Source organism: Streptomyces anulatus (assembly GCF_014650675.1).
In the GTDB taxonomy this organism is placed as follows: domain Bacteria; phylum Actinomycetota; class Actinomycetes; order Streptomycetales; family Streptomycetaceae; genus Streptomyces; species Streptomyces anulatus.
Genome location: NZ_BMVK01000012.1, coordinates 1 through 57,671 on the forward strand (window position 1 = coordinate 1; position 57,671 = coordinate 57,671).

Here is a 57,671-nt window from a genome sequence, read left to right on the forward strand (position 1 = left end):
AGATCATCCGCGGTGGCGACGCCGAGCGCTTTCCCCGCGTGGCCCAGGAGCCGGGTCACGGTGGGCGGACGCGCATCAGGATGGTGGGTACGAGCACCAAATGCTCGTACCCACCGCCTACGGATCTGACCCGAGACTGGCGGGCGCGGAGTCTCGTGTCAGATACAGAGGCCTGGGCGAGTCGGCTGTCGTCGTGCCGGACGCGCCTTCCGGGACGGTACGTTCCAGGTGTCGGCGGGCTACTTGGTGAGGACGGGGTCAATCCAGGCCCCGATCCCGAGTGTCTGACCGATCCGGGCGTTTTCGACTCTGAGTGTGACGCGGAAGGAGCCGGTGAGATCGACGGTCACGCTTTCCGGGGCCTGTCCAGGCCCCATGGCGATCTCTCTGGGCGGCTGATCGTCGACTTTGATGGTGAACACAACCGAGTCTCCTGTGGCTGACTCGTCCGTCACGCCGAGACGGGTGACGAGGGAGGCGTATTGGCGGTCGAGCTGCCAAGTCGCGGACGCTTCACCTTTGTTTCCCAGCAGGGTCCGGAGGTGGTCCTCGGCGTTTATGCGCGCCTTGCCGGTCTCGTAGTTCCAGGGGTCGTTGTCCTCCATCGGTGCGAGGTCACTGATGAGGGACCAGGTCCGACCAGGAGGTGGAACGAACGACGGAGTCTCCTCCGGTGGAGGGAGGCTCGGAGATGCCGACTCCTCCTCGGACGGTTCCTCGCTGAAGGTGAGGCTGGGGCTGGGGGTGGCGCGGGCATCCTGCCGGGACTCCTTGGTGTTGTCCTGCATGTACCAGATCCCGGCCATCACGCCGCCGCCGACCAGCAGCACCACAGCCACCGCTCCACCGGCCAGAGCAAGGATCCGCCGCAAGGCCGTGTCCGTGGTGTTCGTGGCTCCGGGCGGGTAAGAAGGCACGGGCGGCAGGGCGATCTGCGGGTGGGAATCCGCACCGCCCTCGAACGCGCGCAGCTGTTCGCGGCAACGGTCCAGCTCGGTGGCCAGGGCGCCGCGGCGTTCGACGAGCGCGTCCCGCCGCTGCGCGAGCTGCCGGCTCTCCTCCTCGATCCGGTGCCGTCTGTCCTGGCTATCAGGTGTCGGTGAAGGCCAGGTGCGGCGGGTCTCCTCCCCCAGGTCGAGGCGGAGCTGGGTCTCCCGGGCCCTCACCTCGGCGAGTTCCTCGACGATCCGGCGCAATGCTTCCTCGCCGTCCAGGAGGCTCAGAAGGAGGGAGTTCTGGTCGCTGCCACGAGTGGTGGCGCGATGCGCACCAAAGTCTCGCGGTAGGCGGTAAACAGCTCGGTCCTGCGCTGCGCGGCTGCGGGGTCGTCAGTGCGGCGGGCGACCTCGGTGAGCAGGTCGCGGAGGAAGTCCCACGAGGGCAGGTTCGTGCCCAGCGTGTACTTGCGGATCGTGGAGTCCTTGTATGCGGGGTAGCGGTGGGCGAACTCGCGCGAGCTCAGACCGGACAGGTCCAGCAGTACGCGCAGCCGTGCGCCGAAGGCGGCCTTGATCCGGTCCTTCTCCTCACACGCCTCCCGGCGCGCGGGCAAGCCCTCGCCCTGACCGTGCTCGTGTTGTGTCACCTGCGCTCCCCCTCACCACCAGGCCGGTGCGTCCCAGCACCGAAAACCGCCGCCGCGGCGCGATCGCCCACCACCGGTCAGCCCGGTCACTCTAAGGCCAACTCGCCCTGTCAGCAGCGGGGTTGCCCGCCACTCGTGCGGCATGTCGCGGGTAATGGCCGAACCCCGCCCACTGCGGGGCCGCCCCGGGAGGAACACCATGACTCACCACCTCATCGCCGTCCTGATCCTGCTCACCCTCACCGGCCTCGGTATCGGCCGGCTCGCCTACAAGAACCCCGCCCTCGGCACGTCCATGGTCACCACCACCACCGTCCTCGCCCTCCTCTGCACCGTCCTGCAAGCTGAGACGGCATGACCGCCACCGGTACCAGACCGTGGGGGGGGCGAGCACTGCCAGGACCACGCAGCCGAAACCGGCCCGCCGGTCGGAGACTCGATCAGGCCCGTACTCGGTCAACTCCCGCCCGGCCCGGCGAGGAACGGGCACACTCGGACAGGTGGCACCCGGCCGCGCCGTCGGGCAGCACACGTGCCGCCGGGCCACGGTGGGCGGATGCGACCTCTCCCGCTCGCCGTCGTCGCGGCCGTCACCGCCGCTTTCCTGACCGGGTGCGTGTCCCGTCCCCGAGCCGGCCCCGCCCCGCCCTCGGTACAACCGCGCGGGCTGGAGGAGCTGGCGTGGATCGGGCCGTCCCCGTCCGCGTCGGCCACCGGCCACCGCGGGTCGCAAGGCGCGCTAGCGGCCATGGAGGCCGTCGGCTTCGGTCAGACCCTCGAAGCGCATCACTGATCTGGTGAGCAGGGACGGGCAAGTGGTCCGACCTGCGATGGGGAGTGGAACTCACCATGGGCTTCCCGCTGAGCAGCCCGTGGTGAGTGGCAGTTACCGGATTGCTTGGGGATGGAGACCTGGGCCCGGTTGGCCAGCACGTAGAGCCGTCACCAGGCTGTCCGGGAGGAGTTGGTGACGGCTTTACGTGGGACTCCCCGGTCCACTCGTACCCGCCAGGCCAGGTCCAGCACCTGCCCGAACAGAACACAGCGTCAGCACGGCGTCCGGCGCCGGCGAACGTGGCCGTTCCGCAGACAGGTCGGAGCCCGGACCGTCGCCCGGTCCCCGGTCTCCAGTGCCTCGCCCAGGAGGACGGCGATGCCGAACATCCGCTCTGCCGCCCTGCGCTCCCGGTACGCCTGGGCCCGGCAGGCCGCGTCGCAGTACCGGCGCCCGGCCACCGAGTCGTTCGGAAGCCGGGCGCCGCACAGGGCGCAGCAGCGAACCGGGCCGCGTCTCCAACATCACGCGATGACGCTCCGGAAGCGCGGGGTGGAGCCCGAACAAGCCCATCGACGACGATCCGGGCGCGCTCCGGCAGGCTCCGTCCTTGCGTATCCGTCCCGGCCTCGCCCTTCTGCGAAGTGCGCCGCCCACGCGAAGGGCCTGTGGGACCGCCGCGCCGCCGTGTGCTTCGACCTGCTGCTGCACCTCAGCGGCGCAGTTTCCTTCACAACCGACCCGGTCGTACCCGGCTACTACGGACCGCGGACCCCTGAGTAGTACCAGCTCCGCCGGGACCTTGCGGCCCGGGTCGACCCCCTCAACTCCCCGAAAGTCCGGGAACTCTGGGAGGCCGCCACAGAGGACATCGGCGATCTGCACTGCCACTGCACTGAGGCCAACGTGTACACGCGGGACGGCAACATCCCCCTGACATCACGGACCCCGGCTTCCTCAGATGCAAGGCCGCCGCCCAGGAAAGACCGAGGAGGAGCTGATCAGGCAACTGAGGCACGAGGTCGACATCGACAAGCATCTGAAGGACTGCAGCGGCCACGAAGAGCAACGGATGCGGTTGCACGTCCAGACTGGTGGCGTGGCTTCACGTACGCGCCCGGGGGCCGGTTTCAAAATTGGCCCCTGCGCGAGGCATCCGCTCGGTCCCGGGCTGTGGTCCGGCCGCGGTTTACCCCAGCGGCACGACCAGGACAGCCACAGCCGACCCCACCCCGCTTTCCCAACAGGTAGCCGCCAGTTGGGAAGCGGCAGGTCAGAGTATGCCAACTGCGCGATGCCGGGCGATGCCCGGCATCGCTACTTCAGCCAGCCGTAGGAGCGCCGTACCCGGGACAGAGCGCGGGCATCACGGCGCGCGGCCGCGTTCCCGATCCGGCTCTGGCGCGAGCGGGGCCGACGCGACTGCGAGGCGGCCAGACTGCGGCGTCCAGCGTCCCGGAGCCGCAGCCGCTGCCTGCGCAGTCCCACTGTCTTCGCCGCTTCCGACTTGAGCGGCCGGGGCCGCTTCCAGACCGGTTGCCACCCCACGGGCTCCTTGGGGTCCTGGTCATCGTCGAGTACGGCGGCCATCTCCGCGCGGGCGCGGGCGAGGGCGAGGACCTCTTCGTCCGTTTCACGAAGGTGATCGACCAGTCGGCGGGCAGCCTCAGCTCGACCACCGCTTGCGGATGGCATGCTGAGGTTTACGGCGATTGGAGACTCATCGTGCTCATTGCCTGTCGAGATTGAAGAACTGTCCCCCATCGGACACGTCGCCAGTACTTATCTTCTGGCTCTCGATGCCCGAGCTTTGACTCCGCGGTCGTAGTGCCCAGCCAGGGCTCATATTGCTCTCTGCTAGCCCGATCGAGGTCTGTGGAACGGGTTCGAAGGAGCGGCTCTCACGGGGCCGTCCGCACCGCTTCGCTGTTCCGGAGACTCGCGACTGTTCCCTGTTGCAGGATGTGCGCATGATGCGTCGGGGGCGTGCCGAGGGAGTCTCGGCTGTGGTGTTCAGTGTTGCGGTGTGCTTAGCCGGCCTGTGGTGGACGGTGGAGGCGCTGCCGAAGACGGCTGGGGAGCAGCCCGACTCCGCGGGGGTGCTGGCCTTCTTGCCCAGTCTGGCCGGCGCGGTGCTGGGGGGCTGGGGGACGTGGGCGGGGGTTAGGGCTTTGCAGGCCCAGCGCACGGCGTTGGTGATCGCGGAAGGGTTCGCCAGTCTGGTGGTTCGGGTGGAGGGTGCGCAGTACCGACAGCTGCTGGGTAGTGGACCGGCAGCACCGGACGGGCGGATTGACCTTGCCTTCTCAGCGTCAGCCACCGGGGTGGGCGGTTCACGCGGAACCGGAACGCTGGAGGGTGTAGCCGACTACTACCGGGGCCTGCGGCCCGGACGGTTGATCGTCACCGGTACGCCGTCCGCCGGCCGGGGCGAACGGGGCGGGGGTGATGCGGGAACCGGCAAGACCGTGCTGGTTCTGTCCTTGATCCTGGGCCTGGCCGCAGAGCGTTCCCCCACGGATCCGGTGCCGGTACGACTGACTGCGGCGTCCTGGCCTGGCAGCAATGTGCGTGACTGGTTACGGACGCATCTGACAGACGTCTACCGGCTCCCCCGCCGGGAAGCCGCCCTCCTGGTGGACTCCGATCTCGTTCTGCCGGTGATCGACGGACTGGACGAAATGGACCCGGGCACAGCTCCCGGCTACACCTCACGCGCCGCCGATCTCCTGAGATCCATCAACCGGTTCGAGCGCGGTGGCGCACACTGCCCGGTCGTCGTGAGCTGCCGGCATGCCCACTACCAGTCCCTGGTGGAAGCAGAGGCGGAACCCAGGGTCGTGGCACACATCTCCGTGGCCCGCGTCGACCCCTCCCGTGCTCACAGCTATCTGTCGCAACGCGTCGCAGGTACGGAGCGGGGCCACACCCGCTGGCGGCCGGTCCTCTCCGCCCTGAACTCCGCAGCGGTCGGCCCGGCGTGCGCCGTACCCCCCGAGCACACGCTGCTGGCCGAGATGCTGGACACGCCGTGGCGGCTGACCCTGGCCGCCACGGTCTTCGAGGAACGCACTGACGACGGGCGGTACCTGCGCGACCCCGCCCATCTCCTCGATCTGACGCGCGGCGGGCATCTCTACCAGTACCTTCTGGACCACTACATCAGTGCCGCAGTGAGCGCACACCACCAGGACTCGGGCGAGACATCCCGGCCCCCGACAATCGGCCCCCGTTCACGGCTGGATGCCGACGCCACCTGGCGCCGTCTGGCATTCCTCGCCCGCTACCTCAATGACAACCACGGCCCCGTAGACGGCGCGCCTCGCCTTGCTGCGGGTCGCGCGCTGAGCAGCACCGATCTGATCATCCACGAGCTTTGGCCCCTGGGCGGCAAGCACCGGACACGGCTGACCGAACGCGTTCTGGCCGTGGTGGCGTCGCTCCCTCTGCTGATTCTTCTCGGGCAGTCACAGGGTGACATGCTTGGCGAGATATTGGTGTGGCCGCTTTTCCTCTGCTTCGCGGTGCTGTACCGCCCCGCGTGGCCGAAGCCGCGCCGGATCGACCTTGGCCGTCTTCGCACTCATGTCGGCCGACGCGCTTTCGTACGGTATTGTGCGGCCGGTTTCGTGTTCGGTCTCCTGGTTTCCCTCGGCCTGACTGTCTTCTGGAACGGTCCCAGCAACCTGTGGGAGGACCTATGGACACATCAAGACACCCTCGTGGTGGGCGTAGCTCTGGGGCTCACGATTGGGCCTTTACTCGGTCTCGCGCGCGGACTCATGATCAAGCACGAGCATGTGGGAGTCGTTCCGCGTCAACTAATCCGCATGGATCTCACCGCCGCAGTCATCTTCGGACCCGTAACAGCGATCTGGGTAGTGATCGGACCCGAGTTCGGAAGGCGGATCGCGCACGACGTCCTTTTCGGAAACGAAATGGGGGCAATCAGCTATGAGTCTCTCTTCTTCGGAGGGCTCATGATCGGGTGCTTCCTATTCATGCTCCCAGTCGCGGGCGGTTCAGCATCCATGCGGTACTTCGCGCTCCTCCTGCACACACGCAGGAAGCTGCCGTGGCGACTCGGGCGCTTCCTCGACACCTGCTACGACCACGGCATCCTGCGCATGTCCGGAACGGCGTGGCAATTCCGCCATCGTGAACTCCAGGCCCACCTCGCCGCCCACCCCGCGCCACCACCCCGCGCATAGAAGATCACGCCAACGCGGCGCTGTCGCGTCCGCCAACCGGCCCCACCCGCCCCGGAGAAGCTGCTGGTGGAGACGCCGGCCTCGGCCCCGGCGGAGGTGCTGAGCACGAAGAAGGTCCAGGCGGCCGTGGAGCAGTTCACGCGAGCCCTGGCCGCGGGGGAGGCGTCACCGACCAGACGGCTGCCGCACAGGCCGGGCAGCCAGGCCCGTCTCGCACCGCCGGTACGCTGATCGGGCAGCCCGAGACCCTGGTCATCCTGGAGCGGGTGGAGGCCAACCCGTTCGGTCTGCGCGGCGAGTAGGAGAAATAGCTGAAGGTCGTATTCCTGGACGGCCTCAGGTTCGCGTGGGGGTTCGCGTATCCGCCTCAGATGGTGAGCAGTCGGGTACGAGCAGCGAGGCCTGGAAGGGGTGACCTGTCCGGCCCCGCTGTCGTCGGGTCGGACGGCGTCGAACTGGTCTCGCGCTGACCCGGGCCAGCGACTTCGCTCCCAGGGTCCACACGCACTCCAGTTTGATGCTGGGCCCGGACGCGGTGGCATCGCACTGGCATGCGTGTAGCCCCTCGGAGCTTGGGCCGCTCCCCGCAGGTTCGGAAAGACTGCCTTGCAGTTTCCTGGCTAGCTCTCGGAGGGGTTCGCGGATGGTGGCAGGGCCATGTCGAGGAGTGCGTCGACGGTCTCCTCGCCCAGCTTGCCCTGGAAACGGAGCGACCGGTGGATGATACGCCCGACGGTTCCGGGGGGGGCGCCTCTATGTTCTTCGTCAAGCGCGTGGGCAGCTTTTGCCCGGGGTTCGATCTTCTTCGTCGGCATGAGACTGTCTGGTCGTGTCAGAGATGATGAGTGGGTTGGAGGCGGCCTTGGCTGAGGCGTCGTCTCCTTCGTGGACTCAACGTGTTCGTGCCGGGCGTGACCTTGCCTCCTTCGCTGATGTTCCTGAGGCTGCGGAAATGCTGGTGGGGCTGCTGCTGGATGTCGAGGACACGGCGGTAACCCGGCAGACGGCAGAGGTCCTGGCCCGGGTAGGGACGGTGGCCGCCATAAGGCTCATCGCTCTCGCGTTCGCCGAGGCTGACGACAACCAGGCCGACTGGCTGCAGACCGGGGTGCATGACGCGCTTGTGGAACCGGTCGGTGCGCTGGACGTCGCAGCGGCCTGCGGGAAGCTCGCCCGGGACCCAGACGAAGCTGTCCGTCTGGGTGCCGCAGATATCTCGGCATGGGCAGACGACACAAGGTGTTGATCTGCATCGGTCTGTCTGCGGGCGGGTTCATGCAGCCGTCCTCTGGGGGAGCCGGGGTTCGTAGAAGGTGACATGGCGCGCTTGAGCTGCCGGTTTCCGCCTCGGGGTGCATGTTCCCCGTGGATCGAGGTTCCCGAGGACTGCGTGCTCGGGGCGAGGCCGGTGTAGGAGGCAAGGTGGGTGGGCGGCGGAGGGGAAGCCGGTGCCGTCGCCGACGGTGACCAGCAGGACTGCGGCGGTCCTGACGCCGACGCCGGGCATCGACGTCAGGACCGGGGAAGCAGGGTGTGCCTCCAGCAGGGCGTTGATCTGGGCTTCCAGGGCCCGGCGCTGTTCGTGGACACCCGCGAGCGGGCCAGGGACGGGATGACGACGTCGAGGGGTGCCGGTCCCGGGCACGACCACGAGCAGGCCGCGTATCCGGTTGGAAGTGCGGGTGGCTTCGGCCGCGAGGTTCTGGTCGAAGCCGGTCAGCACGGTCAGTTCGGCGGTGATCTCGTCGGTCAGTTCCAGCGAGCGCAGGGTGCGGGCCGCGTCCGCGATCACCTCGGCGTCCATTGCGTCGGTCTTGGCCTCGCCCGGGTAGAGGTCGGCGATGCGGCGCATGGCCAGACCGGGCAGGTAGGCGACCTTGCAGCCGGCATCGCGGGCGACGGTCATGGAGAGGGGGCGCCTATGGAGACGGGTTGGTCCACGATCACCAGTACGGTGCCGAATTTCGCGGCCGGCTTGTCGAAGACGGCCAGCAGCTTCGGCTCGCTGTTGGGCAGCGGCTTGTCGAAGACCTTCTTGCCGTTCGGGGTGAGTCCGTGGCCGTGGCGAGCGGTCTTTCCGCCGTCGAGCCCGAGGACCACGCCCAGCCGGCCTCGCGCCTGGAGCACTCCCAGGTCGCCCGGTCGCTGGCCTGGCCCGGGTATCCCCTCGAACGCCACGGCTGGGAGTACGCGATCTGGTCGGACGACGAGCCGACCCTGCTGGAGAATGTCCGGTTCCTGGCCGCCTACCGTCACCGCGGTGTCGTGCCCGAAGCCGATATAGAGCGTGCGTGGCGGGAGGTGGTCGACGGCGAGGAGCTGGCGCTCGCCGAGCGGCGCCTGGCCGGGGACCGCCAGTCCGAGGAGGCCCGGCCGTCGCTGATGGCCCTGCTGTGGTCGGGGCGGCTGACCACGGGCCTGGTGGCGGGGCCGCTGTCAGGCGCATGCGTTCTGCGGAGGCGCGGATGAATTAGTGGACGACGACGCTGAGGCCGGAGCTGCCGATAGCCTTCGACGGCGAGCAGTTCACCGTCGCGGAGATCGAAGGACGCCGTATTCTCCTGCGTCAGTCCGCGGTGGCCGGCCCGCCGAAGCTCCGGCATGTCGACCTCTCGGCCCTGCTCGCCCATCCCTCGACCGAGATCCTGACACCGTCTCCCGCCGAGACGACGGCGTCCGCCGCCCTGCTGAACGGCCTGGCTCGTGAGGACGACGACGAACAGACCGTGAAGGTGCAGCACCACCAGGAGGTCCTGACCGGATACCAGCTGGGCGACGCGGCCCTGGCGTTGGACGGGGAACCCCGGGCGGACTTCCTGCCCGGTATCCCGTTGCTGCACCGCTACGCGGTCAAGGCCGCCGAGCTCGGCATCGGGGTCACCACGATCTGCCGGTGGACCGCGCGTTCAAGGAGGCGGGGCCGACCGTCCGGTGGGGGAAGCGGATGTCGACAGGGGGTGGGTGCCTCTTGCCGCCGTGCCCGGTCGCTTCCTCCGACAGGTGTCCTCGGTGACGTGACGGTGGTACCCGCCTACCTCACGGCGTGACCTCCGCGCCCCGGTCGGCCCGATACGCGCGCAGGAACGTCCGTACTCCCTCGACGACGAGCGGCCGCACGCGGGTGTCCTGCGCGGCGTTCGCGGAGCCCAGGCGGTCCAGGGCGACGCCGAACGTCAGCGCCAGGAACTGGTCGGCCGCCAGTCGGGGGTCGGGGGCGTCGAGCAGTCCGGCCTCGGCGAAGGCGGTGAACCGCTCGGCGATCGCCTCGTCGGGGGTGTCCGCCATGGGGTTGTAGTCCTGCTGCGGCAGGTGGCCGGACTCCGTCCGGAGCAGGCGCTGCAGTGTCGTGTACTCCGCCGAGCCGAGCATGTCGGTTGCGATGCGCATCGCGAACGCGACCAGGCCGTCCTCCAGTTCGGCGGTCTCGGTCACGTCCGCGAGGGTGTCGTCGAGGGTGCGCCGGACCGTGGTGACCAGCGACTGGCCGACCGAGTCGACGACCGCATGCAGCAGGGTCCGCTTGTCGCCGAAGTAGTCGTAGACCGTCCGCTTGGACACCTCCGCCCGCGCGGCTACCGCGTCGACGCTGGAGCGGTCGAAGCCGTCGGCGAGGAACAGTTCCCGGGCCGCCGTGAGGATGGCGGCCCGCTTCCGCGTGGACCCCTCGCGCAGGGTCTTGGTGGTCGGCATGGGCTCATCCTAACCGTTCTACACTGCACGGTGTAGTGTAGTTCTGGTCCGGTGAGTACCGTGCGCGTTCCTCCGTGTGCGGTCGGCTCCCGTCCCGCCGGTCCGCGACGGAAAGGACCTCCATGACCACGACTTCGGCTCCTCCGCTCCGTATCGGCAAGGCCGCTGTCCGGGCCCTCGGCATCCTGGCGCTGGCCACCGGAGCCCTGGAATCGGTGGTGACGCCGACGCTCCCGCTCCTGCGGCGTGAGCTGGACATGAGTCACTCCGAAGGGGCGTTGCTCAGCATCGTGCTCCTCGTCACCGGCGCGCTGATCACGCCGGTGGCGGGGAAGTTAGGCGACCGCTACGGCGGGAAACGGGTCCTCGTCCGGCTGATGGTGGTGGTCTGTGCCGGGGGGCTGGTGTCCGCCCTGGCGCCGAGCCTGCCGGTGCTGCTGCTCGGTCAGATCCTCCAGGGCGCGATGGTGGGCGCGCTGCCCCTGTCGTTCATCCTGGTGCGCGAACACCTGGCCGAGGGCGAGTCCAAGGTGGCCATCGGGGTGGTCAGCGGACTCTTCGTGGGGGGCACGATGGCGGGGACGCTGGCGGCCGGACCCGTGGCCGAAGGGTTGTCCCGGCACTGGATGTTCGCGCTGCCGACGTTCGCGGTCATCGGGGCCACCGTGCTGGTGCACCGGCTGATGCCGCAGGATGCGCCGCGCCGGTCGGGCGGCGCCGGGATCGACTGGCCCGGCCTGGTCCTCCTGAGCGGAACGCTCGTCACGCTGATGCTCGTCCTGGCGCTGGCTCCCGAGATCGTCGCGCGACCCCTCGTACTCGTCTCCCTTCTCGTGCTGCTGGCCGCCTTCGCGGCCGGGTGGGTGGCCGTCGAGCGGCGCGCGGCTTCGCCGATGGTCGATCTGCGCATGGTGGGGCGGCCCGAGGTGTGGAAAGCGTGCGTGCTGACGTTCTTGATCTGCGTCGGTACGTCGGTGGCGGCCTATCTGGTCCCGGCGCTGTTCGCGGTACCCGCCGACGCGTACGGGTTCGGGGCGAGCGCGACGCAGATCGGCCTCTTCCTGCTGCCCGGGGCCGTGGCCGCGTCGCTGGCCGGGCCGGCCGGCGGGTTCGGGGCGCGGCGGTTCGGTTCGCGTGCCGTGGTCACCGCCGGAGTTCTCGTCATGGCCGTCGGCCTGTTCGGCCTGGCGGCCGTACACACCGAGGTCTGGCACCTCGTCGTCGGCAAGATGATGATCGCGCTCGCCAACGGGCTCTGCGTCACGGCGATGGTGACCAGCACCGCCACCTCCGTCGACCGCGGTGACACCGGCATCGCCACCGGTCTGGTCCTGGTGACGCGCGTGATCGGCTTCGCCGTGGGGGTCCAGATCAGCGGCGCGATCCTCACCGCCAGGACCCCCGCCGGGTCGGACCTCCCGGCCGAATCGGCCTACGTCGTCGGCTTCGTCCTGGCCGGAGCCGTAACGGCGCTGTCCCTGCTCGTCGTCCGCACCCTGAGTAAAGGAGTCAAGGAATGACCCGCGTCGATACGTTGGTGAACGCTCCCGCCGCGCGGGGGCGTACGGTCCTGATATCCGGGGCCAGCATCGCGGGGCCCGCCCTCGCGTACTGGCTGAACCGCTACGGATTCATGGTCACGGTGGTCGAGAAGGCGGGCACGGTCCGCGACGGCGGCTATCCCATCGATGTGCGCGGCACCGCGCTCGACGTCGTCCGGCGGATGGGGATCCTGCCGAGGCTCCGGGACGCGCACATCGATCTGCGCCGGCTGACCTTTCTCGACGAGGACGGCTCCGAGATGGCCTCGGTCGACCCGCACGCCGTCACCGGCGGGGTCGCGGGAAGAGACCTGGAGGTGCGGCGCGGGGCGCTGGCCGGGGCTCTCCACGAGGCCGTCCGTGACGATGTGGAGTTCCTGTTCGACGACTCCATCGACACCCTCGACCAGCACCGCCACGGGGTCGATGTCACCTTCCGACGGGGAGCCAGCCGTACGTTCGACCTGGTGCTGGGGGCGGACGGGCTGCACTCGCACACCCGCGCGCTCCTGTTCGGACCCGAGGAGGGGTTCCACCGCTATCTCGGCTACTGCTTCGCCGGGTTCACCCTGCGCAACACCTTCGGGCTCGTCCGTGAGACCACGATGTGGAACGCCCCGGGCCGGGCAGCCGTGCTGTACGCCGTGGGCGACGACGAGGACGTCCACGGCTTCCTCAACTTCGCCCGCACGGAACCGCCGTTCGGCGCGTTCCGTGACCCGGAGGCGCAACGGGACCTGGTCGCCGAGGTCTTCGACGGTGCGGGATGGGAGGTCCCGGGCATGCTCGCCGCCCTGCGCGACGCGGACGACCTGTTCTTCGACGTGGTCAGCCAGATCCGGATGCCCCGCTGGTCCAGTGGCAGGGTCGCGCTGGTGGGCGACGCCGCGTACGCGCCCTCGTTCCTCACCGGCCAGGGCTCCAGCCTCGCCCTGGTCGGCGCGTACATGCTCGCCGGATCCCTGGCGGCCGAACGCGATCACGCCGCGGGCTTCGCAGCCTACGAGCGGGACACCCGTGCGTTCGTGACCCTGAACCAGGATCAAGTCGGCAAGGGCGATGCCGCGCTCTTCCCGACCACCGCCCGGGCACTGGAGCAGCGCAACACCATGCTGCGCTCTCTGGGCTCCATGCCGCCCCCGGCGGAGGGGCGGCCGCCCCACGAGGCACTGGTGCTTCCGGAGTTCAGGCTCCGGGGGTGAGCGCGGCCCCGGTCTGCCGGGGATTCGCAGGGTTGTCGTCGCGGAGTTCGGGGGCAGGAGGACTTCGGGGAACGCCTGGTAGCAGACCCGATCGCGCGAGCCCGTGCGATCCCGAGTGCGGCTTCCTTACTCCGAGCCCCGACCGCTGTCGGCACGCGGCCGGTCGACGGAGTGCTCGCGCCCGGCCGCAAGGCTGCCGAGGTGTAGGCCGAGCGGTCGCGGACAGCTCCGGTGGCCTGCTCCCGGCGCCGCGCAGCGCCTCGTGCGCGGTCCGCGGCCGGCGAGGTCACCGGCACTGCGGTCGAGGTGGCGGCCGAAGGGGGTGGCCACGACGCCGAGGATGAGTGCTTCACGGTTCATGACACGACCCGGTTTCGACGGGTGCATAGTCCCAGTCGTTCAATCTGAATCTGAACAGCGATCGCGGTGCCGGACTCACGGTCAACAGCATGAAGGCCGTGAAGGACACGTGCCGCCCGTCGAGGGCGGTGGCCGCGGTCGATCTGCCCCGGCGGGTTCTGAGGGCCGACAGGGTCTGATGTGGGATCTGAGCGGTGACACGGGAATCCGGCCGAAGAGACCGTACGTCGTGGACGACGGTGAGGACCAGGGGAAGCTGTTCTTCCGCCACAACGTCATCGAGCTGGGTAACATGGTCATGCTCATCCAGCCCCGCGTGTCCGATCTAACGTGCACGTGGCACAGCGACGCGTCCTACACGGACACGTCCGGTACGCACACACAGCGTATTCCGGGCACGGGCACCTTCACCACGGAAGCCGTACCGGAGAGTCCCCTTCTTACTTCGGGAACGTCATCGGCCGGAGGTGGGGTGCTTGGGTGATGTGGTCCGGGAGAACTGCCCGGCCGCAGAAGATCTTGAGCAGTTTCCTCCCGGCTGGCTCGTTGAGCAGGCGCAAACATAAATGCGTCCCTTGCCCGGCCCGTGCCTAACTGCCTGTATGGCGGAACTAGCTGCTCATCGCGGGTGACCGGGTTGTCCGGGCCCTGCGGTAGGGGACGGCCGAACTAACATGAGCAGTGCCTCGTCCCGGCAGTTCCCCTGCTGGGGCAAGGCGTTGTTGTGCTTGTGCCGCGAGTCAGTAGCGGGCGGCGATGTGGTCGATGTTGGTGATCTCGGCTTCGAGGTCGTGGGCGCGGGTGCCGCAGGTCCGACTGGCAACCCCGGGCGCATCTGTCCAGCACTCGGAGTTGCCAACCGTCGGTGGAACCGGGCAAGTCGGGGCGCCGCGGCTTCCCGCCGATCGGCGGGAAGCCGCTGAACAGCCTCGCCGTGCATTCCAGAATTCTGGAATGCACGGCGGTCTGCCGTCCGTGTCCTGGCCGTGGTGCGGGGTGGTGGAGACCGGTGCCCGGGCGGCGGCCATGAAGGGGTGTCAGATGGGGTCGGTCGGCGGGGCCGGTTCTTCAGGCGTGGGGGCGAGGTCGGCGCTGGCCAGGGTGACCGCGAGCGCGAGGGGGGGTACGACGGCAGGCAGAGTTCGGCCGCCGTGCTCGGGTCGGTCGCGGCGGTGGTGCAGGCCTCGCTCAGGGCAGGCAGTCCGGTCACCACCACGACGTCGATCGTCGCGCCCAGGCTCTCGTCGATCGCGAGCTCGCCTTCGGCCGCGAGTTCGTGCACGAGGGCGACGGCCTGCTCCGGGTCGTCCAGCGAGCGGGCGGCGACCTGGTCGCTCGAGCTCGCCACGTCCATCCGGCGCCTTGGTCCGTGGTCGGCAGCGGCACCGGGCCCCGGCCCGGTGCCGTCCGGTGCGGCCCGGTGAACGGCGTCGTGTGCTTCGGCCAGCGCGCACCGGGCCGGGAACGTCCGCCGGGCCGTCGTCCCCTCCCTGGTCACGGCGGCCGGCCACCGGGCACCGTCCTCGGTCACGGCCAGGTCCAGGTCAGCAGGAGTTGGGGCGGACATGCCGACCCGGATGCACTACAGCACTGAGGTCCTTACCGCCTCCTGGTCCGGCGGGGCGGCGGCGACCGGCCCGTAAACGTCCCCCGCCGCTGGCGCGCACGCGCCGATCAGCCGGGCGGGACGACTGCGTCGGCGGGCAGGCGGTTAGAGGGCGGGGTGCGCGGGTGTCATGGTCACCTGCGAACTATTCCCCGCTGCGGCCACCGGGCGGGCGTTTCCGGCCTGCGACGGGGCGTCAGTCTCCCGGGCGTTGCTGGTGATGCCGAACTTCCGGCGAGCAGGGGGCCCAGGGGCGGGCCTGCTTCGACAGGGGTGTGGTGTTCCGGATGTGCGTGAGGGGTCTGGGCGGGTCCGAGGGCGCGTAGTCGGCGGCCGTCGTCGGTGTCGGGGATCTCGATCCGGTCGGGGTTCACGGAGGTGAGCCGGGTGATGAATTCGCCGGGGTCGTGGCCTCGCAGGTGTGCGACGTGCACGCCGTACTGGGCTTTGTGGAGCGGCTGAGAGGTATCGAGGGCGGTGCTGTTGGCGAAAGGGATGTTCGGCATGCCGAGGAGCATGTCGCTCCCCGCATCTGTCTCTCCGCCCTGCGGACCACGAACGTGTCGCACCTGGCGGCACACGCCTGGGGCGGGAGAGCCGTGCCGCGTCCGGCTAGTACTCCAGTGCGACTTCGTGATCTAGGTGTCCGAGTGGCTGGTGAGTCGTCGCCGGTAGTGGGCGCGTCTGGCCGGTGCCTGGTGGAGTCTGCGCCAGATTGACCAGGCCAGAAGGCGGTGCGGAGGTGTGGTCGATAGTCTGAAGAGCCTGCCGATGAGGTGACGGATCTCCGGGATGGTCAGGTCGATCGGATCGCTGCTGCGGACCGGACGGTTCGGGTCGGTGCTCCGGTCGGGCGCCGCGCTGACAGCGACGGCGGCGAGGAAGGCCAGCGCGAGCATCGCCAGGGTGATGTGGCGGTGCCAGGAGGTCCAGTGGCGGACCTGATAGTGGTCCAGGCCGACCTGGCCTTTTGCGGCTTGGAAGCACTCTTCTATGCACCACCTGGTCCCGGCGACGCGCACCAGCGCGGACAGGGCCACCTCGCCTGGTGACCAGCACAGGTAGAAGGCGAGTTCGTCGGTTAAGGGTTGCGGCGGATCAGCAGGCACCGGTTCTTGTCGGCTCCGGTCTGTCCCCATGCCCAGTCGTAGTGGCGCGGGCCCTTCGCTCCGGCGCCGGCGCTCTGCCGGTACCAGGCGTCCTGGGGCAGTGAGGCGGCCAGGGTGTCGGCCTGGAGCACTGTGCGGTTCTCGTTGATCCGTACATTGGTGGTGCAGGCGACCGCCAGGACGTAGCCGATCCCGCGTGCCTCCAGGACGGAGCGAAGCTGTGGGTCCTGGCCGTGGACCTCGTCGCCGGTCACCCACGAGGAGGTGTACCCGGCATCCAGGGCCGCTTCGATTCATCTGCAGTGCCAGGCGGGGCTTGGTGGCGAACTCCACCTGCTCGGGGACCCCGGAGCCCGGCCGGCGATCGGGATCCCGGCACCAGGTGTGCTTGGGGAGGTAGAGCCGACGGTCGATCAGTGCCCGTCCTCGCGGCGATGCGTAGGCGAGGAAGACGCCGACCTGGGCATTCTCGATCCGACCGGCAGTGCCGGTGTTCTGTCGCTGCACGCCCGCCGAACGCAGGCCCTTCTTCAAGAACCCCGTCTCGTCCACGATCAGCACACCATCACCGCCGAGGTGGTCCAGCATGTAGGACCGGACCTCGTCGGCATCCCAGCGTGCGCTTCGAAGCAACCTCTGCATCGCACCGGGGCGGTCATGGCCTGCCTGCTCGGCCAGCTGCCAGCAGTTCTTCCGTTCGACACCGGACAGCAGTCCGAGGACGAACGCCGTTGCCGTCGACCTCGGTTCCACTCGGCGGAACCGGCCCGCGATGCGGGCCATCGACTGGTCGAACATCGCCCACCAGCGGGCAGGGTCAACGCTATGGCCCGCGGCCATCGCACCATCTTCAGAAGTCCACACAACCTCTGATGATCACGCGGTGGCCGCTTCCGTATCGGCCCCTGCCGCCAACTGGTGCCAGGCATGAATGCATCCGTCTGCGCAGAACCGCTCGCGGCGGCGCTTGTCCGCCACTCCCAGCAGCGCGACCAGCAGCCGAAACGCCTTCACGCGCTCGTCCTGCGGCAGATTGATGATCTCTGTCAGCTGCCCGGCCAACTGCCCGCGCGTGATCAGCACCGCCGGGGTGTGGGTCGGCCGGATACCGGCGATCCGCACGCTCTCGGGCCCGTCCTCCACCGTCGCCCGCGCCTGGATGCAATGTCCGCCCAGATCCCGAAGGACCTCGAACTGGTCCTGACCGCGCAGGGCTTCGAACCACTCGACACCCTGCCCGATCGGGCGCAGGCCCTGCGCGAGCTCGTTCAACATGACCGTGCGCTCGTCCATCCGCCAACCTCCGCTATCCGGCTGAGGCCCATAGCCCCCGAAGGCCATCGAATCAGATCGCGAAGTATGACTGGAGTACTAGGCCGCCCCAGCATTTGGCGGCCTCTGTGCGCCGTGCGGAGGCTGCGCGGGTCCGGCTCGTATCCGGATCCGGGTGCCCTTGCTCGTGGCAGCCCACGCAGATCAGGAAAACGGGCAGACCTCCGGTGTCAGGCTGGCCGCCGGGCACCGTAGACGACACATGCCGTGGCGCCTACGAGGCCCGCACCGCGCATCACGCAGAGCCGAGGTGTGCTCGGTATCTCCTTTGTGTCCATGGCGACTTGATCTGTTCTGGCGGCCGACTGACCCGTATGCTACGCGCATAGATTTGGTGCGGACATGTCATTTGCTCGCTGTCCTTCCTCTCGTACGGCGTGGCCGCGCGTTCCACCCAGCTTTCTCTCCTGTCGGTCTGTCAGGCCCCTCCGGTCCAGAAGGGACACCACCCATGCTCTCCAAGCTGTCCGTGAGAACCACCGTCGCCGCCCTCGCCGCCATCGGCCTGCTCGCCACCGCGCCCTCGGCGACCGCGGCCTTCCGCGACTCGGCCGCAACATCTGCCGGGGCCCCGGCAACCGGTGTCCCGTCGCCTTCCGCCGGTGTCACCGTGAAGATGCCGTCCGCGGTGGCCAACCGCCTGGGCGCCGGTCGAGAGGCACTGGTAGACGCCGTCTCCGCAGACGTCCTCTCCCGGTCCCACGACGCCGAGGGACTCGCCCCGAAGGCCGCCGTCAGCAAACTCGCCGGTGAGGGCCGCAAGGTGGTCGTCGATGTCCGTACCGTCTCGGCCGACTGGGCTCGTGGCGTCGCGTACGTCGAAGCGACCCGTGCCCAACACGGCGAGCCGGAGGGCTGGCTCTACATCGCTCACCGCAAGGACGGGCAATGGATCTCGGGTCTCGAGGGCGGCCGCGAATTCGCCGATCACGTAGCCAGGTCTCCGCTGGTCGGGAAGGCGGAGCGGCGGACCATGACGGCGTACGCTCAGCGCAAGGCGACTCCGCAGCAGGCGACGCCGTCGGTGGGGACCACGGCTGCCAACACCAATGGATTGCTGCTGCCCTGGATGCCCGACTACTACATGACTCTCACCGGTGGGGCGCACTCCCACACCGGCTCTACGGGCTACTGGAGCAGCCTCGACTTCGCGGGAGGCAACGCCAGCGGGCGGGTCCGCTCGTCCCGGGAGGGAACGGCGACCTCGATGTGCGGTGCCGGAGGCGGCTGGACCAGAGTGATCCACCCCGGCGGCTTCTCGACGGACTACTACCACATGTGGAACACCACCTACTACAACGGAACATCGATCGCCCGCAGCGCCCTGCTCGGCACTATCGGCACCGACACCTGTGCCGGCGGGGCCGCGACCGGAGCCCACGTGCACTGGAGCCTGCGGACGTACGACGCCAACTACAACGGCCAGTACACCTGGCTCAACGGCCGCACCATCGGCGGCTGGGCCTGGTGGAACGGCTCCGGCCAGTACACCGGGTGCGCCACCCGCTCGGGTGTCACCGCCTGCCCCGGCACAGCGATCTACAACCGCACCAGCTGATCACCGCCCGGTGACTCTGCACCGGACCGAGCCCGGGGGCCGCAACCGCGTCGAACGCTGAGCAGCGCCACTCAACTGTTCCGAATGCCGCGGCGGGCGGCTGGAGCAGCATGGCGTGGAGGAGCGGATCGTCGGCCAGGCGGGGGCGCAGGTCTCCGGGGGTGGTCCAGCCCCACCACTCGTACAGGGGTGTGGACCTTGCGGTGGGATCTGGTCGACGAGGAGGGTGGCACGCTCCTCGCGGCGGGGCAGCGCGGAGTGGAGGTGGCGAGCGGCGCCACATCTTCCGCCACGGGGTGCGGACCATCAGCTCGGAGAGCGCCTATCTGCTCCACCCCGGGGTCGTAGGTGCAGCCGTCGGCGGTTTCGCGCAGTCGGCGATGTAGGCGGTGGCGACGGTCAGCAGGGCGCCGCCGCCGATCGCGGTGAAGTGCGCGTCGAGCCGGCCGATGGTCGTGGTGATGCGGTCGGCGTCCGTCATGGTGAGGCGCCCGCGCACCGGGGTCGCCTCGATGCGGAGCGCAAGGGTGAGGGTCGCGGCGGTGGACGCGGTCAGGAATGCGCGGCACTTCACGGGTTCCTCCTGCCTTGACCGCACCGGGGCGGGAGGGGCGGGCAGGCGGCTGGAGCGGCTGCTTGCCCGCACGAATCCCGTGGCCCCGGGCGGCCGGTGGGAAAGCTCGGCGAGAGGCAGAGGTGGCGGTCGGTCGGCCACCATACGGTCATACGGTTGCCGGAGATCCAGCGCCGCGCTTCCCGGTCGTGGCCGCGCCGGGGCGTCCGAAGATGCGTCCGGAGGTCCGGTTGACTTTGTCGGGCAGGGACCGGTGGGTGTAGCCGTACTCGCGCAGCAGCACCGTGCGGATGGGGTGTTGGTCGGTGTGTCCTGTACGCGCCCCGGGCCGGTCGCGATCGCCGAGTCCAGGTCCGGCCGCTCCGCACCGCAATGCCCGCCGCCCGCTTCGGCCGGCCCGGCCGTAGTCGGCCCAGCAGGTTCACGGCAGGATCCGCCTATGGAGAACGAGCTGTTGATCGCGCTGATCAGCGCGGGCAGTGCCCTCACCGGCGCTCTGATCGGCGGTGCCGCTGCTGTGGTCGGAGCGTCAAAGGCGGCCCGCGGAGCCTATCTCGGATCGCTCGACGTCACGCGCCGTACGGCACAACGGGAGGTGTACGCCGAGCTCCTGAGAGCCGCTCATGCTTACGAGGCGGGCACCGGGGCGGTTCTGGAGAGCGCGGGCTTCCTGCTTGAGGATCTGTTCAACGAGCTGGAAGGTCTCCCGCCCCGGCACAGCGGCTCTGAGCGGTCTGACTTTCGACGGGCGATCTCGTCCGCGGCCGAGCCTCAGCCGGTGGCGGCCGCAGCGCGTCAGGTCGAGCTGGAGGGGCCCTCCCGCGTCGCAGCGGCGGCTCGGGCAGTTCAGGCTGCGGCCGGGCAACTGGCCGCCACGCTCAACGGTATCGAGGACGGTTTCGAGGATCCCGGCGCATGCGTGCGTCCCCCCACGCCGACGGATCGCCCCCGGGAACACTTCGAGGCCCTCAAGTCAGCTATCAGCACGTTCGCCGACATCGCGCGCAAACACCTCAACCACCGCTAGTACACAGACGGCCGGTGGAAGCCCATCCGCACTGCTCCCGATCCCAGGAGTGGCTGGAGACATGGATGCGGGTCCCCGGAGGGAGGGCGTCGTGGTGAAGGGGCTCCAGCTGCCGTACTCGCCGGATGACGGCCTCTCCCCCGCCGCCGCCGGCAGCTCGCCTGCCGGCTCGCCCCGCCGGTCGGGGCACGCACCCGTGGGAGGGAGCCGGCTCTCGGTCCCAGGAGCCGATGGCCGCTAGGACGGAGGGGCTGCCCTGTTGTGAGCGAGACGTCTTCTCGCCTAGGCGGTTAAGCTGGACGGTTCGGGGGGGGCGGCTTCGCCGGGGGTGCCTTGCCGGCGAACGCCTTCGGGGTCGGAGTCGCGGGCGTGGTCGCGGGCAGGAGGAAGAACACCCTGCGTCGGTAGAGGCCGCTGTCCGGGTCGGCCTCGGTATCCGCGCCGAGCTCGATGCGGCCGATCATCCTGCCGTCGCGGGCGTAGTGGGGTTCGTTCTTGCGGCGTGGGGTCTTGTCGAGGGCCTGGCGGGCGTTGTCGGGGTGTTCGGGTCTTCGAGCCACACCACGTTCGCTTCGTGGGTGAGGTCGCTGTCGGTCAGTGGCGAGCCCGTGACCGCGCCCCTCCTTCGTCGGCGTGCACCGGGTGGAGGGTGGTGCCTGCGTGGTGTATCTGTTCCCTGCGACGGTGCGGGGCAGTCGTGCTCGTGGCCTCGGGGGCTCCGGCTTCTGGGCGCGGGCCGGGGTTCGGACCCGGGCTGGAAGTGGTGAAGCGTCCACTCATCGCAGAACGGGCGGTGAATCCCTCGGGCGGTTCATCGACCGCAGGGATGGCATGCCCGTGTTGCGCGCCGGGCCTCTGTCGGTTGGCTCATTCCGCTCTTCGGCTCCGGCCGACCGCCAGTCGTGCCCGTGCCCGTGTTCGTGTCAGCGCGGTCGCTGATGCAAGGGTTCAGGTGCCGTCCGCCCGGGTGAGTGCTGGGCCGCCCGGCCCGGGTGTCTGGGTGCGCGCGATACTTCTGGCTTGCGGGCCAGGGGATCTGTCTCGATGCCCGAGGTGCTGCGGTGGGCAATCCGTCTGCTCGTCTCCGGGGCGTGGTCCGGAACTGCCGGGAGGTGCTGCGGTACGAGGGTGCTGCGGTTTACGGAACCTGTCCGGGCTCGTGTCTGGAAGCGGTTGATGCCGTGTGCCGGGCCATGGGCGCGGCGGACGAGGGGGGCTTGCCGGCAAGGGGATGGCCGCCGGGGTCGGGCGGGCCTTCTCTGTCGGCGGGCCGGGGGCGGAGCCCGGCGTCGGGGTGCGCGCGGCACCGGGGCCGCCGGCGGCCCTCGTGCTTCGGTTCACCGGGGGAAGAAAAGGCTGGAGCTGTGGCCCGGTCAGTAGGAGACGTCGAAGTAGTCGATGTCGGTGAGGGCGACTTCGAGGCCCGCGGCGCGGTGTCCGCCGTCCTTGAAGTACACCTCCTGCAGTCCTTCGGCGATGATGTTCCGCATCTGCTGGTCGGTGGCACCGTGCTGTTGTGCGTCGAACAGGCGGTGGGCGTAGGCCGGGGGGAGGTGGACGGTCAGCCGGCGCATCCGGCCGTCGTCGGTGGTGCCGATCGGCGCGGTGTAGCCGAAACGGGCCCGGGTCTCGACGGTGATGCCGGTTGCCGTGGCGGCCTGCTTCCGGTGGCGCCTTCGGACCTTCGGCTGCCAGCGGGCGCGTACGGCAGCATCGATGCGGTCGGCGATTGGTTTGGGCGGGTGCCGGCGCTCTCCGGTTCGGTAGCGCTCCACCGAGCGCTGGCTGACACCGAGTTCGGCGGCAACGGCCTTGGTGGTCTTCAGTCTCCCGACCAGGAAGTTGATACGGGCCTTGAGGTTCTTGGGCGGCTGGCGGGTGAACACGTCCTGGTCGGCCCGCTGGATGGCGTCCTCGATCTCTCCCACTGGTCAGCTCCCGTCCGTGAACGCGCTGTGGCCGTAGCGCTGGGGGATCATTCGGGCGCCGGCAGCCGGGGCGAGGTCCACGACCAGGCGTTCACCCACACCGGAGGCCGTGGTGGCGTCGGGTGAGAGGTAGCCGAGGGTGCGCAGTTCACCGACCGCTTTCCGGAAGGCGTCGCGTCCCTCGGCGGCCAGGCGATCGTCGCGGGTGAGGGAGACCAGCTCGCTGACCGTGGGCCCCTGGCCTGGGGTGTAGCCGGTGGTGAGTTCGGCCAGGATGCCGCGGGCGCGCCAGGTCAGGCGCATGTCCCGCATCGCCCGTGCGAAGAGCGCCGGGTCATGGGCGGGTGCGGTGGTGGGAACGGGCCACTGCGGGACGGTGGTGGTCGTGGTCGTGTCGGGGGTGTTCATCGGGTACGGCTCCTTCGGGTGCGGTTCGGTGCCCGCGCCGGGGCGGGGCGGGGACGGTCCGGGGCGGGGGACGGCCTGGTGCGGGACGGTCCGGGGCGGTGTCGGTGGTCGCGGTCCTATTCGCCGTCGTCGAAGACGGCGTCGCCGCCCTTGATGTGCCGGGCCGGGTTGAGGCCCTGCTCCATCAGGTCGACCGCCCACAGCATCGGCCGGACGCCTTCCGGCTTCGCCATGCCCGGCGTGGGACCGAGCCGGAAGCCGCCGGGCTGGGGCCTGCCGGACGCCGCGTACGGCAGGAAATCCAGCGGGCTGTCGCCGGGGCTCGGGTAGACGACGCAGTCGGAGAGCACGGCGAGCGGGTACAGGCCCGTCATCCTGACCATGTTGTTGAGTTTGCGATGCATGTTGACCCGGGCCTTGCTGATGACGGCGGCCCGGATGTCGGGGCGCCAGGTCGGGCGCTCCAGGGCCGGCCACCGGTCGCCGTCCCTGTAGTTCCTGCCCTGCGGGCGCTCTCTGAACTTGCCGACGCCGCCCTTCACGGTCGCCTTGATGGCGGCCAGCACGGCGGTCAGGACCGGGTCGGTCCGCTGGTGCTGCTCCATCGCGGTGAGGAAGGCCCGGTCGTCCAGGTCCCGGGTGACGCCGAGGTCGGCGAGAGTGTCCACGTAGGCGTTCTTGAGGCGGTCGTGCCACGGGTCCAGGTACGCGCCGGTCTCGCGGCGCAGGTACGCCTCGATCGGGTGCACGTCGTAGCCGAGTTCCTGGGCGTAGGCGACGGTGTGCGTCTGGTACCAGGCAGGTCCCGTCGGCCGGGTACCGTCCGGCGTGAAGGGGCTTGGCAGGCGGGGGTCCAGCTCCATGTGGGAGAGGTCGGCCAGCCAGCTCCCGGGGATCTTCGGGTTGAACTTCGGGCCCAGGAAGTGGTCGGGGGCGGACAGGCCGACGACCAGGCGGGCCGCGGCGGCGAGGAACGCGGTGTTCAGGTCCAGGCCGACCGCGTGGGGGAGCAAGCACTCCTCATCGGTGAGCAGTTCCACCGGACGCACCCACTGGTACGCCTCCTCGTTCAGGAACCCGCCCGTCCAGCCGGAGTTCATGACGACGGGGTGCTCCGGGGTGGCCTCCGGCGGTGCCGGATCCATCGGCTCCGTCCCCAGACTGCCGGGGTTGTGGCAGGACACCCAGTTCCCGGTCCCGGGGTCCCGCTCCGGCTTCGTCGGCGGGCGTAGCGCGGTCATCAGCTCGAGACCGGACACGGCGGTGGAGCCGCGCGGGGTGATGACCCGCTGGGCGTAGATGCCGAGAACGCGGGCGATGTCGGCCGGCTCCATCTCGCTCACGCCGGGCCAGGACCGCTCGTCGAGGGCGTCCCACGACAGGATCGCCAGCTGCACGCACTGCCGGTCGCGGCCCTGGGCCTTGCGGTAGACCCTGGCCCAGGGGCCGAAACCGCGCTGGGTGAGCCGCCACTTCGCACGTCCCACTTGCTCGACCACGGGGTGGTCTTCCGGCAGGCGCAGGGAGCGGCGCTGCTCGCGGCCCTCCAGGCGTTCGGGCAGCCCGAGCTTCACGGCGGCCGCGGCGGTGAGAACGATCAGCGGGTCGCTGTTCTTGCCGTAGCGGTTGAGTTTCGGCGCACCGAGCCCGGACTCGCGCAGTGTCCATTCCACCAGTTCCACCACGGTGGCCGCCGGGCAGTCGAGCACGATGCCGTCGGTGCCGTACGCGGAGCCGTCGCCGTCCAGCACGGCGAGCGGCCCGTGCGGGAAGCGTGGGTCCGGGTCGGGCGCGGTGGCCTTCCTCGCCGCCGGCTGCCGCGACGATGTCGCCGGGCGCGTGACCGGACGGGCGGCACGCCGGGGAGCAGCCTGCACAGGCGGGACCTGGACGGGCGGGGCGGCCGCCGGTGCGGCGGCCTCGGGTGCGATGGCCGCCGGTGTGGCCGGGCCGGTGAAGGCGGCCGGCGCCTCTGGCTGCGGCACGGCGACCGGCACCTCGGCAGCGTCCCGAGCCGGGGCGGGGTCCCGAGCCGGAGCCCCGGCGCGGGCCGGGGCGGGGTACTTCGCCGCCCAACCCTGCAGCAGCCGCTGATACGCCTCCAGGCGCGGGGACTTCGGCTCCGAGCGGCCGTTCTCGTAGTTCTTCACCGTCTGCGTCGTGGTCTTCAGCGCGGTCGCGAGGCGGGCCTGCGTGATACCGGCGGCCTCCCGCAACCGGGCGCGTTCCACCGGAGGCGGGAGCTGTGGCTCCTCCTCCAGCAAGGCGTCGATGTTCGCGAACAGCTCTTCCTCGGTTGCCATACGGCTCCACCTCCGCCCCGAACGCTAACAGCTCCCACCAACCTTATTTAACTCATCATTTAACCCACCCGGATCAATGTGAGCGGGGCGGGGCCGAGCAGGAGAACCGTGCTCACAGCACTCACCGGTGCATCCACCAGAAGAAGGCCGAACCCGGCACCAGGAACAACGACCGACCTGAACACCGAAACGACCACCAGCCCGGAAGGAGCGGCATGGGCCGCCTGCCCTGCCGGTACGCTGCCGGGGTGGCGGAGCACAGCGAGCAGGACGGGCGACGGCCGGCGAACGACGGGCCGAAGGCCGCCGCACGTAACCGGGCCGCCCTGGTCGCCGCCGCCCGGGAGGTCTTCGCGGAGCACGGTCTGGAGGCGCCGCTCTCCGCGATCGCGCGCAGGGCCGGGGTCGGGCAGGGCGTTCTCTACCGGCACTTCCCCGACCGGAGTACCGCGGTGGCCGCCGTTCTCGAGGAGAACGTGCGGCAGATCGAACAGGCCGCCGAAGACCAGGACGCCACCTTCGACGCAGTGCTCGGTGTCCTGACATGGCACCTCGCGGAGTCGGCGGCCTTCATCGGTCTTCTCCACGCCGACCGGGCCGGCGCCCGTCCGGGTATCCGCGCGCATGCCCTCGCCCTGTCCGAACGGGTCGAGCGTGCTCTGCGCACACACCTGCCCCACGGTCACCGGCTGAGCGCGCAGGACAACCTCGCACTCTCCGTCGCCATGGTCTCCGCCGCCGTCACCGGCCCCACCCGCGAGGAGCGCGAGCACCGGGCGCTGGCCGCCTGGCGGCTGCTCGGCGTCGAGGTGGGACCCGTACGGGCCTTCGGCGCCTGAGCCGCAGGCCCGTGGCCGTCAGCCGCCGTTCGACTGCCGGGTGCCTTCCGCGACGGCGTCGAAGGAGTAGAGGTAGCCGCCCGCGGGACCGCTGACGGTCATGTACGCCTTGGTGCCGCCCGGTGTGATGGCCACGTTCGTCGCCGACTCCAGGCCTTCGGCCCGCGAGGGAAGCTCCACCGTCGCCAGCCGCTCACCGTGCCGGTCGTACACGGCCATGGCCGCCCGGCCGTGCAGCCCCTGGTAGAGGTTGCCGTCCGCGTCCACGGCGATCGAGTCGGTCTGGGCGAGTCCGCCGTCCACGCGGATGGCGGTGTGCCGGGACGTCACCCCGCCCTGCCCGTCGAGGCGCAGGTAGGAGATCCGGTTCTCGGTGAGCTCGCTGAACCACAGCCCTCGGTAGTCCGCGTCGAAGGAGACCCCGTTCGGCGCGGCCAGATCCCCGGCCAGAACGGTGGCCTCGCCGCCCTCCCGGTCGATCCGCACCACACGCCCGTGGGCCTTGCCCTCGGACAGGCCGCGGGAGTCGCTGATGTACAGGTTGCCCTCCCGGTCGAAGGCGATGTCGTCGGGGTTCATCCGGGCTCCGTCGACCTCGCCGGAGAAGAAGGTCCGCACATCGCCGCCGCCGGGGGCCAGAGTCACAATCTCGCCGTGTGCGAAGTCGCTGAGGTAGAGCCGTCCGTCGTACGGGCTGAACTGCGCCGACGTATAGGCCCCTGTGCCGTCGGTGTGGACCGCCCGGGACGTCTTCCTCGCCACGTCGACGCGTATCACTTTGGGCTTGCCCTCGGGTGCGGTGACGTCGACGACGAACAGGCCGCCGTCCTCCCCGAACACGGGCCCCTCCAGCAAGGTCATCCCGGTCTCACCGTGCACCTGGGTCAGCTGCATCACCTTCTGCGCCCGGATGGTCCTGCCCCCGAAGTCCGACGCCGCCTCTCCCCGGGGCGCGGCGCTCTGCGTGCCGCAGCCGGTGAGAAACAGCATGCCGATAGTGGCTAGCGCGGAAAATGACCGGGCCGAAAGTCGCTGCATGGGAGATCACTCTTCCTGTCCAGTGGGCGGATTTCGCGGGCGGGGAGTACGCGGCCTGCGAGGAGGGGCGAAGGCCCGTGGCCGAATGTCGTCGTCCCGCCCGATCCTCAACCGGACAGTGTTGTCCGGTAGTTGCTACCGTAGCGGACGGCCGCCCGACCGGGGCCGCCCCACCGTGCGGATCGAGGACCCCCCACATGACGACTCCTCAGACACCGGCCCCCCACGAGCTCGCCGCGCTGAGGCGGCGCTACCGGCTCGAGCGCGAACGGCGTGTGCGTCCCGACGGAGCCGCCCAGTACCGCGACGCGGACGCCGAGTTCGGCTACTACGCCGCGGACCCGTACACGGAAGGACCCACCGGGCGCGACCCGCTCCGCGACACCGTCGACGTCGCCGTGATAGGCGGCGGATTCGGCGGCATCCTCACCGGGGCGCACCTGCGCCGGCAGGGTGTCGACAGCGTCCGGATCATCGAGAAGGGCGGTGACTTCGGAGGCACTTGGTACTGGAACCGGTACCCGGGCGTCCACTGCGACGTCGAGTCCCACGTATACCTGCCGATGCTCGACGAGACCGGCTACGTACCGGAGTGGAAGTACGCCCCCGGTGACGAGATCCGCCGCCACGCGGTGCGGATCGCGCGGAAGTTCGACCTGTACGCGGATGCGCTGTTCTCCACCGGGGTCACCGCACTGACCTGGGAGGAGGAATCCGAGACATGGACCGTGACCACGGATCGCGGTGACGCCTTCCGGGCCGCCTACGTCGTCAACGCCACCGGCACCCTCACCGATCCGAAGCTGCCCGGGATCCCCGGCATCGAGGACTTCGCCGGCCACACGTTCCACACCTCGCGGTGGGACTACGCCTACACCGGCGGCACCCCCAAGGGCGGCATGACCGGCCTCGCGGACAAGCGGGTGGGCGTCGTCGGCACCGGGGCCACCGGCATCCAGGTCATCCCGATGCTGGCCGAGGACGCCGCACACCTCTACGTCTTCCAGCGCACCCCCTCCACCGTGGACGTACGCGACAACCGCCGCACCACCGCCCGGGACGTGGGCGCCGACCGCGAGGAATGGGCCCGGGAGCGACGGGAGAACTACCTCCGCATCGTCTCCGGCGAGAGCGCCGAGCAGGATCTCGTGGCGGACCGGTGGACCGCGTCCGCGGGCCTGCTGGAGAAGCTCCTGCCGAGCTTCCGCCGACAGGGCGACCGGCAGGCCTTCGAAGCCGCCTACGAGGCCGCCGACGCCGCCAAGATGAACGAGCTCCGCGCCCGCGTCGAACAGACGGTCACCGACCCGGGGACGGCGGAGAAGCTCAAGCCCTGGTACCGCTACGCGTGCAAACGCCCGACCTTCTCCGACCAGTACTACCCGGCGTTCAACCGCGACAACGTCACCCTCGTCGACACCGCGGACACCCACGGCATCGAGCGCATCACGGAAAACGGCGTCACGGCCGGCAGCACCACGTACGAACTCGACTGCCTGATCTTCGCCACCGGGTTCAACGTCGGGACCTCCGGCATCCACTCGGGCAAACTCCCCGTCCACGGCCGGGGCGGCGTCCAGCTGCTGCACAGGTGGGCGCGGCAGGGCCCGCGCACCCTCCACGGCTTCACGAGCAACGGCTTCCCCAACCTCATACAGATGGGGCCCCTCCAGAACGCCAGCAGCGTCAACTTCACCCACATCCTCGACGAGCAGGCCATCCACGCCGCCGCCCTCATCGCAGCCGCGGAAGCCGCCGGCGCCCTCATCGAACCCTCGCCCGAGGCCGAGGACGCCTGGATCGCCGTCCTGGCCGAGGGCGCGCCCGACCACGAGTGGTTCCACGCCGAGTGCACCCCCGGCTACTACAACCGTGAAGGGCGCGGCCGGCCCAACGGACCCATCGCCTACCCGCACGGAGCCGTCGCCTTCCACGAGCTCCTCGAACGCTGGCGCGACGAGTCCATGGGAGAAGTCCTCCGGAACAGGACCGTCCCCCGCACCTGACGGGCCTGCCCCGCCCACCCCCCCTCCCCCAACCCTCAGCACTCGCAGTGCCGGAAGGAACGAGCCATGAACGCACCTGTATCCGAGCCGGACATCGCCACGCGCACCCCTCGGAGCGTGATCGTCACCGGAGCCGCGTCCGGGATCGGCCGTGCCGCCGCCCTCGCCTTCGCCGCAGGGGGCGACCGCGTCCTGGCCGCCGACCTCGACGCGGCAGGCGTCGAGGAGACCGTGCGAAGGATCAGCGCCGCCGGGGGCACCGCACTGGCGATCGTCGGGGATCTGGCCGAGCAACGGGTGGTGGACGCCGTCGTGGACCGCGCGGTCGCGGAGTTCGGCCGGGTCGACGTCCTGGTCAACAACGCGGGAATCATGGACCGCATGTCGGCGGCGCACGAGACCGACGACGACGAGTGGAACCGGGTGTTGCGCACCGACCTCACCGCTCCCTTCCTCCTCACCCGCGCCGTACTCCCCCACATGCTGACCGCCGGCGCCGGATCTCTGGTCTTCACCGGCTCCGAGGCCGGCCTGCGCGGCGGCGCCGCCGGAGCCGCGTACACCGCCGCCAAGCACGGGATCACCGGCCTGGTGAAGAACCTGGCGGTGATGTACCGCGAGCAGGGCATCCGGGCCAACATGATCGCGCCCGGCCCCACCGCGACCGGCATGGGCGTCGACAGCCGCCCCGACGCGCACGGCCCGTCCGTCATCACGGGCCTCATCGGCGCGAACATCGGCCGCATCGGCTCGGCGGACGAACAGGCCGCCGCCATCGTCTGGCTCGCCTCCGGTGCGGCCTCCTTCGTCAACGGCGCCGTCCTGCCCGTGGACGACGGCTGGTCAGCCGTCTGACCCGGCAGGGCGAGCGGAACGCGCAGCACGTCACGGGCTGGCCGCGTCGGGCCGATTCACGCGCCGCGCGTCAAACGGCTCACCCGGCCGGGCCGGAGCGCACCCGGCGCGGCACGGGCGGGCCGCGCCGGGGACGGGAGTCCTCGGCGCGGCCCGGGTGCTCAGGGCAGGAGCTCCACGTACCCGTCGGTTCCGTGCACGCGGATCCGCTGCCCGTCCCGGATCAGCCGGGTGGCCCGGTCCACACCCACCACGGCCGGCAGGCCGTACTCCCGGGCGATCACCGCGCCATGGGTCATCAGGCCGCCGACCTCCGTCACCAGGCCCGCGATTCCGACGAACAGCGGCGACCAGCTGGGGTCCGTGAAGACCGTGACCAGGATGTCGCCCGCTTCGAGATCGGCCTCCTCCATGTCGAGAACGACACGGGCCCTTCCCTCGACGGTCCCGGCGGACACCGGCAGACCCGTCAGCGCACCGGCCGGCACGTCGTCGCGCCGGTACGCACCGCTCAGAGCCTCGCCGTCCGACGTGAGGACCCGGGGCGGGGTGAGCGCCCGGTACGACCGGAACGCCTCCTTGCGCCGCTGGATGAGCTGCTCGTCCACCCTGTTCGACCGTACGGCCTCGTGGAGTTCCTGGAACGTCAGGTAGAACGCGTCCTCCTTCTCGGGAAGCACGTTCTCCCGCACGAGCCGCTCGGCCTCCGCCAGCAGGGCCTGCTTGTAGACCAAGTAGCGGCTGACAATGCCGTACTTCGGGTACTCCCGGTATCCGATGAAGGTTCTGACGCGGTCGATCATCCGCCGGGTCTCGTCGGCCTTCCGGTCCCCGTCCGGCAGGGTCCGCAGCCGCGACAGCACGTCCTGTTCCTTCTGCAGGGCCTTCCGCCGGCCCTGCTCGAAGCGCCGCTCGGCGGCACCCGGCCCGAAGTTCCGCACGTTGTCGAGGATCACGGGAACGAGCGTGGTGGGGCGCTCACGCCACCGTGGCCTGGTGATGTCGATCTCACCGACACAGCGCATGCCGTACCGGTCCAGGTAGGCCTCGATCGCAGCGCGCGCCTCGCCCCCGCCCGCGGTCTTCGCCAGCTCGTCCAGGAAAGTCGCGTCATCGAGGTGCTCGGCGTCCCGCAGGAAGGCCAGCACCTCCGGCAGCGGGCGGATCACGTCCGCCACGTCGAGCAGCGCCAGCCCCATCTCCGACGTGATGTTGTCCGGGGCCGACAGCGTCAGCGTGTCCGCGGCGTTCTTCTCGCCCAGCCACTGCCACAGCTTGTCGTTGAGCCACCACGTGGCGTCCATCCCCGCCATGATCGCCTGCATGCTCAGCGGATCGCCCAGTACCCGCTTGTGCTCCTCGAAGGCCTCCAGCAGGAAGGCGAACAGCGCCGGGCCCTCCTTCGCCCGGATGTCCCGTTCCAGAGCGGCGATGGACGTCCGGCTGCGCTCGATCAGTTCGGTGACGACGGCCGGATCGGTCTCGATCGGGGCGGGCGCACCCGTGGGCGGCGGGCCGTCGGGAGCCGCGTCCGGGATGGAGGGGACGAAGCCGCCCTGTCCGAGGACGGTCTCCAGGGCGTCCCTGACCAGCGGATCCCCCTTCCCCAGGACGTCCAGGAGACCGTCACGGCTCGCGGGTGACGCCAGCCGCCGGGTGACATCGACGAACAGCCGCCCACCCGCCTCGAGCATCGGCACCATGGCCGTCAGCTGCCACATGGAGTACCCGAGGGGCTTCATGGCGTCGGTCATCATCTGCTGGTGGCCGACGGAGACGTAGACGTGGTTCTCCGAGTCGCCGTCCGCCCGGACGGGGAGGGGGAAGAGGGTGGTGATCGGCCGGCTCTGGACGATCCGGAAACCGTCGTCGACCAGACACCACTCGATGTCCTGCGGGCAGCCGAAATGCGCTTCGATCCGGCGGCCCAGACCCACGAGGCGGACAGCCTGCTCATCCGTCAGCGCCGGCCGCTCCCGCTGCCGCACGTCGACAGCCACTTCCCGCGTACCGCCGGCGGGCAGGGCATGTACGGCGCGCTCCTTTGCCGCGATGGTCCTGGCGACGACTTCGCCGTCCCGGACCGTGAAGACGTCCGGGTTCACCAGTCCGGAGACCAGGGCCTCGCCCAGGCCGAAGCCCGCGTCCACGGTGGCGACCTTCCGGTTGCCGGTGACCGGGTCGGCCGTGAACAGGATGCCGGACGCGTCCGGGAAGACCATCCGCTGCACGACCACAGCCATGTCGACCGTACGGTGGTCGATGCCGTTCCGCTGCCGGTAGACGACGGCCCGCTCGGTGAACATCGATGCCCAGCACCGGCTGATGTGCTGAAGGACCGCGGTCGGCCCCAGCACGTTCAGATACGTGTCCTGCTGGCCGGCGAAGGAAGCGGTCGGCAGGTCCTCCGCCGTCGCGCTGGACCGGACCGCGTACGCGCCCTGCTCACCGAACCGGCCGAGCGCGCGGGTGACCGCCGCCGTGACGTCGCCCGGGACGGCGACCTCCTCGATGGTGCGGCGCATGCGTGCGCTGAGCGTGCGGATCGCCTCCCGGTCCTGCGGGTCCAGGCGCGACAGCTCATCGAGCCGATCGTCGAGCGACGGGACTTCCGCCATGGCCCGCCGGAACGCGTCCGTCGTCACGCAGAAGCCGTCCGGCACGCGGACGCCCTCGATCCGCGACAGTCCGCCCAGGTGTGCGCCCTTGCCGCCGACGACCGCGACTCGCCTCTCGTCGACCTCTTGGAGGTCCAACACGTACCGGTCCGTCATCGCGACACCTCCAGAGCGGTCGTGTTCCGTTGCACCGCGGCGGCCGATCGGATCACCGGCGCCCCGCCCTCCGTAGAACCTCTTGTCGGACACGTACTCATTCCTGGTTGTCTTCCCTCTGACGAATGGACCGGCGGATCCTCCCGACCGGCCGGCGCACGTCGTGCCACCGTTCCGCAGGTGGTGGCATCGACCCGAGGATTCTGCGCCGTCACCCGGGTCTTGCCGCAAGCCCCCCGGTGAGCTATAAGTTGAGAGCGGCAAGGAGAGGTCTCTCTCCTTGCCTTTGTTTTTGCCTCTGCGCACCGCTCCTGCTGTACGCATGTGGTTCCTCCCGTGCCGCGCGGCGCCCTCGTGAGGTCAGGCGGCGCGATTCACATGGCGGACCAGCCACATCAGCAGGGCGTCCAGGTCGGCGGCGGCCGAGAGGACCCGCTCGACCGCCTCGCGGGTGTGCAGCCACTCCTCGCAGCCGAGCGGGCGGGCCGCGATCAGCGAACGATGGCGCAGCAGATCCGCACGGGAGTGGTCCGCCGGATAGCCACGCGGAGGGCGTTTCATCAGGTCACCGGAGATGTCATAGCCCTTCTCCCGCACGGCCTCGACGACGGCGGACAGTTCGCGGCCGCTTCCCTCCGAGGCCACGGCTCTGCGGAACATGTCCACCTGGCCGGGGTCGGGGTACCACCACGCACCCTGGATCCGCAGACCGTCCAGGTCGAACCGGAGACCGATCTCGACCTTGCGGCCGAGCCGGATCACCGCGCCCTGGTGCTGCCACCACCACGAGTCGGTGCGGTAGTGCCAGACGGAGAAGTCCTCGTACCGGGCGTCGCTGTCCGCCACCTCGTTGAGCAGGGCGATCATCGGTTGCCGGACCAGTCGTTCGCGGTCCGCGCGGCAGCGCTCACGGGCCGCGTGGGCCGGTTCGCCCTGGAGCTGCCACAACACGTCCATGGCCTGCTCCGGCCAGCCGGTGAACCCTCCACGCATGCGCGCAGAATAACCCACCCATGACCGGCGCGCGGAGAGTGAGACGGTCAGGAATACCCGCGCTGCAATGACACACCGCAACGGTGACAGGTGCCGTTCCAGCAGCGGATCAGAAAACACATGGGATCGGCGGCCCGCAGACTGCGAAAATACGCCTGTTTCCCAGACGGAGGGCAATTGTTCGTTTTCAAGTGCGCTGGCTGCGGCGCCGAGTTGACCACCCCGCTGACCCAGGTCTCACTGCCGGTCCACACCCGTCAGCAGTACGGGAACGGGACCCAGCTACCGGTACTCATGGAATCCGGGACGTTCGCCGTGGACCCGGACCCCTGGGGCGGACCGTGGCGGACATGGGACGAGATCGATCCCGGCGAAGCGGAGGCACGCGGTATCTACGCACCGGTCCACGCCCTGCCCGACAGCACGACCGGAGCGAGTGTCATCGCGCCCGGTGATATCCGTGGAACGCGGCTGATCCCTGAGAAGCGTGGCGATGCCTGCTGCGGCCTCGACGGAGCCGACGGGCCCAACATGGCCTGCGAGGCATGCGACCTCCCCGTAGCAACCAGGATCGACGACTGCTCGCTCTGGCAGGCGGTGCGGCTCAGCTCGGACACCGTGCACCGCGTCCCCGTCGGCGGTACCCACGTTGCGCCCCTCTCCTGGGCGGAGCTGGCAGCGAAGGGGGAGAAGGCGCCCCCGTTCGAGCCGATCGCCACGTGGGGAGGACGGCTGGGGTCGAACCACTACTGGTCGTGGAGCCCGCAGTGGGAGGCGGCAGCCGGCCACGCGCTCGCCCACCTTCTGGTTGCCTCCCAAGGGCAGCCGGTAAAGGTCCCGGGCGGTCTGACCTCGGACGTGTTCCAACGCACGCTCGACGCCCTGTTGCCGCCGGGTCCCCCGAAGCGGCGAGCCGTTCTGGCCGGACCGGGACAGCCCTCCCCGGACGCGGGCATCGACATCCTCCTCGTACCGGTTCATCCCCGGACAGGTCAGGCCTGGGCACCCGCCGGCCGGACTGCGGCTGCGTCGGCATACCTGGTGCCCCTGCCGCTGGGGGTGTGGCTGTGGCTGGTCGCTCCCCAGCCGTACTTGCCGGTTCCCGCATCGGGCCGCATCCCCCAGGACGTACTCCGCGACGACCCGCTCCCGCTGCTCCCCCACTACCTGTTCCGGGCCGACCGGAGAACGTTCCAGCACACCTTGGTCCGGCTGCCGGCCGTGCGCGACCCATGGCTGCGCACGATCCTCGAGACCCTCATGGGGGACACCTCGGACGACCTTTTCCGGCCGCGCTCCTCCACGTGATCCGAGCCGCCGGTGCGGATCGGTGACCGGGGCCCGCGACGGTCGGTCGGTCAGCGGAATGGTGTTGACGCTGCGTGGAAGCGGGTCCGTACGGAGGGGCGCGGGCGCGTCGGGAACGCTTCGGCGATCTCTCTCGTTCGGCTCTCCGGCCCACTACCGCTGACCATGAATCCGAGGGACCGCCTTGCCCGATGCTTCCACTGCCGACGCCGTGCACCCGCTCCCGTCGCCCGCCGATCAGGCGGAGCGCCTGATCGGGCTCGGGGTGCACGAGATCGCGGGGATTCCCGCCGAGGACATCCGCGCGTTCGCGGGAACGGCCGACCGGGACCGCGATGTTCTGCTCGCCGTCCATCCGGACCGCGCCCCCGCCTCCGCCCTCGCACCGCTGCTCCTGCGTGACGGCAAGCCCGGCTTCGTCGTCGTCGACATGCCCGACGTCGACCTGTTCGCCCCCACGGCGGTCGAACTTCCCGACGCGCCTCTCTATTTCGTCGCCGGGCCGGACCGCGGCGACCACATGGCCAATTGGAGCCCGGAGGAGGCGTTGCCCGCCCTCACCGAGGACGGGCGTACCCCGTTGGTGCTCACCGAAGGAGTCCACTGGGTGCTGCAGCAGCCCGCGGTGCTGGAGCGGAACCTCTGCTTCATGACCATCGGGTCCCGACTGCGGAAGGCGAACGGCGCCTTGGACGCGCGCACCCCGGCGATCTGGATCAGCAACGGCACCGGGCGGGACGGCCGGGAGCGGCGCAACGCCCCCAAGGTCGGCTGGTGCTGGTGGGGCAACCGCCACACCTGGCTGGGATTCGCCTCCGCCTCGGGCCGCGAGGGCCAGTAGCACGCACGCGTTCGCCCTGCCCCTGACGCTTCGCCCGGCAACGCCGGGCACGGCGCGCGCACCTGAGCCGGGTCCGCCGACAAGGTGCGGACGAGGGGCGGGCGAGGGGCGCCGACGAAGCGGGCCGTGCAGGCCCGTTTCATCGGCGCGTGCGATCACAAACACCCCGCCGGAGGGCACAGCCGGGGCTCTTCCTTTGCTGACGGAGTACCAAATGCCTTGTACACCAAGGGGTTTGGGTACTTTGCATCAACACCTGCGAACTTTGAACACTGTGGTGACGAAGTATGGACGCCGCCGGTAGAAGCCTCCTACTGTTCTCGGCGCGGCCACCGGAGCCCCTGTCCGGACGCAGCGCCGCCCCACCGCACGAGCCGAACGTTCACCCCCGGGCGCCGGGTGGCCCCACCCACCGCCGCGACGTGCCCCTCGCCGCGAGGGGCCAGGAGGAAGAATGCATCCACGGCCGTTCCACCGTTGCCGCAGACATCTCACCGGTCTGCTGGTCTCCGCGTTTCTCGTCGGCGCCTTCTCCGCCGTACCGGCCGCCGCCTCGCCGGCACCGCTGGACGAACTCCCGCCGCAGGAACCGGGCGTCACCCTGCGCGTCTTCGATGTGCAGGTCCCCCTCAGCGAGCTGTGCGACATCAAGGCCGGACAGACCCCGAACGTCGACAAGTTGATGCCCGCCATCGACTGGAGTTCGCCGGACGACTTCGGTTTCGGCGACCACTTCGTCTCCCAGGTCACGGCGAACCTCGCCGTTCCCGAGGACGGCGCGTACGCCTTCCGCCTGACCAGTGACGACGGTTCGCGGCTGCGGATCGACGGCTCCACCGTCATCGATCACGACGGGCTGCACGGCGCGGAGCCCAAGGACGGCTCCGTCGATCTGACGGCAGGTCACCATCCGCTGCGCATCGATCATTTCGACCGCACCGGCGGCCAGCAGGTGACCCTCGAATGGAAGCCGCCCGGTGCCGGGGACTTCGCCGTCGTGCCGACTTCCGTGCTGAGCACCGACGCCGACGTCGTACGGGTGACGGCGCCGGGACGCAAGGAGTGCGAGGGCGTCCTCGACTCCCCCGGCGACGGACTGCCCCTGGCCGGGACGCACCCGGACTACGCGCTCACCGATCTGCGCCCTGCGGGCTTCGAACCGCAGGTCACCGCGATGGACTGGCTGCCCGACGGCCGGCTCGCCGTGACCACCTGGGGCGGCACCGACAACACGACCGGCGAGGTCTACCTCCTCGACAACGTCCAGGGCGACACCGGTCCCGGCGAGGTGACCGCCAAGAAGGTGGCCGAGGGGCTCAAGGAGCCGATGGGCATCAAGGCCGTCGACGGCAAGCTGTACGTGTCGCAGAAGCACGAACTCACCGAGCTGACCGACGCCGACGGCGACGACGTGACCGATGAGCGCCGGACGGTGGCCACCTGGCCGTACGGCGGGAACTTCCACGAGTTCGCCTTCGGCCTGCTCTACCGGGACGGCTACTTCTACCTGAACCTGTCCGTGGCGATCGACCTGGGCGGGGCGACGACCGACCCGCAGCCCGCGCCGAACCGCGGTTCGACGATCAAGGTGAACAAGGAGACCGGCAAGGTCGACTACATCGCCGGGGGCCTGCGTACGCCCAACGGCATCGGCTGGGGCCCGGAGGGCGACATGTTCGTCCTCGACAACCAGGGCGGCTGGCTGCCCTCCTCGAAGCTGCTCCACATCAAGGAGGACCGCTTCTTCAACCACTACACCAACCCGTCGGGCCCGTTCGACGCGAAGCCGGTGACCAAGCCGGTGCTGTGGCTGCCGCAGAACGAGATAGCCAACTCGCCTAGCACTCCCCTGCAGTTGGACGAGGGCCGGTTCGCCGGGCAGATGCTGTTCGGTGATGTCACGTACGGCGGCATCCAGCGCGCCTACCTGGAGAAGGTCGACGGCGAGTACCAGGGGGCGGTCTTCCGCTTCACCCAGGGCCTGGAGGCGGGCGTCAACCGGATCAGCATGGGCCCGGACGGCGCGATCTACGCCGGCGGCCTCGGCGCGGGCGGCAACTGGGGCCAGGAGGGCAAGCTGACCTACGGGCTCCAGAAGCTCTCCCCCAGCGGTGACAAGGCCTTCGACATCCTGGCGATGCGCGCGAAGCCGGGCGGCTTCGAGCTGGAGTACACCGAGCCGCTCTCCGAGGAGACGGCCGCGAAGCTCGCCGAGAGCTACCGGGTCGAGCAGTGGACGTACGCCCCGACCCCCGCCTACGGCGGCCCCAAGATCGACGAGGAGTCCCTCGACGTCGGTGCGGCCACCCTCTCCGAGGACCGCAAGAAGGTCACGCTGACCATTCCGGGGCTCAAGGCGAACCGTGTGGTCCACGTCCGTTCGCCGCGCCCCTTCAGCTCCGCCGACGGCACGGAGCTGTGGAGCACGGAGGCCTGGTACACCCTCAACTCCCTGCCCGGCGACCAGCCCCCGGCCACCCGGTACGAGGCGGAGGAGGCCGCCCTCAGCGGGGGTGCGGGCTTCGACACCGAGCACGCGGGCTATTCGGGCGGCGGCTTCGTCGACAACTTCGGCAACGAGGGGGCGGCGGTCGCCTTCGACGTGGAGGCCGGGAAGGCGGGGACGCACGATGTGGGTCTGCGCTACTCCAACGGGCCGGATCCGGCGCCCGGCACCAAGACGGTGAGCGTCCACGTCAACGGCGAGAAGGTGCGGCAGATCAAGCTGCTGTCGACCACCGACTGGAAGACCTGGTCGACGGGGACGGAACAGCTGGAGCTGCGCAAGGGCCGCAACACGATCACCTACTCCTTCGACAGCGGTGACACCGGCCATGTGAACCTGGACATGATCACCGTCCATCCGAAGGGCGCCCGCGTCCAGCTCTTCGACGGCACGGACCAGGCGGCCTGGCAGCATCCGGACGGCCGCACTCCCGAATGGCCGGTGAGCGGCGGGGAGATGGAGATCGCCGGCGGGGACCTTCGCACCAAGCAGGGCTTCCAGGACTTCCGTGCCCATGTCGAGTTCTGGCTGCCGAACCTCCCGCCGGACGTGACCGGCCAGGATCGCGCCAACAGCGGCGTGTACCTGCAGGAGCGCTACGAGGTGCAGATCCTCGACTCGTACGGTGACACCACGCTCGCCGACAACGAGGCCGGGGCGATCTACACCAAGAAGGCCCCGGACGTGAACGCCGCCACGGCCCCGGAGACCTGGCAGACGTACGACATCACCTTCCGCGCCGCCCGCTTCGACGCCTCGGGCGCGAAGACGGAGGACGCCCGGGTCACCGTCGTGTGGAACGGTGTCACCGTCCACGACGATGTTGCCGTCGACGGCACGACCGGCGGCGGAGCGGCCGAGGGTCCGACGGCCGGGGCGATCAAGCTCCAGGACCACGGGAGCAAGGTCCGCTACCGCAACGTGTGGGTCGAGCCGCTCACCTAGGGCGGTCCGGCGCACCGGTTCCGGGGTGACAGCGGTCGGCTGTCGCCCCGGAACCGTCCGCACCGGCGCTCGCGCCGCGCCGCCCTGTCGGTCCTGGGCCTGACGCCGGGGCCGCGCCCGGATGGGGCCGTCGCTATCGTGCTCCCGTGACTCGCACCGCGCAGCGTCCGCTGCTGTTCCTCGACGTCGACGGCCCGCTCATTCCCTTCGGCGCGACGTCCCGCCCCCACCCGACGTACGAGACGGGCCCCGGGACTCCGGGTACCGGTGCGAATCCGCTCCTGACCAGGGTCAATCCTCAGCACGGGCCCCGGCTCGCGGCGTTGCCCTGCGAGCTCGTCTGGGCGACCACGTGGATGGAGGACGCGAACGCGTGGATCGCCCCCCGCATCGGCCTGCCGCCGTTGCCCGTCGTCCACTGGCCGGAACCCTCCGACGCCGACGGCACCGACGGACGGGAGGACCAGGACGAGCGGGACGGGCTGCACTGGAAGACCCGCGCCCTCGTCGCTCGGGCCGCCGGCCGTCCTTTCGTCTGGGTCGACGACGAGATCACCGACACCGATCGGGCCTGGGTCGCCCTCCACCACCCGGGCCCCGCTCTGCTCCACCGGGTGGATCCCCGGCGAGGCCTGGCGGACTGCGACTACACGGCTGTCGGCGCCTGGCTGCGGGGCGTGGCGGGCGACGCGTAGGCGCGTACCCGTTCGCGTCCGCGGGCTTCGCTCCGGTCAGGCCGCGCTTCTCCGGCAGGAGACGACCACCAGGAACGGCCACAGGGCCTGGACGAACGTGACCACGCGCTCGGCGACGCCGGGCGCCCTCGCGCTCTGCAGCTCCGCCAGGAACCACAGAGCGCTCGCGCACATCAACGCGCTCGCGGCGAGCGACACATCGAGCCTCAGCCCCCACGGCACCGGCTTCCGGTCCCGGACCGCGGCCAGGGGAGGCCACACCGCCAGCAGCACGAGGCCCACGGTGGACACGGCCCCGTGCTCCAACGCCCCGCCGCTGCTCGGGACGGGGACCAGCGTCAGGGCCAGCGCGCACAGTCCGCCGCCGGCCAGGGCGACCCGCCCGGCGGGCGCCGCCGGCCGGAGCGCGTGCGCCGTCACCACGTAGCACGTCCCCAGCACCAGCAGCATCCCCGTCATCAGCCAGTAGCTGGCAGCGCCGTAGGAGGCCAGCACGCTCAGGGTCTGCCGCGCGGGGTCGTACGCCGACCCCTGGCGCAGCTGCGCAATCATCCAGGAGCCGGTCAGAAGGACGGGGGCGCATCCGGAGGAGACCAAGGCCCACCAGGGAGCAGATCGCATCGAGTCAGCATAAATGTGAGCATCTCGCCCGCCGCTGACATCCGGCTGCTTTCGGCCGACCGCGCCGCCGTCGGCCGAAAGCAGCCGAGCACGCCGCCGTCCGCGCGGGTGACGCCCGGCCGCGCGCGGGGCGTTCAGGCCGACAGCACGCGCAGGACCAGCGCGGCGGCGGCCAGCAGGGCGAGCACCGCGGGCGGTGCGATCTCGTAGTCCTTGACGCGCAGGTGGGTGACGACGGCTCCGATGAAGTAGAGGACGACGCCGATGGCGGCGGCGGATCCGATCAGCGGCACACCGAGGCCGATCAGGAGGCCGAGGGCGCCGGCCGCCTTGAGCGAGGCCAGCCAGGGGAACCAGGTGCCGGGGACGCCCACCTTGCCCATCGAGGCCGTGATGGCCTCGTTGCGCGTGAACGTCAGCACGGCGGAGGCGCCGAGGGCGAAGGCGAGAAGGACGCCGACCACGGCGTAGGCGATGAACATGGTTACCTCGGGATCATCAATGATATGAATGACTAGATCGTTGATGACTATAAACGATTTTCAATGTTCCACAATGTGTGCCCTGATACCGTGGTGGAATGCCAGCTCAGGACAGGGCCGCCCAGCCATCGGCGGGGCCTTCGACGTCTCCCGGCGATCCGGACCAGCACCTCGGATTCCTGCTCGCCTACCACGGCAACGCGACGCAGACGCTGATCCACAAGGCGCTCGCGGCCACCGGGCTCACCCCGCGGCACATGATGACGCTCCTGCAGCTCGCCGATGGGCCGGTCACGCAGAAGGCGCTCATCGAGAGGCTCGACGTCGACCCCAGCGTTCTCGTCGCCCTCCTCAACGATCTCGAAGGCGACGATCTCGTACGCCGTCGTCGTGACACCGCCGACCGGCGCCGTCACATCGTCGAGATCACTCCGCGGGGCGCCTCGCAGCTGCGGACCTCGGACACGGCACTCGACACCGTGGAGCACGAACTCTTCGCGGACCTGTCCGAGCGCGACCTGGCCACGCTGCGCCGACTGCTGGGCAGGCTGCGGACCTCCCCGCAGGACTTCAGCTGCACGGAGGAATGAGCCCCGCGGTCCTCGACGCCGTCGGCTCAGATCTCGGCGCCCTCCGGGGCCCCGGTCTCCGCCCGCCGGATGGGCATCATCGTCTCCACCGCCTCCTGTGCGAGATGGTCGAGGATCAACCGGTTGACGAGCGCCGGCTTCTCCAGCGGGACCAGGTGGGACGCCCCGGGAACGACAGCCAGCTCGGCGTCCGGGATCGCGCGGTACAGGGCGGTCGTGTGCTCCAGCGTCATCAGGTCGTCGTCGCCGGCCATGACCAGGGTGGGCGCCCCGACGCGAGCCAGGTCCTCGGTGGTCAGCGTCGGCTGCGTACGCCACATGTCGATCACCTTCTCGGCCACCACCGGCCAGTGGCCCGCGCCGTCCGGTGAGACAGGCTCGTACAACTCCCGGAAGAACGCGAGATCGGGCCCGGACGGCGTCATCGCGTCGAGCATCGACGGCTCGACGAAACACTCGGGGCCCGGACGGAAGTTGGCCCCGATCGCCACGGCCTTGCGGACGAGGTCGGGCCGGTCCCCGGCGACGATCAGCGCGACGACTCCCCCGTCGCTCCAGCCCACCAGATGCGCCGGTCTCCCGACGACCTCCTCCAGGAAGGCCACGGTGTCGTCGGCCATGTCCTGGTACGTCAGCGGCCCCGCGACGTCGGCCGTGTGCCCGTGGGCACGCCGTTCCGGCAGATACACGCGGTAGGCGGAGGCCAGGTCGGCGCGCTGTGCGCCCCACGTGTCATTGGTGCAGAAGCCGCCGTGCAGCAGAACCAACGGGTCGCCGGTCCCCTCGGTCTCGTACCAGGTCCTGACGCCGGGCAGATCCGCGTACTCACCCATCGTTCCAGGCCTCTCCGGGGCAGTCGCCTTCTTCCGTCTCCGGCCAGTCTGCGCCGTGGCCCCGGGGTCCGCCATGCGGAGCCCGTGCGGTTGCCTCCGGGGCTCGGGCGGAGCGTGACCCGCGGCCTGCCGGGCCCCGTCGTTACGCCAACAGCGTTGACGCGACTCAAGCGCACCCCTTGCCTGGACGAATCCAAGGGGCACCGGTCCTCACGGCCCGTCTCTCTGACGAAAGGCACATCCGGCATGCGCGTACTGCTCGTCGGCGCAGGTGGCGTGGGCACGGCGATCACCAGGATCGCCGCCCGCCGCTCCTTCTTCGACCACATGGTCGTCACCGATTACGACCTTTCCCGGGCCGAGGCCGCGGTGGCCGCGCTCGGCGGGGAGGAGACCAGATTCACCGCTCTGCGCATCGACGCCTCCGACCGGGCGGCGGTCACCGCGCTCCTCACCGAGCAGCGGTGCGACATCCTCGTGAACGCCACCGACCCCCGGTTCGTGATGCCGCTGTTCGAGGCGGCGCTGGCCGCCGGGGTCGACTATCTGGACATGGCCATGTCCCTGTCCTCGCCGCATCCGGAGCGCCCGTACGAGCAGTGCGGGGTGAAGCTCGGCGATCGGCAGTTCGAGCGGGCGGCGGCGTGGGAGGAGGCAGGCCGGCTCGCGCTCGTCGGAGTGGGCGTGGAGCCGGGACTGTCCGACGTCTTCGCCCGGTACGCGGCGGACGAGCTGTTCGACGAGATCGAGGAGATCGGCGTCCGGGACGGCGCGAACCTCACCGTCGAGGGCTACGACTTCGCCCCGTCGTTCTCGATCTGGACCACCATCGAGGAGTGTCTGAACCCGCCGGTGGTCTGGGAGAGGGACCGGGGGTGGTTCACCACGGCCCCGTTCAGCGAGCCGGAGGTCTTCGACTTCCCGGAGGGCATCGGTCCGGTCGCATGCGTCAACGTCGAGCACGAGGAGGTCCTGCTGATCCCGCGCTGGGTGGAGTCCCGGCGCGTCACGTTCAAGTACGGGCTGGGCGACGAGTTCATCGAGACCCTCAAGACCCTGCACAGCCTCGGCCTGGACCGCACGGACAAGGTGACCGTGCCCGGCGGCGAGGTGTCTCCCCGTGACGTGGTGGCGGCCTGTCTGCCCGACCCGGCCTCCCTCGGCGAACTCATGCGGGGCAAGACCTGTGCCGGCACCCGGGTCACGGGCACGAAGGACGGTGCGCCCCGCGACGTGTACCTCTACCACGTGGTCGACAACCAGTGGTCGATGCGCGAGTACGGGTCGCAGGCCGTGGTCTGGCAGACGGCGATCAACCCGGTGATCGCCCTGGAACTGGTGGCGAGCGGCGTCTGGAGCGGTGCGGGCGTGCTCGGCGCCGAGGCGCTGGCCCCGCGCCCGTTCCTGGATCTGCTCGTCGCGTACGGATCCCCGTGGGGCCTGCGCGAGCAGTGACCGAAGGCCCGTCCACGGCCCGCCGAAAAAAGAGTCGAGAAGTTTCGGGCGACGATGTCGAGAACCCGCGTCCGGCTCCGTCCCCGTAGTGAAGGCGGCCACAATGGGCCGCACAGGACCGAGGAGTAGCACCATGGCGAAGTACCTTCTGCTCAAGCACTACCGCGGAGCCCCGGCAGCGGTCAACGACGTACCGATGGACCGGTGGACGCCCGAGGAGATCTCGGCGCACATGCAGTACATGCAGGACTTCGCCGACCGGCTGGAGAAGACCGGGGAGTTCGTCGAGGGCTCCGCGCTCGCCCCCGAGGGCGCGTGGGTCCGGTACGACGGCGAGGGCCGCCCGCCGGTCACCGACGGGCCGTTCGCCGAGACCAAGGACCTCATCGCCGGCTGGATGATCATCGACGTCGACGGCTACGACCGCGCCGTCGAGCTGGCCGGGGAGCTGTCGGCCGCTCCGGGGGCGGGCGGGAAGCCGATCCACGAGTGGCTGGAGGTCCGCCCGTTCCTGTCCGCGCCGCCCACCGTCACGGAGTGACACCACGATGAACGAGGCCCTCCTGCGGAGCCTCACGCCGAGCGTCCTCGGGGTCCTCGTCCGCCGCGGAGCAGACTTCGCGGCGGCCGAGGACGCCGTGCAGGACGCCCTGGTCGAGGCGGTCCGCGTATGGCCGGACGAGCAACCGCGGGACCCGAAGGGCTGGCTGGTCACCGTGGCCTGGCGGCGGTTCCTCGACGCGACCCGGGCGGAGGCCGCCCGGCGGCGGCGGGAGGACCTCGTCGACGAGGAGCCCGCGCCCGGACCCGTACCGGCGGCGGACGACACGCTCCAGCTCTACTTCCTGTGCGCCCACCCGTCACTGACGCCGTCGTCCGCCGTCGCGCTCACGCTGCGCGCCGTCGGCGGGCTCACGACCCGCCAGATCGCCCGGGCCTATCTGGTGCCCGAGGCCACCATGGCGCAGCGCATCAGCCGGGCGAAGCGCACCGTCTCCGGCGTGCCGTTCGATCAGCCCGGCGATGTCGCCACCGTGCTGCGCGTCCTCTATCTGGTCTTCAACGAGGGCTATTCCGGCGACGTCGACCTCGCTGCGGAGGCGATCCGGCTCACCCGGCAGCTCGCGGCCGCGATCGACCACCCGGAGGTGGCGGGCCTGCTCGCCCTCATGCTGCTCCACCATGCCCGCCGCGCCACCCGGACCGCGCCCGACGGGAGCCTGGTGCCGCTCGCCGAGCAGGACCGGGGCCGCTGGGACACCGGGGCGATCACCGAGGGCGTCGGGATCCTGCAGGCGGCCCTCGCCCGCGACCGGCTGGGAGAGTTCCAGGCCCAGGCCGCCATCGCGGCGCTCCACGCCGACGCACCGACCGCCGAGGAGACCGACTGGGTGCAGATCGTCGAGTGGTACGACGAGCTAGCGGGCCTGACGGACAGCCCGGTCGTCCGGCTCAACCGGGCCGTGGCCGTCGGCGAGGCCGACGGACCGCGCGCCGGGCTGGCCGAACTCGCCGCGCTGAGCGACACGTTGCCCCGTCACACGGCGGTGGCGGCGTATCTCCACGAGCGCGACGGCGACCTGCCGACGGCGGCCCGGCTGTACGCGGAGGCCGCCCACAAGGCCCCCACGCTCGCCGAGCGCGACCACCTCACGCGCCGGGCCGCCCGGCTCAACGCGGGCCTTCGGCGCTGACGGATCGACCCCGCCCACCGCGTCCGCGTCCGCAGGGCGGGGCGGGGGCGGCCCGGCGTACGCCTCACCGATTCCGTCGGCGCGGAACCGCACAGCCGAGCTAGTTGCGCACTCGATCGTGACTTCCGCCCCTTCGGCCCCCGGTGCGTCGCGATGCTGTGGGACGGGCGCGTGACCTGCGCCGTCGGCAATCGCGGGGTGGGGAGTGGCATGACGCGAGAAGCGGGGCGTGACGGGAACCTGGACGAGCGGGTGGTCCTGCTCGTGGCGGGGGCGGCCGATCTGGCGGTGAGCGCGGTGGGTTCGGCCCTGGGCGCGGTACGCGGGCTGCTGCGCCGCTCGGACGCCGCGGAACTGGCGGCGGAGGCCGAGCACGAGCTGACGGCGCGCGGGCGCCTGGTGCTGGACCGGTACGCCGCCCCGCCGCCGGCCCATTTGGAGCTGCTCGCCCGGCACGTCGTCGCCCGGCGGGCCTCCGATGACACCTGACCGGTGGGACGCGGCGGCGTTCAAGGCGCGGGTCGACGGGGAGCTGCGCCCGTTCGTCGCCCGGGAGGCCGATCTGTTCGCGGCGATCGACCCGTCCCTGGCTCCGGTGGCCGCGCAGGTGGAGGCAGCCGTCGCGGACGGCAAACGGCTGCGGGCGGCGTTCTGCTACTGGGGCTGGCGGGCGGCGGGGCAGCCGGACAGCGCCGCGCTGGTGCGGGCGGCGGCCTCCCTGGAGCTGATCCACGCCGCCGCTGTCGTCCACGACGATCTCATCGACGACAGCGCTCTGCGGCACGGCCGCCCCACCGCGCACATCGCTCTGCGCGGCGCCGTACGCAGGCGCCCGCGCTCCGTCGCCGCCGCCAGATCTCTGGCGATGCTGGTGGGCGATCTGCTGATGGGGATGGCCGGGCAGCTGTTCACCACCAGCGGTCTGCCCGCCGCCTATCTGGGCCGGGCCCGCCCGTTGTGGACCGTTCTGGGCCGGGAGCTGATCGCGGGCGAGTGCCTGGAGATCCTGCGCACCGGGGCGGAGCCGGACACCGGGGCCTCGCTGAAGGTGATCCGGTACAAGACCGCCAAGTACACCGTCGAGCAGCCCCTGTTGATCGGCGGTGCGCTGGCCGGGGCCGGCGGTCGGCTGCGCGAGGGCTACTCCGCCTACGGGCTGCCGCTGGGCGAGGCCTTCCAGCTGAGGGACGATCTCCTCGGGCTGTTCGGAGACCCGGGACGGACCGGCAAGGCCAACGCCGACGATGTGTGCGGCCACCGGCCCACGGCCCTGCTGGCGGAGACCTGGCGTGTCGCCGGTGACGACGACCGTGACCGGCTCCGGGCTCTGCTGGGCCGGCGCGACCTGGACGAGGACGGGCTGCACGCGGTGCGCGACGTCATGCGCAGGCTGAAGACCCCCGGCCTCGTCGAAGACATGATCACGGCGCGCGTGGAGGAAGCCCTCGACGCGCTCCATGAGCTGGACGTGCCGTCATGTGCGGCCGACGCCCTGACGTCGCTGGCGAACTCGGCGACCGTCCGGCTGTCCTGACCCCGCGCGCGCCCGCCCCACACGCCCGCACCGAACCGCATCGCGCCGCACTGCACTGCACTGCACCGAGAACAAGGAAGTCCGTCTTGACCTACACCGAGGATTCGATGAACGCCCTACGGCAGGGGGGCGACGAACTGGCCGACGCGACCGTCGCCGCGCTCTTCGACCGCGGGGAGGTGGGCACGTTCAACACACTGATGCGCTACGTCTCCACCGCGGGCGCTCCCCTGCCGGACGGGCTGCCCGATGTCGCCCGGGACTACCTTCAGGCCACCAGTGCCCCGCCGGCCTGGGTCGACTGGGAGGAGATGGAGAAGGCCCGGCTGTTCTTCATCGACAACAACGTGCATATTTCCACCGCACTGTCGTTCGCCTCCATGCCTGCCTGCTACGTGGTCCCGCACGTGGCGAAGCTCCTTTCGGCGACCCACGGGCTGAAGTACCCCTCCAAACGGATGGCGGAGACCGGCCAGTTCACCGTCTATCTGATGCGGCCCGACGCCTTCGAGGCCGGGGGCCGCTTCGTCCCCGCCGCCCAGAAGGTCCGCCTTCTGCACGCGTCGATCCGCCATCACCTCCTGCGCGAGAAACGGTGGGACACCGACGCGCTCGGGACGCCGATCTGTCAGGAGGACATGATCGGCGGGCAGATGTTCTTCTCGCTGCTCGTGCTCGACAGCCTGCACCGCCTCGGCATCCACATGTCGGAGGAGGGCGCGGCGGCCTACTACTACGCCTGGCGTGTGGTCGGGGCGATGCTGGGCGTCGGTCAGGAGTCCGTCCCCCGGTCCCTGGACGAGGCCCGCCAATTCCTCGACCTGTACATGATCCGGCACATGGGCCCCTCCGAGGAGGGCGCGCTGCTGACCCGGCAGCTCATCGACCTCTACGAGGAGGTCGTGCCCGGGACCTTCTTCGACCCGATCGTCTCCGCGCTCATCCGGCACCTGGTCGGCGACACCTGCGCCGACTGGCTCCGGGTGCCGCGCACCTCCTGGGACACCGCCGTCAAGGCCGTACCCCACCTTCTCGGCGTCCTGGAGACCGTCGAGGACCGGTCCCCCCTCGGCGCCTGGGCCCTGGACCGCCTCGGCCACCTCACCACCGTCCTCGAACTGTCCTCCCTCACCCGCGGACGCGTGATGCACTACGCCATCCCCGAACAGCTCAAGGAGGAGTACGGCGTCTCCGCCGGGGCGTCCCGCTCCCGCTGGAAGCCGCCCGCCGTCACCGTCTCCGGGCGCACACCCCCATGGTGACAATTAGGTAAGCCTCACCTAATATTCGATGAGTCGTCTTCGGGTCCCCACACGCCGAGAAGCCGGTATCCCCCCTTCTTTCGTTCGCCTCCCGGGAACGGCTCCGTCCAGACGTGCGCCGTGCCCCTCTCCCGAAGGAGACATGCAGCGCATGTCCATGCCCCGCCGCGGCCGCCTGGCCGCACTCGCCGCCCTGACCGTCGTATCCGTGGGCGCCGGCGTCCTCGCCGTTCCCGCCTCCGCCGCCCCCGGCGTCCACGCCGCCGCACGGGCCGAGGCCGGCGGCACGACGTCGGCAGCCGCCCCGATCCTGGTGACCGGCCGGTCCTCCTGGGGCTTCAAGGACTCCTGGGTCCACTACGTCACCGGCATGGGCGGTTCGGTGAACGTGGCCGGCGGCGCGAGCGCGGATGCGGCCGGACGGATCAACTATCCCGTCAAGCACGGCTCGGTGGACCCTGCCGGGCGGTCCGCCGACGTGCGCTTCGGCGGCTCGGTCACCTACGCGGTCCCGAGTCACGGGATAACCGCCATCACGCTCGCCAACCCGCGTGTCGTCCTCAAGGACGGCAAGGGCACGCTCCACATGGACGTGACGACCGACATCGCCGCCGGCCAGGCCCCGGTGACCACGCCCGGCGTGCCGCTCGCCGCGCTCACGGCGTCCGCCGACGCCCTCGACGGAGCCGTTCTCGACTGGACGGGCATCACGGCCGCGCTCACCGAAGAGGGCTCGGCCATCTTCGCCTACCAGGGCCGGCCCATGTACCCGGCCGGCACGGCGCTGGACCCCGTCGCCATCAGCGGCGGCGTCAGCGTCCCCACGCTGACGGTCAGCCAGGTCAGCGAGCTGGGCGCCGAGAACGAGGTCACCGTCAGCGGCAAGGGCTACCAGCCCGGGCGCGGCGTGTATCTGGCGCAGTCCATCGCCCTTCCCGGCACCACCTACCCCAGCGTCTTCGGCAACGCGGCGTACATCCGTCAGGTCGGCGCGGACGGCACCTTCAGCGTCACGCTGAAGCTCACCGAGACCTTCACCCCCTCCGGGGCCCCCGTCGTCGACTGCCGCACCACCGCCTGCTTCGTCACGAGCTTCAACTCGCACGACGGCGGCGACCCCACCTGGATGCCCTCCCGGGCCCAGGACGTCGCCCAGCCGCTCCGGTTCGGCGTCGAGGTCCCCGCCGCCACCGTGACCCAGCACCCCGCGTCGCGTACCGTCCGCTCGGGCGCGACCGGCACGTTCACCGCCGCCGCGACCGGCGCGGACTCGGTCCGCTGGGAGCGCAGCACCGACCGCGGCACGACCTGGAGCACCGTCCCCGGGGCCACCACCGCCACCCTGTCGGTGAAGGCGGCCGCCGCCCTCGACGGCCACCGCTACCGTGCCGTCTTCGTCAACGCGTCCGGTGAGACGGCCACGTCGGCCGCCACGCTCACGGTGTCCGCCGTGCCGACCCGGATCGTCTCCTTCAACGCCTCGCCCGAGCCGGTGGGCAAGGGCTCCAAGCTGAAGGTGGTCGCCACGCTCCAGACCGCCTCCGCCACGGACAACGTATGGCGTCCGCTGGCCAAGACTCCCGTCGTGATCGAGTTCCGGTCGAAGGGCGGCAAGACCTGGAGCCGGGCCAACACGGTCACCACCGACAGCAAGGGCGTCGTCTCGGCATCGGTCACCGCAGTCAAGGACGGCACCTGGCGCGCCCGTTACGCGGGGACCGCCGACCGCGCCGCGGCCGTCAGCTCCTCCGACAACGTGGACGTCAAGCTGCGGACCGCCGTCTCCGGCTTCAACGCCTCCCCCGAGCCGGTCCGCAAGGGGCGCACCATCACCGTCAAGGGCACCCTGCGCAGCCTGGACGGCACCTGGAAGAACGCCTCCGGCCAGTCCGTGATCATCCTGTTCAAGGCCGACGGCTCCAGCAAGTGGAGCAAGCTGGCGACCGTACGCACCAACGGCAAGGGCGTGTTCTCGAAGGGGTTCACCGCCAAGAAGGACGGCACCTGGAAGGCGCAGTTCAAGGCCACGTCGTCCCGCCTGGGCACGATCGGCTCCGGCGACCGGGTCGACGTGCGCTGACCCGGGTCCTGTCCGTCCCGGATTCCGCGCCGCTGCCCCTCTCCCGTCGTCCGGGGAGAGGGGCAGCGGCAGCGGCAGTGGCAGTGGCAGATGCCGTGCCGGGGGCGGTTCAGGTCAGGGGGCGGTGCCCCAGGCGAGGGTGGAGCCGGTGAAGACGCCGACCCTCGGGGCGTCGGCGAAGGCGGTGTTGGTGGAGCGGCTGTAGTCGTCGCTCTCCTGGAAGGCCGACCAGTCGCTCTTGTTGAGCCGCAGTTGGATCTCCCCGGTCGTGGCGCCCGCCGCGAGGCTGCCGCTGCCGAAGCCGACCTCCAGGTAGTGGCTGGCGCCGGTGGCCGGTGCGCCCGCCGACCGGACCCCGTGCGTCACGTTTCCGCACCCGAGCACGGCGTAGTCGCAGGCGGTGCCGAAGGTGCTCGCACCGCCGTCGGGGGTGAACCAGTAGCGGGCGGTGACCGTGGACAGGTCGATCGCGGTCGAACCGGTGTTGACCAGGCGGAGGGACATCCGGATCTGGTTGTCGGTCGGGGATCCGTCGGTGTTGCGGTATTCGGCCTTGAGCGCTCCCGTTCCGGTGCCGCCGCCCGCCTCGGTGGTGACCTGTGCGGCCGGGGTCCCGGCCGAGACGTTGCCCGCCGCGTCCTTGGCCCTGACCGAGTAGCTGTAGGCGGTCGAGGCGCTCACGCCGGTGTCCGTGTAGGTCGTCGTGGCCGTCGTCCCGACCCGGGTGCCGTCGCGGAGGATGTCGTACCCCGTGACGCCGGTGTCGTCCGTGGACGCCGTCCAGGCGAGGGTGACGCTGCTGCTGGACTTGGCCGTCACCCGCAGGCTCGTGGGCACGGTCGGCGCCTGGGTGTCCTCCTCGCCCCCGCTGCCGCCGTCGAGCGGCGGGTGGGCGTTGCGGAGCAGCTCCTGGAACTGTCCGGAGAACCAGTGCCCGGCCACCGGGGAGTCGGGCAGGGCGCCCGTGAGGTTGAAGCCGTTGCGGCCGTTGCCGGTGTACGTCGGGTCGCACATCCGGTCGAAGCCCTTGCCCTCGTCGTTGTCGACGGGCTCGCTGCTGCCGTCGGACTCGCCCGGGGGCTTGGCCCAGACGTAGGCGTCGATCCCCGGCTCGGGGGCGGTCGTGGGGCGCTCGCCGATGCCCGCGCCGCTCTGGTTGCACCAGTTGCCCGCGTGGATGCGGCGGTCGGTCCGGCCACCGTCGACATAGGCGTCGGCGCTGGTCAGCGGTCCGGGTCCGGTGGGCCGGGAGGAGCCGCCCCAGCCGTTGCGGGCGGTGTCGATGAGCATGCCGATGTCGGAGGCGAATCCCTGGCGGACGAGTTCCGTGCGCAGGGCCTTGGCGAACGAGAGCTCGTCCACGTAGTAGTTCCAGTCCACCCAGCGCGACTGGCGCACCGTGGTCCCGTTCACGGAGTCGGTCACCGCGAAGTGCGGCTCCTCGAGCGCCGAGTAGTTGGCCGTGTTCACGATGAAGCCGTGGACGTCGGAGACGGTGGCGCCCTCCGTCGTCGCCGCCTTCTTGAACTGCTGTGCGGCGGGGACGAAGTTGGAGTCCCAGCCGAGCCAGCCGTGGTGGGCGGCGTCGACGTAGTTGTAGACGTTGGGCAGGGCGCCCAGGGTGTGCAGGGCGTATCCGATGCCCTTCTCGTAGTTGCCGTTGGCCTTCATCGTGGCGCACTCGGGCGTGGAGCCGGCGGTCCCTCCGGCGTTGGTGACGAGGTTGGGCAGCGAGTCCGGTTCGATGAGCGTGACGATGCGCAGGCTCGCGTAGGCGGGGTCGCCGAGGATGCCGGCGATGGGGTCGATGTACTCGTCCTTGTAGCGGCTCAGCTCGGTGGGGCCGAGTTCGCCGTTGGAGGCGAGTGCGGCGCAGTCCCGGCCGGGCAGGTTGTAGATGACGACCTGAAAGAGGTCGGCTCCCTGACTCACGGCCGTGTCGAGGTGCGCGCGCAGTCCTCGCGCGCCGGGTGTGCCGCCGATCGCGGCGATGCGGTCCATCCAGACGAACGACGGCTCGTCCGCGATGACTTCGCCGCCGGGCTCGGCGGCGGCCCTTGCGGACCAGTCGGGGTTCACGTACGCGGTGGCACCGGCGTAGGGGTTGTCGACGCGGGCGGCGGCCGACGCCTGTCCGGGTACGGCCACCGCGAGTGCCGCACCCATGATCAGTGCGGACAGTGCGGCGGCCGCTCTCCTGCGGAACGCGTGCGGTGCGTGCGGGGTGGTGCCTCTGCTTCTCATTGCGGCTCCGTGCTCCTCTCGTACGTCCGTCGGGGGTGTCGACGGACGGGTTCAGGGGTCCGTGACGCTCAGGAGGTAAGGGGGTTCAGGTGGGGAAGCATGCATGTGGGAGCGCTCCCAAACTGGCGCGGCAGGCGATGACTGTCAAGCGGTGCAGCGCAATAACCTTGCACGGAAGGGTAGTTGGGGGGAGTTGGAGCGCTCCCATTCCAACCTGAAGTGGCCGCCCGGGTACATCACCGGTCACGTTCGCGTCGACGATTTGGCCGACTACCGACTTGCGGAGGCCGCGCGCGTCACAGCGGAAGAAGATGCCGTAACGCTGGTCTAGGCCAGACCACGTCCGTCCCCCTATCCTCACCCGTAGCCGGTGACACACCAACTCCCCCACCCAGGTTGCCTGCCGGCTCGCGCCCCCCACTCATCTCCGCTCGAGCAGCCGGGTGACCTCCCCCCTTCGCCGCCTCCAGGAGGCCACGGTGAAATTTCGCACCAGAAGCTCGGCGATCATCGGCACACTCTGCCTCGTCACGTCCCTGGCCCTGGCCACGGCTTCGGCCGTCGAGCCCGCCGATCCGGTCAAACCGGTGAGCGCGTCCCTGACCGAAGTGGCCAGGGCCCAGAGTCCGTCCGCCGGGGCGGCCGGACCCGATGACACGCTTTGGATCGCCGAACGCGCGGGCACCGTAAGGGTTCTGGACGATCAGGGCCTCGGCTCACCCGTGCTCGACATCTCCGACGAGACCACCACGGACGGCGAACGCGGTTTGCTGGGCGTCGCGTTCGACAAGACGTTCGCGCACTTCTACATCTCGTTCACGGACCTCGAAGGCACCAGCACGGTGGACGAGTTCGCCGTGGAGGGCGGCCGGCTCCAGCCGGATACCCGGCGGACCGTCCTCACCCAGACCCAGCCGTACGCGAACCACAACGGCGGGGACATCAAGTTCGGCCCCGACGGCTACCTGTACATCGCCTTCGGTGACGGTGGCTCGGGCGGCGACCCGCACGGCAACGGGCAGAAGCTCGACACCCTGCTCGGCAAGCTGCTTCGGATCGACCCGACCGGCGGCGAGCCGTACGCCATCCCGGCGGACAACCCGTTCGTGGACGACGCGAACGCGAAGGACGAGATCTGGTCGTACGGGCTGCGCAACCCGTGGCGGTTCTCCTTCGACGCGGGCACGGGCGACCTGCTGATCGGCGATGTCGGCCAGAGCGACTGGGAGGAGATCGACTGGGCCCCGGCGGACAGCAAGGGCGGGGAGAACTACGGGTGGGCCTCCATGGAGGGCACCCATCCCTTCCGGGGCGGCACGGAGCCCGCGAACCACGTCCCGCCGGTCCACGAGTACGACCGTACGGGCCTCGGCTGCTCGGTGACCGGCGGATTCGTCTACCGCGGCGACGCGCTCCCGGACCTTCGGGGGAGCTATGTGTTCAGCGACTACTGCGACGGCACCCTGCGTACGCTCCAGATGAAGGACGGCGAGGTGACCGGCGTCGGCGACCTCGGAGTCAGCGGCGGCGAGGTGATCTCGTTCGTCGAGGGCGGTGACGGCGAGCTGTACGTCCTCGGCAGCAGTGGCGTGGTCTCCCGCGTCGATCCCGCGTGAGCTGCTGAGACGCGCGGGAGGTCAGCTGCGCGGACCGGCGCCGGGGGCCCGCCGATCATGACCGTCGGCGGGCCCCCGTCCCCTGGTCCGGGCGTACGCGAGGGGGCTCGGCCCCGATCGTGCGGCGAACCGCCCGGATCGCCGCCCCGCGCTCGTCACGGGAGGCTCCGCCCGGGCGGCGGAGTCGGGCGGTTCGCCTGCTCCGCGCCTTCGCCGCGCTGATGGCCGCGGCGGGCGTCCTGGTCGAAGATGCCCAGCAGCTCGCACGGCCCGCCCTCGGCGCCGATCGCGTGCGGGAGCATCGTGGGGAACTCCGCCGCCTGGTTCGTCTCGATCCGCAGGCGCCGGTTGCCCAGGAGCAGGATCGCGGTGCCGGAGAGGACGACGAGCCACTCGCGGCCCGGGTGCGCGCGCAGGCGTGAAGGATGGTCGGGCGGCGGCTCGGTCATGCGCTGACGGATGACGGTCATGCCGGGTTCCGCCTTGATGGGCCACCGCATCTGACCGTGCGCCCCGTCGATCATCGGGTGGGAGACGACGTCGTCGGATGCGGTCGCGACCAACTGGTCGAGGGAGGTGTCCAGGGCGCGGGCGAGCGTGACCAGCTGGTCCAGGGCCAGCCGGCGCCGGCCGTTCTCGATGCGGCTGAGCGTGGACTGACTGACCTTCGCGCGGCCGGCCAGCTCCTCCAGGGACCAGCCCTGGGCCACGCGCAGGGCGCGGATGCGTTTGCGTACCAGGCTGTCCAGCTCACCATCGTCTTGCGTCATAGGCATGAGACTATGCGATTGAGGCAAGGTTTGCGCGGAAGCCCTGATCCGACCACCCTGCTGTCGGCGTGCCACAACCATGGGTTGTGCCCACATAGGGTTCAGGGCGTGGACATCGAAGCCGTGCGCACGTTCGTCACCGTCGCGGACACCGGACAGTTCCAGGAAGCCGCCGTGGAGCTGCGCATCAGCCAGCAGGCCGTCTCCAAGCGCGTGGCGGGCCTGGAACGTGTGCTCGGGGTGACGTTGTTCGTCCGTACCGCCCGTGGAGCGCATCCCACTCCGGACGGGCAGGCGTTCCTGCCCCACGCCCGCGAGGTGCTGCGGGCCGTGGAGCGGGCCGCCGCCTCGGTACGTCCGGGGGACCGGGTGCTGCGCGTGGACGTGCTCCACCGGCGCATCGCCCCGGCGCTGGCCGTACGCGGCTTCTACCAGGCCCACCCCGGCACGGACCTGGATGTGGTGACGCTCGCGGACACGAACGTGACGGGGGCGGCCGAGGCGGTGCGGGCCGGCGAGATCGACGCGACCTTCCGCGCCGTTCCTGTGGGTGCGCTGCCCGACGGGATCAGTTCCGAACGCGTCCTGGACGATCCGTTGCAGCTCCTCGTCGGGCCGCGCCATCCGCTGGCCTCCGCCCGGTCGTTGGCCCCGGCGGACCTGGCCGGGCACCGGATCTGGATCCCGGGCATCAAGCAGGGCACCGAGTGGGCCGCCTACTACGACCGGCTGGCGGAGGACTTCGGTCTGCGCATCGACGCGGTCGGGCCCGACTTCGGGACCGAGGCGCTGATGGACTCGATCGCCGACTCCGCCGCGCTGGCCACACTCGTCGGCTCCCGGGACAGGTATGTGTGGCCGGCCGCGCATGACCTGCGGCGGATCCCGGTGGTGGGCCCGACGCCGGTCTATCCGCACGTGTTCCTGTACCGGACGGGCAACCCGCATCCGGTTCTGGCGGCGCTGCGCAGGTACCTCGTGCAGGTGCGGCCGAAGTCGCCGGCCGACGCCTGGACACCGGGCTGGGCTCGCTGACGCCCGTCGGCGGCTCCCCCTCCTCGACGGCCGTCGGCCCGTGTCGTGAGCGGCCTCGGCTCAGGGGCGTTGTGCGGGGACGGGTCGGAGTCCGGGCCAGCGGGCGAGCAGTTGCCGGCGCATGTCCGTGCAGAGAGTGCTCAGCCCGCTCAGGCCGTCGTGGCCGGCGGTCATACTTCCGACGACACCGAGCCGGTGGACGAGGCGCTGCCGGGCGGTCACCGTGCCCCATTTCCAGTCGCGGACCGGGATCCGGGCCAGGTGATCGGTGCCTGTGCGGTGGGCTCTTTGGACCAGGGCGTCTCCCCTGATCAGCCAGCCGGCGCAGGGGTCGGTGAGGTCGCCGTGGAGTTCGTCGCCGGTCTCGGCGCGCCATGCCGTGCGGTAGGCGGCCTCCGCCCGTTCCAGCAGCGGGGCGGGTGCCGAGGTGACACACCAGCAGGTCGGGAAACCGATGCGCAGGTAGGCGAGTTCCATCAGCCCGCTGCCCAGTGAGGCCTGTTCGAAGTCGATGAACCGGGTTCCGTCCGGGGTGTGCAGGTCGTTGCCGGGGCACGGGTCGCCGTGGAGCAGGGCGTGACCCGGCGCACGGGCGAGGCGGTGCACGAGGCCGTCGAGCTCCCCGGGCACTCCGGGAGGGACGGGAGCATCGAGGGCCGCGGCCAGCCGGAGGAAGGAGGCCGCGTCGGCCTCGTCCGGGCCCTGCCAGCGGGGCAGCACTCCGGTGTGCTCGGGGCGGGCGACGGCATGCAGCCGGGCCAGTGCCGCCGCGTAGTCCACGATCCAGTCGCCGGTGGGGTGGTGGTGGTCCAGATGTTCCAGGACCAGCACCCGGTCGCCGGGGGCGGTGCCCAGCAGTGCGGGTACCACGGCCGGATCGGCTCCTGCGGCGAGCCGCAACGCGGCCAGTTCACGGGCGTACCGCTCGTCGGCGTCGGCACCCTCGACGATCTGCTTCACCACCACGGGCGGCCCGGCCGTCTCCACCCGCCACACCCGTGAGCGCGGGCTGCTGCTCAGCCGTCGGGAGCGCCTCGGAGCGCCCAGCCCGGCCCGTAACTCGTCCCCCCACGGCAGCCGCGATCTCATGCGCCCATCGTCGCACGCGGGCCATGTCCTGATTGGTGCCGGAGGGGTACGCCGACGGTGGCTTCCCGGTGACGGGGCCACCCCGAGGGCATGAGTTCCGCGTCGTCCCCGGGGGCCCTTTCGGCCTCGCCGAGGAAGGGCGCGCGAAGTACCTCGGCCGACCGGCAGGCCGGGCCGCCTCGCAGGCCCTTGCGCTCTTCCTGGCCGCCTCGCGGGTTCAACCGCTCTTCCGGGCCGCCTCGCGGCGCTGCCGTTTGCCCAACGGCGCCCGGGAGAGGTCCTCGGCGGTGCTCCTGAGGTTCTTGTGGCCGTAGCCGCGTTCGGCCAGCCACGCCTTCGCGGCCGTCTCGGCGCGTT

General features: G+C 70.6%; 47 protein-coding genes and 2 pseudogenes (1 of these 49 running past the window's edge). 27 read left to right on the forward strand and 22 right to left on the reverse strand.

All coding sequences use genetic code 11. The annotated features are described in order from the left end of the window. Positions 1–239: 239 nt before the first annotated feature. Entirely contained in the window at positions 240–1,196 is a 957-nt protein-coding gene (locus IE272_RS26120; protein WP_190008248.1) for an NPCBM/NEW2 domain-containing protein, read from the reverse strand. 23 nt (positions 1,197–1,219) lie between these two features. Beyond that, positions 1,220–1,585 carry a hypothetical protein gene (locus IE272_RS26125; RefSeq protein ID WP_190008250.1) on the reverse strand — a complete coding sequence of 122 codons (366 nt, stop codon included), beginning with the start codon at positions 1,583–1,585 and terminating at the stop codon, positions 1,220–1,222. A gap of 199 nt (positions 1,586–1,784) precedes the next feature. On the opposite strand from IE272_RS26125, the gene IE272_RS26130 reads away from it, so the two are divergent. Further along, on the forward strand, positions 1,785–1,943 hold the full coding sequence (locus IE272_RS26130) for a hypothetical protein (protein ID WP_190008252.1): 159 nt from the start codon (positions 1,785–1,787) through the stop codon (positions 1,941–1,943). A gap of 1,734 nt (positions 1,944–3,677) precedes the next feature. Here the strand turns inward: IE272_RS26130 and IE272_RS26140 are convergent. Then, positions 3,678–3,950: a hypothetical protein gene (locus tag IE272_RS26140; protein WP_229897728.1), complete on the reverse strand. Its 273-nt coding sequence runs from the start codon at positions 3,948–3,950 to the stop codon at positions 3,678–3,680. A 419-nt stretch (positions 3,951–4,369) separates the two neighbouring features. Between IE272_RS26140 and IE272_RS26145 the strand changes: the two genes are divergently transcribed. From IE272_RS26145 to IE272_RS26155, 3 genes are all read left to right on the forward strand, one after another. Next, entirely contained in the window at positions 4,370–6,571 is a 2,202-nt protein-coding gene (locus IE272_RS26145) for an NACHT domain-containing protein (protein ID WP_229897674.1), read from the forward strand. Positions 6,572–6,637: 66 nt separating this feature from the next. Beyond that, positions 6,638–6,802 carry a hypothetical protein gene (locus tag IE272_RS26150; protein ID WP_190008256.1) on the forward strand — a complete coding sequence of 55 codons (165 nt, stop codon included), beginning with the start codon at positions 6,638–6,640 and terminating at the stop codon, positions 6,800–6,802. A 607-nt stretch (positions 6,803–7,409) separates the two neighbouring features. Next, a complete protein-coding gene (locus IE272_RS26155; RefSeq protein WP_229897730.1) occupies positions 7,410–7,817 on the forward strand; it encodes a hypothetical protein in 408 nt (135 codons plus the stop codon). Positions 7,818–7,888: 71 nt separating this feature from the next. Here the strand turns inward: IE272_RS26155 and IE272_RS26160 are convergent. Continuing rightward, a pseudogene (locus IE272_RS26160) lies at positions 7,889–8,677 on the reverse strand (IS110 family transposase); the annotation flags it as partial. Between IE272_RS26160 and IE272_RS26165 the strand changes: the two are divergent. Beyond that, the gene (locus IE272_RS26165) at positions 8,633–9,040 is read left to right on the forward strand and encodes a hypothetical protein (RefSeq protein WP_190008258.1); all 408 of its coding nucleotides are present in this window, start codon (positions 8,633–8,635) and stop codon (positions 9,038–9,040) included. The pseudogene IE272_RS26160 and the gene IE272_RS26165 sit on opposite strands and share 45 nt — an antisense overlap. Positions 9,041–9,147: 107 nt before the next feature. After that, a complete protein-coding gene (locus tag IE272_RS26170) occupies positions 9,148–9,618 on the forward strand; it encodes a hypothetical protein (RefSeq protein ID WP_190008260.1) in 471 nt (156 codons plus the stop codon). Here the strand turns inward: IE272_RS26170 and IE272_RS26175 are convergent. Then, positions 9,608–10,261: a TetR/AcrR family transcriptional regulator gene (locus IE272_RS26175; protein ID WP_190008262.1), complete on the reverse strand. Its 654-nt coding sequence runs from the start codon at positions 10,259–10,261 to the stop codon at positions 9,608–9,610. The two genes, IE272_RS26170 and IE272_RS26175, sit on opposite strands and share 11 nt — an antisense overlap. A 122-nt stretch (positions 10,262–10,383) precedes the next feature. On the opposite strand from IE272_RS26175, the gene IE272_RS26180 reads away from it, so the two are divergent. Both IE272_RS26180 and IE272_RS26185 read left to right on the forward strand, forming a co-directional pair. Beyond that, positions 10,384–11,781: an MFS transporter gene (locus IE272_RS26180; protein ID WP_190008264.1), complete on the forward strand. Its 1,398-nt coding sequence runs from the start codon at positions 10,384–10,386 to the stop codon at positions 11,779–11,781. Then, positions 11,778–13,004, forward strand: coding sequence for an FAD-dependent monooxygenase (locus IE272_RS26185; protein ID WP_190008266.1), 1,227 nt, complete (start codon positions 11,778–11,780; stop codon positions 13,002–13,004). The genes IE272_RS26180 and IE272_RS26185 overlap by 4 nt, the downstream gene beginning before the upstream one ends. Positions 13,005–15,608: 2,604 nt before the next feature. Here the strand turns inward: IE272_RS26185 and IE272_RS26190 are convergent. Beyond that, on the reverse strand, positions 15,609–16,919 hold the full coding sequence (locus IE272_RS26190; protein WP_444544792.1) for an IS701 family transposase: 1,311 nt from the start codon (positions 16,917–16,919) through the stop codon (positions 15,609–15,611). A 36-nt stretch (positions 16,920–16,955) separates the two neighbouring features. After that, entirely contained in the window at positions 16,956–17,372 is a 417-nt protein-coding gene (locus tag IE272_RS26195) for a DUF5958 family protein (protein WP_190008268.1), read from the reverse strand. 490 nt (positions 17,373–17,862) lie between these two features. On the opposite strand from IE272_RS26195, the gene IE272_RS26200 reads away from it, so the two are divergent. Beyond that, entirely contained in the window at positions 17,863–18,969 is a 1,107-nt protein-coding gene (locus tag IE272_RS26200; RefSeq protein ID WP_190008270.1) for a M23 family metallopeptidase, read from the forward strand. Positions 18,970–19,291: 322 nt separating this feature from the next. Here IE272_RS26200 and IE272_RS26205 read toward each other — a convergent pair whose 3' ends face one another. Further along, positions 19,292–19,543, reverse strand: coding sequence for a hypothetical protein (locus tag IE272_RS26205; protein ID WP_229897676.1), 252 nt, complete (start codon positions 19,541–19,543; stop codon positions 19,292–19,294). A gap of 439 nt (positions 19,544–19,982) precedes the next feature. On the opposite strand from IE272_RS26205, the gene IE272_RS26210 reads away from it, so the two are divergent. Continuing rightward, positions 19,983–20,570: a hypothetical protein gene (locus IE272_RS26210; protein WP_190008272.1), complete on the forward strand. Its 588-nt coding sequence runs from the start codon at positions 19,983–19,985 to the stop codon at positions 20,568–20,570. A 253-nt stretch (positions 20,571–20,823) separates the two neighbouring features. Here the strand turns inward: IE272_RS26210 and IE272_RS26215 are convergent. The 4 genes and pseudogenes from IE272_RS26215 to tap all read right to left on the reverse strand — a co-directional run. Continuing rightward, a pseudogene (locus IE272_RS26215) lies at positions 20,824–21,168 on the reverse strand (DUF6009 family protein); the annotation flags it as partial. 775 nt (positions 21,169–21,943) lie between these two features. Continuing rightward, positions 21,944–22,498: a telomere-protecting terminal protein Tpg gene (gene tpg / locus IE272_RS26220; protein ID WP_050363023.1), complete on the reverse strand. Its 555-nt coding sequence runs from the start codon at positions 22,496–22,498 to the stop codon at positions 21,944–21,946. 3 nt (positions 22,499–22,501) lie between these two features. Then, the gene (locus tag IE272_RS26225; protein WP_056708595.1) at positions 22,502–22,906 is read right to left on the reverse strand and encodes a hypothetical protein; all 405 of its coding nucleotides are present in this window, start codon (positions 22,904–22,906) and stop codon (positions 22,502–22,504) included. Between the two features lie 116 nt (positions 22,907–23,022). Beyond that, complete coding sequence (tap, locus tag IE272_RS26230; RefSeq protein ID WP_190008274.1) at positions 23,023–25,209, reverse strand: telomere-associated protein Tap; 2,187 nt, start codon at positions 25,207–25,209, stop codon at positions 23,023–23,025. A 248-nt stretch (positions 25,210–25,457) separates the two neighbouring features. Here tap and IE272_RS26235 point away from each other — a divergent pair, with 248 nt between their 5' ends. Then, positions 25,458–26,048 carry a TetR/AcrR family transcriptional regulator gene (locus tag IE272_RS26235; RefSeq protein ID WP_050363218.1) on the forward strand — a complete coding sequence of 197 codons (591 nt, stop codon included), beginning with the start codon at positions 25,458–25,460 and terminating at the stop codon, positions 26,046–26,048. A gap of 18 nt (positions 26,049–26,066) precedes the next feature. On the opposite strand, the gene IE272_RS26240 is transcribed toward IE272_RS26235, so the two are convergent. Next, a complete protein-coding gene (locus tag IE272_RS26240; protein ID WP_190008277.1) occupies positions 26,067–27,086 on the reverse strand; it encodes an SMP-30/gluconolactonase/LRE family protein in 1,020 nt (339 codons plus the stop codon). A gap of 197 nt (positions 27,087–27,283) precedes the next feature. Between IE272_RS26240 and IE272_RS26245 the strand changes: the two genes are divergently transcribed. Both IE272_RS26245 and IE272_RS26250 read left to right on the forward strand, forming a co-directional pair. Continuing rightward, on the forward strand, positions 27,284–29,092 hold the full coding sequence (locus tag IE272_RS26245; RefSeq protein WP_190008279.1) for a flavin-containing monooxygenase: 1,809 nt from the start codon (positions 27,284–27,286) through the stop codon (positions 29,090–29,092). A gap of 66 nt (positions 29,093–29,158) precedes the next feature. Further along, positions 29,159–29,947, forward strand: coding sequence for an SDR family NAD(P)-dependent oxidoreductase (locus IE272_RS26250; protein ID WP_190008281.1), 789 nt, complete (start codon positions 29,159–29,161; stop codon positions 29,945–29,947). A gap of 161 nt (positions 29,948–30,108) precedes the next feature. Here IE272_RS26250 and rph read toward each other — a convergent pair whose 3' ends face one another. Both rph and IE272_RS26260 read right to left on the reverse strand, forming a co-directional pair. Continuing rightward, positions 30,109–32,721 (reverse strand): rifamycin-inactivating phosphotransferase, encoded by a 2,613-nt coding sequence (rph, locus tag IE272_RS26255; RefSeq protein ID WP_190008283.1) that lies wholly within the window; start codon positions 32,719–32,721, stop codon positions 30,109–30,111. A gap of 360 nt (positions 32,722–33,081) precedes the next feature. After that, the gene (locus tag IE272_RS26260; RefSeq protein WP_229897679.1) at positions 33,082–33,714 is read right to left on the reverse strand and encodes a DUF2461 family protein; all 633 of its coding nucleotides are present in this window, start codon (positions 33,712–33,714) and stop codon (positions 33,082–33,084) included. A 177-nt stretch (positions 33,715–33,891) separates the two neighbouring features. Between IE272_RS26260 and IE272_RS26265 the strand changes: the two genes are divergently transcribed. The 4 genes from IE272_RS26265 to IE272_RS26280 all read left to right on the forward strand — a co-directional run bounded on the left by IE272_RS26265 (position 33,892) and on the right by IE272_RS26280 (position 40,009). After that, positions 33,892–35,022, forward strand: coding sequence for a hypothetical protein (locus tag IE272_RS26265; RefSeq protein ID WP_050363031.1), 1,131 nt, complete (start codon positions 33,892–33,894; stop codon positions 35,020–35,022). A gap of 184 nt (positions 35,023–35,206) precedes the next feature. Then, positions 35,207–35,863 (forward strand): DUF5701 family protein, encoded by a 657-nt coding sequence (locus tag IE272_RS26270; RefSeq protein WP_190008285.1) that lies wholly within the window; start codon positions 35,207–35,209, stop codon positions 35,861–35,863. Positions 35,864–36,317: 454 nt separating this feature from the next. Next, positions 36,318–39,314, forward strand: coding sequence for a 3-keto-alpha-glucoside-1,2-lyase-like domain-containing protein (locus IE272_RS26275; RefSeq protein ID WP_190008286.1), 2,997 nt, complete (start codon positions 36,318–36,320; stop codon positions 39,312–39,314). Positions 39,315–39,460: 146 nt separating this feature from the next. Further along, positions 39,461–40,009, forward strand: coding sequence for an HAD domain-containing protein (locus IE272_RS26280; RefSeq protein WP_050363034.1), 549 nt, complete (start codon positions 39,461–39,463; stop codon positions 40,007–40,009). Positions 40,010–40,045: 36 nt separating this feature from the next. On the opposite strand, the gene IE272_RS26285 is transcribed toward IE272_RS26280, so the two are convergent. Both IE272_RS26285 and IE272_RS26290 read right to left on the reverse strand, forming a co-directional pair. After that, positions 40,046–40,630, reverse strand: a complete 585-nt coding sequence (locus IE272_RS26285; RefSeq protein ID WP_190008288.1) for a DUF998 domain-containing protein — start codon at positions 40,628–40,630, stop codon at positions 40,046–40,048. A 134-nt stretch (positions 40,631–40,764) separates the two neighbouring features. Then, positions 40,765–41,112 (reverse strand): DoxX family protein, encoded by a 348-nt coding sequence (locus IE272_RS26290; RefSeq protein WP_190008290.1) that lies wholly within the window; start codon positions 41,110–41,112, stop codon positions 40,765–40,767. Between the two features lie 98 nt (positions 41,113–41,210). On the opposite strand from IE272_RS26290, the gene IE272_RS26295 reads away from it, so the two are divergent. Next, positions 41,211–41,702, forward strand: a complete 492-nt coding sequence (locus tag IE272_RS26295) for a MarR family winged helix-turn-helix transcriptional regulator (protein WP_050363037.1) — start codon at positions 41,211–41,213, stop codon at positions 41,700–41,702. Positions 41,703–41,728: 26 nt separating this feature from the next. Here IE272_RS26295 and IE272_RS26300 read toward each other — a convergent pair whose 3' ends face one another. Further along, positions 41,729–42,535, reverse strand: a complete 807-nt coding sequence (locus IE272_RS26300; protein ID WP_050363038.1) for an alpha/beta fold hydrolase — start codon at positions 42,533–42,535, stop codon at positions 41,729–41,731. Positions 42,536–42,781: 246 nt separating this feature from the next. Here IE272_RS26300 and IE272_RS26305 point away from each other — a divergent pair, with 246 nt between their 5' ends. From IE272_RS26305 to IE272_RS26335, 7 genes are all read left to right on the forward strand, one after another. Further along, a complete protein-coding gene (locus IE272_RS26305; RefSeq protein WP_050363039.1) occupies positions 42,782–43,990 on the forward strand; it encodes a saccharopine dehydrogenase family protein in 1,209 nt (402 codons plus the stop codon). A 133-nt stretch (positions 43,991–44,123) separates the two neighbouring features. After that, positions 44,124–44,531: a YciI family protein gene (locus tag IE272_RS26310; RefSeq protein ID WP_050363040.1), complete on the forward strand. Its 408-nt coding sequence runs from the start codon at positions 44,124–44,126 to the stop codon at positions 44,529–44,531. Between the two features lie 7 nt (positions 44,532–44,538). After that, complete coding sequence (locus IE272_RS26315; protein WP_190008292.1) at positions 44,539–45,684, forward strand: RNA polymerase sigma factor; 1,146 nt, start codon at positions 44,539–44,541, stop codon at positions 45,682–45,684. Positions 45,685–45,894: 210 nt separating this feature from the next. Continuing rightward, positions 45,895–46,173 carry a polyprenyl synthetase gene (locus IE272_RS26320; protein ID WP_098891467.1) on the forward strand — a complete coding sequence of 93 codons (279 nt, stop codon included), beginning with the start codon at positions 45,895–45,897 and terminating at the stop codon, positions 46,171–46,173. Continuing rightward, on the forward strand, positions 46,163–47,218 hold the full coding sequence (locus IE272_RS26325; protein ID WP_098891468.1) for a polyprenyl synthetase family protein: 1,056 nt from the start codon (positions 46,163–46,165) through the stop codon (positions 47,216–47,218). Before IE272_RS26320 ends, IE272_RS26325 begins: the two co-directional genes overlap by 11 nt. Positions 47,219–47,304: 86 nt before the next feature. Further along, positions 47,305–48,480, forward strand: coding sequence for an oxygenase MpaB family protein (locus IE272_RS26330; RefSeq protein WP_050363044.1), 1,176 nt, complete (start codon positions 47,305–47,307; stop codon positions 48,478–48,480). Between the two features lie 151 nt (positions 48,481–48,631). Next, entirely contained in the window at positions 48,632–50,560 is a 1,929-nt protein-coding gene (locus tag IE272_RS26335; protein ID WP_190008294.1) for an HtaA domain-containing protein, read from the forward strand. Between the two features lie 114 nt (positions 50,561–50,674). Here the strand turns inward: IE272_RS26335 and IE272_RS26340 are convergent, their stop codons facing one another. After that, positions 50,675–52,804: a glycoside hydrolase family 6 protein gene (locus IE272_RS26340; RefSeq protein ID WP_190008296.1), complete on the reverse strand. Its 2,130-nt coding sequence runs from the start codon at positions 52,802–52,804 to the stop codon at positions 50,675–50,677. Positions 52,805–53,283: 479 nt separating this feature from the next. Between IE272_RS26340 and IE272_RS26345 the strand changes: the two genes are divergently transcribed. After that, positions 53,284–54,420: a PQQ-dependent sugar dehydrogenase gene (locus IE272_RS26345; RefSeq protein ID WP_073960575.1), complete on the forward strand. Its 1,137-nt coding sequence runs from the start codon at positions 53,284–53,286 to the stop codon at positions 54,418–54,420. A gap of 155 nt (positions 54,421–54,575) precedes the next feature. Here the strand turns inward: IE272_RS26345 and IE272_RS26350 are convergent, their stop codons facing one another. Then, on the reverse strand, positions 54,576–55,190 hold the full coding sequence (locus IE272_RS26350; protein ID WP_190008297.1) for a helix-turn-helix domain-containing protein: 615 nt from the start codon (positions 55,188–55,190) through the stop codon (positions 54,576–54,578). A 108-nt stretch (positions 55,191–55,298) separates the two neighbouring features. Here IE272_RS26350 and IE272_RS26355 point away from each other — a divergent pair, with 108 nt between their 5' ends. Next, the gene (locus IE272_RS26355) at positions 55,299–56,225 is read left to right on the forward strand and encodes a LysR family transcriptional regulator (RefSeq protein ID WP_050363049.1); all 927 of its coding nucleotides are present in this window, start codon (positions 55,299–55,301) and stop codon (positions 56,223–56,225) included. A 60-nt stretch (positions 56,226–56,285) separates the two neighbouring features. Here the strand turns inward: IE272_RS26355 and IE272_RS26360 are convergent, their stop codons facing one another. Continuing rightward, positions 56,286–57,314, reverse strand: coding sequence for an aminoglycoside phosphotransferase family protein (locus IE272_RS26360; RefSeq protein ID WP_190008299.1), 1,029 nt, complete (start codon positions 57,312–57,314; stop codon positions 56,286–56,288). 217 nt (positions 57,315–57,531) lie between these two features. Beyond that, positions 57,532–57,671, reverse strand: the final stretch of a protein-coding gene (locus IE272_RS26365; protein WP_050363051.1) for a DUF6204 family protein. The gene runs 220 nt beyond the window's last position; the window shows 140 of its 360 coding nt (coding positions 221–360); its start codon lies off the right edge, out of view; its stop codon occupies positions 57,532–57,534.

Excerpts from the sequence above, each read along its gene's own strand:
- IE272_RS26130 (WP_190008252.1), top strand. The coding sequence starts at position 1,785 with ATGACTCACCACCTCATCGCCGTCCTGATCCTGCTCACCCTCACCGGC.
- IE272_RS26140 (WP_229897728.1), bottom strand. The coding sequence starts at position 3,950 with ATGGCCGCCGTACTCGACGATGACCAGGACCCCAAGGAGCCCGTGGGG.
- IE272_RS26155 (WP_229897730.1), top strand. The coding sequence starts at position 7,410 with ATGATGAGTGGGTTGGAGGCGGCCTTGGCTGAGGCGTCGTCTCCTTCG.
- IE272_RS26175 (WP_190008262.1), bottom strand. The coding sequence starts at position 10,261 with ATGCCGACCACCAAGACCCTGCGCGAGGGGTCCACGCGGAAGCGGGCC.
- IE272_RS26180 (WP_190008264.1), top strand. The coding sequence starts at position 10,384 with ATGACCACGACTTCGGCTCCTCCGCTCCGTATCGGCAAGGCCGCTGTC.
- IE272_RS26185 (WP_190008266.1), top strand. The coding sequence starts at position 11,778 with ATGACCCGCGTCGATACGTTGGTGAACGCTCCCGCCGCGCGGGGGCGT.
- IE272_RS26190 (WP_444544792.1), bottom strand. The coding sequence starts at position 16,919 with ATGGCCGCGGGCCATAGCGTTGACCCTGCCCGCTGGTGGGCGATGTTC.
- IE272_RS26195 (WP_190008268.1), bottom strand. The coding sequence starts at position 17,372 with ATGGACGAGCGCACGGTCATGTTGAACGAGCTCGCGCAGGGCCTGCGC.
- IE272_RS26200 (WP_190008270.1), top strand. The coding sequence starts at position 17,863 with ATGCTCTCCAAGCTGTCCGTGAGAACCACCGTCGCCGCCCTCGCCGCC.
- IE272_RS26210 (WP_190008272.1), top strand. The coding sequence starts at position 19,983 with ATGGAGAACGAGCTGTTGATCGCGCTGATCAGCGCGGGCAGTGCCCTC.
- IE272_RS26225 (WP_056708595.1), bottom strand. The coding sequence starts at position 22,906 with ATGAACACCCCCGACACGACCACGACCACCACCGTCCCGCAGTGGCCC.
- tap (WP_190008274.1), bottom strand. The coding sequence starts at position 25,209 with ATGGCAACCGAGGAAGAGCTGTTCGCGAACATCGACGCCTTGCTGGAG.
- IE272_RS26240 (WP_190008277.1), bottom strand. The coding sequence starts at position 27,086 with ATGCAGCGACTTTCGGCCCGGTCATTTTCCGCGCTAGCCACTATCGGC.
- IE272_RS26245 (WP_190008279.1), top strand. The coding sequence starts at position 27,284 with ATGACGACTCCTCAGACACCGGCCCCCCACGAGCTCGCCGCGCTGAGG.
- IE272_RS26250 (WP_190008281.1), top strand. The coding sequence starts at position 29,159 with ATGAACGCACCTGTATCCGAGCCGGACATCGCCACGCGCACCCCTCGG.
- rph (WP_190008283.1), bottom strand. The coding sequence starts at position 32,721 with ATGACGGACCGGTACGTGTTGGACCTCCAAGAGGTCGACGAGAGGCGA.
- IE272_RS26260 (WP_229897679.1), bottom strand. The coding sequence starts at position 33,714 with ATGCGTGGAGGGTTCACCGGCTGGCCGGAGCAGGCCATGGACGTGTTG.
- IE272_RS26275 (WP_190008286.1), top strand. The coding sequence starts at position 36,318 with ATGCATCCACGGCCGTTCCACCGTTGCCGCAGACATCTCACCGGTCTG.
- IE272_RS26285 (WP_190008288.1), bottom strand. The coding sequence starts at position 40,630 with ATGCGATCTGCTCCCTGGTGGGCCTTGGTCTCCTCCGGATGCGCCCCC.
- IE272_RS26290 (WP_190008290.1), bottom strand. The coding sequence starts at position 41,112 with ATGTTCATCGCCTACGCCGTGGTCGGCGTCCTTCTCGCCTTCGCCCTC.
- IE272_RS26295 (WP_050363037.1), top strand. The coding sequence starts at position 41,211 with ATGCCAGCTCAGGACAGGGCCGCCCAGCCATCGGCGGGGCCTTCGACG.
- IE272_RS26300 (WP_050363038.1), bottom strand. The coding sequence starts at position 42,535 with ATGGGTGAGTACGCGGATCTGCCCGGCGTCAGGACCTGGTACGAGACC.
- IE272_RS26305 (WP_050363039.1), top strand. The coding sequence starts at position 42,782 with ATGCGCGTACTGCTCGTCGGCGCAGGTGGCGTGGGCACGGCGATCACC.
- IE272_RS26310 (WP_050363040.1), top strand. The coding sequence starts at position 44,124 with ATGGCGAAGTACCTTCTGCTCAAGCACTACCGCGGAGCCCCGGCAGCG.
- IE272_RS26315 (WP_190008292.1), top strand. The coding sequence starts at position 44,539 with ATGAACGAGGCCCTCCTGCGGAGCCTCACGCCGAGCGTCCTCGGGGTC.
- IE272_RS26320 (WP_098891467.1), top strand. The coding sequence starts at position 45,895 with ATGACGCGAGAAGCGGGGCGTGACGGGAACCTGGACGAGCGGGTGGTC.
- IE272_RS26325 (WP_098891468.1), top strand. The coding sequence starts at position 46,163 with ATGACACCTGACCGGTGGGACGCGGCGGCGTTCAAGGCGCGGGTCGAC.
- IE272_RS26335 (WP_190008294.1), top strand. The coding sequence starts at position 48,632 with ATGTCCATGCCCCGCCGCGGCCGCCTGGCCGCACTCGCCGCCCTGACC.
- IE272_RS26340 (WP_190008296.1), bottom strand. The coding sequence starts at position 52,804 with ATGAGAAGCAGAGGCACCACCCCGCACGCACCGCACGCGTTCCGCAGG.
- IE272_RS26350 (WP_190008297.1), bottom strand. The coding sequence starts at position 55,190 with ATGACGCAAGACGATGGTGAGCTGGACAGCCTGGTACGCAAACGCATC.
- IE272_RS26360 (WP_190008299.1), bottom strand. The coding sequence starts at position 57,314 with ATGAGATCGCGGCTGCCGTGGGGGGACGAGTTACGGGCCGGGCTGGGC.